Consider the following 56,220-nt stretch of genomic DNA (forward strand, 5'->3'; position numbering starts at 1 on the left):
ACGATGTCGAAAAGATTTCGCGGGAGGGAACCTGACTGGGCGTCGTAGTTCGACACCGTCCCGCACATCACGATGCGGGCCCCAGGCCGGGCGTTGTGGATCGCCGCTTCGAGTTCCGGTCCTCCCACGCAATCGAAGTATCCGTGAATGCCGCCGGGAGCCGCGGCTTTGAGTGCCGCGGACAGGTCGGGGACACGTCGGTCGAGCGCCACGTCCGCGCCCAACCCCAGGACGAGGTCCCGCTTCTCGGCGCTCCCCGCACTGGCCACCACCCGCGCACCCGCGATCTTCGCGAGTTGCACCGCGAGGCTCCCGATACCGCCTCCGGCGGCGGAAACGAAGACGACATCACCGGGCCGCGGGTCCAATAGCTTGACCATCCCGACGTATGCCGTCAAACCGGCGGGACCCAGCGCGGTGAGGTATGCGGCCTCGGACATGCCCGGCTCCTCGACGATCCGGTGCGGACCTCGCCAACCGGTCTCGTCGGCGCGAATCACCGCGTGCGTCCGCCAGCCGGAGCTGTGTAGCACCAGATCGCCCTCCGCGAAGCCCGAGCGGCGCGAGGACAGCACGCGTCCCAGGGCGAAACCACTGATGGGCGCACCTAGCGGGATCCTCGGCATATAGGGCGAATCCGATTCGCGCATGCGAAGGCGGGCCGAGGCGTCGAGGGACAGCCAGGAGTTGGCCAGCAGGAGCTCGCCGGCTTCCAGGGAGCGCGGCGCCGGCGCCCGATGGAGCTCGAAGTCTTCCTCGCGGAGGGTGTCCGGCGGGTAGGCGCGGAGTCGTATCTCGGTCGCTTCTCTCCGGCCATCGGGAATTCGATTCATCGTTCCGCCAGTATCTTGAACTCAGTATACAATAATCAAGCATATACGAGTCGATGTTCGACAGGAGAGCGACCAATGGGAGCGAACGCGGTCAACGTTCCGCTGCTGCACGCCGCCGTGATGGACCGGCTGGTCGAAATGATCGTGCGAGGCGAACTGCGGCCCGGGCAGCGCCTGTACGAGATCGAGCTCTGCGAACGGCTGGGCGTCAGCCGGTCCCCGTTCCGTGAGGCGATCCGGAAACTCGCGGCCGACGGGCTGCTGCACATCGAACCCCGCCGAGGGGCCGCAGTCGCCCATCCCGACAAAGCGGACGCGGCCGCGCTGTACGCCTGCCGGGAACTCGTCCAGATCGAGTGCACCAGGGTCGCCATGCCCAACCTCACCGAGGCAGACACCGCAAGGATGGCCGAGGTCCTCAAGCAGATGCGGGCCGCGGCCGACGCTGCGGACACCTACTCCTACCTGCAGTTGGTCGGTGAGTTCCGTGGCGTCATCGACCGGGCCTGCCGCAACAAGGTGCTGGTCGAGCTCGTGGAAGGCCTCTGGCGGCGCACTCTTCGCTTCAGGTACATCGCCGTTCAGAACGCCGCACATCTCACGAACTCCCTCTCCAACCACGAGCAGCTGCTCGCCGCCATCCAGGCAGGCGACACCGAGCATGCCCTGGAGCTGACCCGAAGGATGATCAACGCCTCCCTCGACTCCATCCTCAAGGGAATCGACATGCTTGAGGACATCAAGCATGAGGAGACCAGGGCATCGTGATCACCGGCCGCGGGGGGCGAGCAGGCTCCACGAGAGCGTGCCTCCGGCGGCGACAGCGAGGCCGCCGACCAGTAGCCACCCGAGCCGTGGCTCGCTGACACCGCTGGTGACGGCCATCACGAGCGGTCCGGCTGCGGAGCCGAGCATCCCTCCGGACTGAACCACCGCGCCGGCCAGGGCCGGACGTCCCAGCCCTCTGCGGATCGCGCCGGCGAACATCAGCCCCGACCATCCCCAGCCGAAGGTGAAGGCGACCAGGATCCCCACGGCCGACGCGGTCGCCTGCCCGATGGCCAGGAGTAGGGCGCCCCCTCCTCCAGTCAGGATCATGCCGGCCAGCACCAGGTCCGTGAGCTCAGGGCGAGCCTGGACCAGGAGCCCGGAGACGATCCGCGAAGCGATCCCGAGGACGTTCGCCGCGATGAGCAGGTGCGCCGCGTCCTGGTTCGCGAACCCGGCGGCCACAAGCCCGGCGAACGCGTACCCGGTGAGCGCTCCGGGGAGGAGCGAGGCCAGCAGCGTCACCCAGCCGAGCACGGCGAGCCCGGGCCCCGGGCGCTCGGCCGAGGGCCCGTACCCGGACGTCAGGGGACGTGACGCGGGCGGCGGAGCCGGGAGGACGGCACGGAAGCCGACCACGGTGGCGAGCGACACCGCCGCCGCGATGGCGAAAGGCGCCCGCCAGCCGACTCCGCTCACGGCGGTGCTCACGTAGGCCGAGGTCATGAGCCCGATCGGGATGGCGGCCTGCTTGACGCAGAGCACCACCACCAGTCGCCGGGGGGCGACCACCCCGTCCAGAACGGCGTTCGTCGAGGGGAGCGTGAGGCCGAAGGCCGCTCCCGAGGCGACGCTCGCCAGCAGCAGGACGGGCGGCCACTGACCGCCCAGGGCGACGGCGAGCAGTGCCACCGCGCTGCCGGTGGTGGCCGCCGAGGCGACTCTGCGTGGCCCGATGGCCTCCAGCCGCCTGCCCAGCACGGCCGCGGCGAGACTTCCGCCCAGGAAGTACGCAGCCACGGCCACTCCGACGAGCCAGGTCGGCTGACCGCCGGGGGTGGGCAGCTCATGCCCGACGACCCCCAGGAGCGCGACCAGGATGACCGTCGAGATGTCGACGGCGATCGCGGCGACGACGATGACGGCGACCCCTGACGCACGCCGCATCGTCAGGCCGGGAGGGCGTCGCGCGCACGGCAGGCGTCCGGATCGACGCCCAGCAGTCGCGAGACACGATCAGCGGCCGCAACCAGCTGCACGGCCAGGTCCCGCATCTGCGCCCAGGACATCTCCGGCGGCAGCCCCAGGAGCCGGAGGGCGAGTTGCACCTTGCCGTCGGTCCCGAAGACCGGAGCGCCGAGGAACCGCACCGCGCAGCGCTCCCCGGGGTCTAGGTCGGCCGGTTCGACGGATGCCTCAAGTCTGTCGATCGCCTGGGACACGCGCTCCACCAGGTCGGTCGTGATCTCGCCGGCGGAGGCCGCGTCGAACAGCCGATCGAGCTCGGAGGAGTCGTTGGCCAGCCAGATCGACCAGCCGCGTTCCCTGATGCGGTGGAGCATCCGGGACCAGCCGGCGGGTGTCTCACCCATGTGGCTCCACCGCAGGTTCTCCTGCGGTTGCCAGGCGGCGAACAGACCGCCCCGTGGCGGAACCAACGGGATTCGCAGCCCCACGCGCGTGGGCGCGTGGCCGTGCGGGCTGACGCCCGCGCTCGCGATGAAGACGAGCTCATCGCCCAGCAGCGCTTGGGCGACACACTCGAAACCGGTGCGCTGGGCGATCTGTTCCATCTCCGCTCGGGCAAGGTCGGCGAGCCGGATCTGGGGGAGCAGGTCGATCTCGGGGGCGAGAACGAGAGACGCCGGTGTGAACTGCCCGTAGCCGCCGCGGAAGAACACCAGTGGCGGCGCGTCGCTGCCTTCACCCAGCGCCGTGACCCGCCCGATGACGATGTGGTGGTCTCCCGCCTCGTGCACCGCGTAGTGCTCACACTCGACCCACAACAGCGCGCCGGGAAGCGATGGGGCGCCGCCCGGCGTGGGCTGCCAGGTGATCCGGTCCCAGCGGTCCGGGTACCGGGCCGCGAAGGAGCGGCACACTTCGGCCTGCTCCGAGCTGAGCACGTTGACCGCGAAGCGTGCCGCCTTCCTGATCTTCGGAAAGGTGGTGGACGACCGGTCAGGCATGAAGCTCACGAGCGGTGGATCCAGGGAAACCGACGAGAACGTCCCGACGATCATGCCGACCGGATCTCCGGCGGCGTCCAGGGCGGTCACCAGGGCCACTCCTGTCGGGTGCCGCCCCAGCGCCCGCCGGAATGCGGGACCATCGATGGTCATCGTTGCACCTCTCCTCACCAACCACGATTTCTGGGCCCTGTTCGGCGTGTGACGTCACTCCGCGTGAGAGTGACCTTCGAGGAGCGACGTCACGTGCTCGGCGACAGAGCACTTATCGGACCCCGGTTCCGCTCGCACTCCCCGTCCGGCGTCCCTTGTGCTCACCCGTAGTCGTCGTACTTGACGATCTCGCCGTCCCGGATGGTCATGACGGTGCAGAGTTCGAGCTCGATCGACTCGCCCGCCTTGGCGAAGCCGGGCATGTCGGCCTTGGCGGTGGCCGCCCAGGTGTGTTCGATGAGGACCACGTCGTCGAAGGCGACAATGCGCCGGCGATCACGGAAATGCTTGTCGGGGATGACGGCCGCGGCGCCTTCCTTGCCCGCGAAGACGATGTCCCGGCCGACCCGGTGCACCCCCCGGTTGTGGTGGGTGACCTCGACGTCCTCGCTCATCAGCGTCTTCATCGTGGCGAGGTCGTCGGAGTTGTAGCACTCCACGTACGCATTGGCCACTGCCAGCAGTTCCTCTTGGGTCATGTGCGCTCCATTGACGGTTGTGGGGACGGGTTCCGGTGGCGACCGCCGCCACCGGACGATCAGTCGGCGACCGGGGCGAGCTTTCGCAGCCTCGGGGCCACCTCCGCGACCATCAGCCGGAGCGACTCGTTCCAGGGCTCCGGGTTGGCGGCGTAGTTGTGTCCGGGGACGAGGGTGGTGCCCCACCCCCCGCTCTCCTCAAGGCAGGCGGCCAGCTTCTCGGCGACAGTGTCGGGGGATCCGACGATCCAGACGTGGTCGGCGAGGTAGTCCAGGTCGACGCTGAGGGGGTCGGCCACGCCCTGGACCAGGCCATCCAGGAGCCCCAGCCTCTTGAAGTGCGGAAGGAGGATCTGACTCCACGCGTAGCCCAGGCCGCCCTCGATGGCCCACTTGCGCGCCTCCTTGTCCGTCTCGGCGACGAAGACGTCGCGCTGCACCCGGAGCATCGACCGGTCGACCGTGTGGCCGGCCGCCTCGGCGGCCTCCGAGAACGTGGCCCAGTGCTGCGCGACCCTCTCGTTGCCGGAGAAGACCGAGAGCGGGATGTAGCCGCGCGAGCCCGCGAAGGCCAGGGACTTCGACGGCGAACTCGTGCCGGCCATGGCGATCTCGACCTTGCCGCCGTACGGCCGGACGTCGCGGAGCGGAAGCTGTCCCTCCTTGGTCTGCGGATAGCCTGCCTTCCAGAACCTCCCCTCGTGGTGGAACGGCTCGGCAGCCCAGACCTTCTCCATGATCGCCAGAGCCTCCACCACCATTTCGTGGTTGCCCCGCATGTCGGTGATGCCGCGCAGGGCGGCGTCCGACGGGTAGGCGCCGGCGCCTACCCCGAGGATGTAGCGGCCTTCCGCGAGATGCGTCAGCCACGAGACCTGCACGGCGAGGGACGCGGGGTGGTGGTAGGGAAGCAGGTGGGCCCCCGGGCAGAGCTTGATGCGCTCCGTCCTCGCCGCCGCGGCGGCGAGGATGATCTCCGGGTTCGGGACCGGCTCCCAGGCCACCGTCGCGTGTTCACCCACCCAGTACTCCGTGAGGCCGGCCTGGTCGGCCACGACGGCCTGGCCGACGACCCAGTCGTACACCTCACGAGGCGTGCGCTCGGGCGGCGTGTGCGGCGATTGGAACAGTGCGAACTTCATGCGAAGCCTTTCTTCGTCACGCTCAGAGGGCTGAGGAAAGGAGGTCGGGCGGGCTCACTTCGTGTCGACCGCACCCGTGAACATGGCGGGCGAGGTGGTCAGGAATCCGCCGTCCACCGGGATGATCGCGCCCGAGACCCAGCGGGCCCACGGGCTCGCGAGGAACACCACGGCCCTGGCGACATCCCAGGCGTCGCCTCCCGGTCCCAGCGGGGCGGTGCGCTGGCGGTCGGCGATCTGCTCCGGGGTCAGGGTCATCCGCAGCAGCGGGGTGTCGAGCGTACCCGGCACCACGGTGTTGACCCGAATGCCTTGTGGCCCGAGCTCGGCGGCGAGGACGGTGGCGACCGCCTCGATGGCGCCCTTGGAGGCGGTGTAGGCGACGGTGCCCGAACTCGACACCCCGCGATGGGCGGCGATCGAGCTGATGTTCACCACCGAGCCGCCACCTGACGCGGCCATGGCCGGTGCTGCAGCCCGCGTCAGGAAGAGCGTGCCCTTGAGATTGACCCCTAAGTGGAGCTCCAGATCCTCGTCGGTCATGGCCGCGAGCGTGCCGGAACGGAAGACGCCGACGTTGTTGACCAGGGTCGTGAGCATTCCGAACGTGTCCACCGCGGTGTCCACGGCGCGCCGGGCGACGGCCGGGTCGCGGACGTCGCCCACGCAGCCGACCGCGCGACCGCCCTCCGACTCGATGAGCTCGACCGTCTCCCCGGCCCGCTCGTCCACGCTGTCGAGGACGACGACGCCGCACCCGGACCTGGCCAGCAGCACCGCACTCGCCTTGCCCGTGCCGAAGCCCGGTCCGCTCGATCCCGCGCCGGTCACGATCGCGGCGCCGTCCACCATGGGCTCGAACCTCATCTTCACTCCTGGCATTCGATCCGGATGACCTGCGCGAGTTCCGCGCAGGTCATCGGTTTCCGGCTCACTGTCCGGGCGTGACCAGCTTGCAGGTCCCGTCACCGTCGCGGAGTTCGCAGACCGCGATGGGCGCCTGGAGCACCCCGTCCTGGGCGAAGGAGACGTCGCCGTTTCCCGCGTTGACGCTCACCGTCTTAAGCGCCTTGGCCACCGCGTCGGGGTCGTCGACGGTTCCCGCCTTCTCCATGGCCCTGGCGAGAGCGTTGATCGAGGAGGTGAACTCCGTCGCGTACAGCTGCGCGTCCAGGGCCGGCGGCTTGCCGTTGACCTGCTCGTACTGCTGGAACAGCTGGGTGACGTCCGGGTTGCCGGTGTACGGGTCGAGGCCCCGGTTCATGATGTACATGTACGGGAAGGGAAGGGGCTTGCCGTTGTTCCCCGTCAGCCCGGTTCCGGCGGTCGCTCCCAAGACGATCATGCTGCCGAACGGGCTGCCGAGCTGCACGGCCTGTGAGGCGAAGGCCTGGACCGCCCCGCTGGTGGTGCCCGTGAAGATGATGTCCGGCTTGTACGACTTGAGCTTGGTGAGAATGCCGGAGAAGTCGGTGCTCGCGATGTCGAAACGCAGCTTGTCCACGACCTCGACCCCCTTGGCGGCGAAGGCCTTCTCGATCAGCTCGACATAGGGGTCGGACGCGGCCCCGGACGGCCACACGATCGCGGCCGTCTTGGTGCCGGGCTGGTACTGCAGCGCCCCGTTCACGGCCGCCGGGAACACCGTGGCCGCACTCGGGTTCGTACCGAAGATCTTTGCGAAGGCCGGGTCACCGGCCTTCGCCTCCAGCCGGCCGGAGATGTAGGTCGACCCGGCCAGCCACAGCACGTCCTGCTTGGTGACCACGGACTCCGCCGCGACCACCGACGGGGTGTCGGCCGGCCCGATCAGGTACTTGACCCCCTCGTCACGGATCATGCCCAGGACCCCCGCCGTCGCCTTCGCGGGGTCGCTGGCCGAGTCCTTCGTCGTTACGGCGAAGGTGTACTTCTGGCCGTTGACGGTGATGCCGCCGGCCTTGGTCACCTGGTCGATCCCCAGCTTGATGCTGCCCAGATGGGCCTCGCCCTGGGCGGCGAAGGGGCCGGTCAAGGACAGCACGGCCCCGATTTCGATCACGTGATCGTTGACGCTCGTTTCCCCGTCCGAGCCACAGGCGGCGGCCGTCGACAGCGATATGACGGCGGCCACAACCGCGAACTTTCTACGCATGACTCTCCTTTGGTTCTCCCGGACGTGGGTGTCCGAGCCCGTGACTTTCCCCGGGTTGTATTTCGAGCGCGGTGCTCAGGGGTCGACACCGAAGTAGGCGGTGTTGATGGCGTCGCCCTCCGACAGTTCCGCGCTGGAGGCGGAGGCGACGAGGCGTCCGTTCCGCAGCACGTAACCCCAGGTCGAGACCTGTAGGGCCAGCGCGCTGTACTGTTCCACGATCAGGACCGCGGCCCCGAACGTGGTCTGCGCCCAACGGATCAGCTCCACGATCGTCGGGAGCATCACCGGTGCCAGACCCAGCGACGGCTCGTCGAGCAGCAGCATCCGCGGGCGCGACATGAGCGCGCGCGAGATGGCGAGCATCTGCTGCTGTCCACCCGACAGCTGACCCGCCGGCTGCTTCGCCTTCTCCGCGAGAACCGGGAAGTGGTCTAGCAGCAGCGCGATGGTCTCGTCTTGGGTTTCGCCCCCGCGCCGGACGGAACCCAGCCGGAGGTTCTCCAGCACGGTCATCTGCGCGAACACCTGTCGGCCTTCGAGCACATGGGCCACGCCCCTGGCGAGGGTCTGGTCGGGGCGGAGACCGACGATCGGCTCCCCGTTCAGCCGGATGTCGCCGGACCGCGGCTGCACCTGACCGGAGACACTGCGCAGGATCGTGCTCTTGCCCGCACCGTTCGCTCCGAGCAGGGCGACGGTCGTGCCCACCGGCACGGACAGGCTGACGTCCTTGACGGCGACGACCCCGCCGTACCCCGCGGTGAGTCCCGAGATCTCCAGCTCGGTGTCGACGGTGTTCACGACTTCTCCTCCAGCGCTGTCCCCATCGAGGTCCCGAGGTAGGCCTCGATGACCCGCGGATCCTTTACCACCACCGATGGAGGGCCCTCGACCAGCTTCTTTCCGGCGTCGAGGACCACCACCCTGTCGCACATGGACACCATCAAGGTCATGTCGTGGTCGACGATGCCGACGGTGACACCCAGATCCCGCAACGTCAGTAACAGCGCCTTGAGCTCGCGCGTCTCGAAGTCGTTGAGCCCGGCCGCAGGCTCGTCGAGCAGCAGCAGGTCCGGCTGCGCCGCCAGCGCGATGCCGATCCCGAGCCGGCGGAGATAGCCCAGGGGAAGGTCGGACGCGAGCGCGTCGAGGACCGCGTCGAGGCCCACGAGCGCGACGAGTCTCTCGCCGACGAGCGCCTCGTCGACGCGCTTGCCCTTCGGGCGACAGCTGTGCGCGATGGCGAGTGCCTCCCGCACGGTGACCCCGCTGAAGACCATCTGGTTCTGCGACGCCATGACCAGCCCGTGCCGGGCCAGCTTGTCGACCTTCCAGCCGGTGACCTCCTGGCCTCGCCAGAAGACGCCGCCCCGCGTCGGCGGGTGAACGGAGGACAGCGCGCGCAGCAGCGTGCTCTTTCCCGAGCCGTTCGGGCCGATGATGCCGAGAATCTCACCGGCCGCGACGTGGATGTCCACCGAGTCGCAGGCGACCAGCGCGCCGAACCGAACCGTCACCCCGGCGCCGCGCAGCAGGACCTCACTCATGAGATCTCCTCTCGCACCAGGTCGGACGGGGACCGCACGTCGGCGCCACCGGCCGCGGGCCTGCCGGAGTCGGCGGCCGCGGCCGGGTGGCCGGTGCGGATGAGACGAGACCGGAGCGTCGAATAGCCGGTGATCAGCGCTGGGACCAGGCCGTGCGGGAGAAGGAGAATGATCATGATGAGCAGCACCCCGAACAGGAACTGTTGGTCCACCGGATCGAGCCGCAGGAGCTCGGGCAGCAACACGAAGACCATCGAGGCGACCAGCGGGCCGGCGAGTGAGATCCCACCCAGGATCAGGATGATGACGATCTTGATGCTGAAGATGGTGTCGAACGACGTGGGGACGATCACGGTCTGCGTGTAGAGGTAGAGCACGCCCCCCACGGCTGACACGGCTCCGCTCAGTGCGAAGGCGCCGACCTTGGCCCGGCCGACCCGCAGGCCGATCGAGCGGGCGAGGCTCTCGTTCTCCCGGACTCCCGCGAGCTGCCGGCCGAAGCGGGTCGGCTTGAACCTGCGGAGGCCGAAGGCGGCCAGGAGCGCCACGAGGAGCACCAGGTAGAACTGCGACCGGAGGTCGGTGAAGGTGATGGAACCGATCACGGGGAGGCTTTCCGGCAGAATCAGCCCGTTGTCGCCGTTCGTCAGGTCGATGGCGGTCAGCGTCACCTGGGTGACGAGCGCGGAGAAGGCCAGCGTGACGAGGAGCAGGTAGTGGCCCGTACATCGGGAGACGACCAGCCCGAGGAGCGCCCCGGCCACCACCGTCAGCGGCACCGCGACCAGCAGCGCCCACCAGAAGCCCAGACCCAGGTGCACGGCGATGACCCCGGCCGAGTAGGCGCCCACGGCCATCAGGCCGCCCTGCGCGATCGACAGGACACCGGTGGTCTCATACACGTACGCCAGCGCGTAGACCTGGATGGCGTACAGGACGCTGAGCAGAACGAGTGACTGCAACCGGGATGTGCCCACCGCCTCGAAGATCACGATTGGCAGGAGCACGAAGGCGGCGCCGCCCAGCAGTGTCTCCACCCGGCTGTGCCGCCGCACGTGGGCGACGCCCCTGGAGGACCGGGCGAAGGTCGAGTCGCTGGGCGGGTGCTTCTCGAAGAGACCACCCGGCCGCACGAGCAGCACAACGATGATCACTCCGTAGGTGAAGAACGGAACGTATTCGGCACGGCCGTAACCCGCCACCAACGTCTCACCGATGCCGTAGAGCACGCTGGCCTTCGCCAGCCCTGACACGTTCCCCAGACCGCCAAGCAGGGCGACCGCGAATCCCTTGAGGATCAGGTGCGCACCGTCGAAGGCGCCCACGGGCTGGAGCGTGCCGTAGAACACGCCGCCCAGCCCGGCGAGCGCGGAGCCCGCCACGAAGGCGACCGTGACCATGCGCCCGACGTTCACGCCGACGTGCGATGCCGCGACGGGATTCTCGTGCGCGGCCCGCAGTTGCGCGCCGAGCTTCGTCCTGGCCAGCAGCACGAACAGACCGGCGGTGACCAGGCCCGCCATGACGAGCACGAGCACCCGGTTCCAGGCGAAGTAGGTGTCGCCGAGGCCGGCGCCGCCGTCGAGCGCGGCGGGGACGCCGACCTGGAAACCGCCCCAGATCTTGAAGGCCGCCGACTCCAGCACGAGCAGCAGCCCGAGGCCGATGATCAGTCCGTTGTAGGGGTTGTCCATCGTGAAGCGGAACAGCAGCCGTTCACTGAGCCAGCCGATCACGCCGGCGGCCACGACGGCGGCCAACGCGGCGAAGACGAAGGGCACCCCCGCCGTGATCAGGTCGAGTGCCACGAAGACGGCGAGGACGAGGAACTGACCGTGCGCGAAGTTGATCAGTCGCGTCAGCCCGAACACCAGCGTGATGCCGACCGCGATGAGCATGTATACGGAGCTGGCGACCACGCCGTTGAACAGGTGTTGCATGAGGAGATCCATGCCCACCCCTTTCCTCGTCCTGCCTGGGATGTGGAGTGCCCGTAATCAGCCACTCAGGAATATACGGATTCAGTATCTTGAATACAATAGTCAGGGATAGGGGTTTCACTTGCCGGTCCGGAGACCGGTGAGGCCAGCGGATCAGCCCAGCAATTCCCTGGTCAGCTGCCCCACGCTGACGTATCTCTCGACCACGTGCGCGCCCGCCTCGGCGAGCGTCGCCATCTTGGCCTGGGCGCTTCCGGCAGGTCCGTCGGCCTGGGCGCCGGCATGGCTGTAGCGGATGCCCGCCGGGGCCGCCGCGCCCGCGATGTACGCGACGACCGGCTTGCCGACCTGGCCCTTGCGGATCAGCTCGGCGAGCCGCTCCTCCTGCGTGGTCCCGATCTCGCCGAAGATCACGATCGCCCGGGTGTCCGGATCCTTCTCCGCCAGCGTGACGGCCGTGGGCATGTCGATGCCGATCACGCTGTCCCCGCCGATGCCGATGCACGTGGACGTGCCTATGCCGGCGCGCGCGAGGGTGTCGGCGATCGTCGACATCATCCCGCCGCTGCGCGACACGACGGCGACCTCGCCCGGCGTGAACCTGCTGGGATCCAGGGCCCCGAGCAGGCACTGGCCCGGGCTGATGATTCCCGGACTGTTGGGACCGATCAGCGTCACCGCGCTTTCGCGCGCCTTGCTCAGCAGTTCGATCGACAGGTTGAGCGGAACTCCGTCGACCATGAGCGCGATGGGGTCCATGCGCTCATGAATCGCCTCAAGAGCCGCGTCCCGCAGCCCGGACGGGGGCACCAGCACCAGGGACGCGGTGCACCCGGTCTGGTCGGCCGCTTCGGCGACGGTGTCGAAGACCGGAACTCCGCCGACCGAGGTGCCGCCACGGCCGGGGGTGACGCCGGCCACCGGCAGGTAGCCGGCCTCGGACATCAACTCCGTGACGTACACGCCGAGCTGGCCGGTTATGCCCTGAATGAGAACGCGCGTGTTCCGGTCCACCAAGAAACTCATCGGCCCTGCTCCTCGCTTGAGTTGACGTCCTCGATCAGGTCACGCAGCATCCACGCGGCCGTCCACTCATCGGTTTCCTCACCGACGACACGGAGGCGATCCATGCGGCCCGCGGCCCACCGCACTACGATGTCCCGCGCCTGCGGCGATTCGTTGCCCGCGAAGCGCACCACGCTGGGGCCCCGCCAACCGGCGCGTTCCCAGCCGTCGACCAGCCCGTGCGCCGTCGTGGTGAGCGGTTGGTTGGCGATGCAGGTCGAGAAGAGCACGCCCTCGATGTGCGGCTGACCCGCCACCAGCTCGGCCGCCACCGCGACCTTCTCGGCGGAGGGAGATCCCGAGGTGTCGCAGTAGTTGGTGGGCGCGAGATCCGCGGCGGCGAGGGCGTCGAGGACGACCATCGACTCGCCCCCTCCGACCGAGTGCGAGGCGACCCGAGGCTGCTCGGCGGGCACCGCCCCTTCGGACAGCAGCTGCACGTAGCGGAAGCTCCCCCGGTGGTCACGGGACTGGTATTCACGGGCCAGCCGCTCGCGCGGGTCCGTCTCCACCGCCTCCAGGTACGCCGCGTCCGGGATCAAGGCCTTGGAGTAGTCGTCGATGTCGGCCTTGCCGTCGAGTGCGACCAGGCCCTGCGGGGTCAACGCGATCGGGTTCAGCTCCAGGAGGTAGGCCGACCAGCGCGCGACGCACCGGACCATCGCGGACAGCGTCCGCGTCACCTCCAGGAGCTCGTGCGAGGCGAGGCCGGTGCGCCGGAGCTCCCGTCTGATCACGTGGGGTTCGACGTGCGAGTCGAACTCCAGCTGGAAGGCCGCCCGCGCCGGGTCGAAACCGGTCCCGCCGGAGCGGGAGAAGCGAAGCACGCGGCGCGGCGGGCCTTCCACGATCGAGACGCTCGCGTACCCCTCCCACTCGGCCTGGATGCCGGCCTCGACGAGTACGGCCTCGACCGGCATGCCCTGGATGGGGGTCGCGAGGAGCTCCGCGGCGATCGCCTCGGCCTCCGCCGGGTCCGCGCCTGACCGCACCCCGCCGGCGGACGCCCGGTCCCCGGCGGCGACCTGCGCCTTCACGAACACCCGGCCGCCGAGCTGCGCCGCCGCCTCCCGGGCCTCGGCCGCCGAACGGCAGACCAGCCCGGGGGGCGTCGCGATCCCCTCCCCGCGGAGGATCTCCTTCACCTGGTATTCGAGCAACTTCGTCATCGCTACGCTTCCTCCTGCTTGGCGGGTGACACGAACCGGATCGTGTCCAGGGACGGGGCGCGGAAGGGCTTCTCCTCCATGAGCTCCTCGCGGGCGTGCGCGGCCAGCCCGAAGGCCCGCCCCAGCCCGGTGACGAGGGTGATGTCGGCGGTACCGAGCCCGGCGTCCAGGAGCAGCGCGGCCACCGCGGCGTCGGCGTTCATGCGCAGGTCACGCCCGGACTCCGCACGGAGTGCCGCCTCGCAGAGCCGGGCGATCCGCCGGTGAGTCCGGTCCTCGGCCACGCCGCCCATGAGGCCGGGAACGCGCGGATCCCGCCGGTGGTAGGGATGCCCGTACCCGGGAAGTCTCTCCCCGCGGTCCAGCAGCCGCCGCACCACGTCGCGGGCGCCGGTCTCGTGGTCGTCCGAGGCCGCGATCTCGACGAAGAGATTCGCCGCCCCTTCGGCCGCTCCGCCGTGCGCGGGGCCTCCGAACGCCATCAGGCCACCGGCGACCGCGAAGGGCACCGCCGACCGGGTCGACGCGGTCACCCGCGCGACCAGCGTGGACGGGGCCGAGACACCGTGGTCCAGTGCGGCGATCAGAGCGCGGCGGAGCGCGTCGGCGGAGCCGGTGCCGGGCGTTCCCCCGAAGAGCACCAACCACAGCGTGGTCGCCAGGTCACCGTCGTCGATCAGGTCCTCGATGGGGACACCGCGATAGCGGATCGAACTGTCTTTGACGTCGGTGATCGAGGTGGACCATGAACTCAGGTCAGGAATGGGGGTCACCGCCTTCTGGCAGGGTCGGCTCCTCGAATTCGAGGAAGGACAGGTCGTCGATCACGTCTTGGTAGGAAAGCTCGCCGGAGCCGCTGCGCGCGCGGCGGGAGGCGAGTCGCTCGGCTTCGATCCGGAGCGCGGCGGCGGGCAACGGCAGCGCGCCACGATCGAGGAAACGCACCGCGCCGTCGGCGTCGCGGACGGGAAGGACGTTTCCCCGCACATGCACGTTCGGCGAGAACGGAATATCCAGCACACCGACCGCCAAGGCGGAGATAGACCCCCGAACCGGGTCGCCATCTCCCATGTCCAGGACCGCGTCGAGTATCGCGCGAGCTTCCATCAGGTTCAGTTCGAGCTCGAACTGAACCTCGGGAGAGATCAGCGACGCGGCCTGGCGGGAGATCAGGTGAGTCAGATACCGCGTGAACCGGATGCTGGCGGCGTTCGCCGCCGCGGTCGGCACGCCGATGCCCTCCTCGATCGTCTTCACGTAGTTGACGGGCGTCCGGGCGATCGCGCAGGCCAGCACGTTGGCCGCGAGCAGGCCGTAGGCGTCGGGCTGGCGGGATGGGAATGCGCCGTTCCAGTCGCTGCTGGCCACGTAGGTCCGCACGTCCCCGAAGCCCAGCTTCGCGAGGTACTCGTCGGTCAGCGTGCCCACCGCGAGGCAGCCGGCGACGTCCTGGGCCACATGCCCCTGGAGCATCTGGTACGGGACGATGTGTTTCACTCCCTGCCCGGCCATGATCAGCGCGTCGAGGACGACCCCGACATGCATCAAGGAGGGAACCGAGCACGTCCCGCTCTGCGCGAAACCGATCGCGTCCTCGACGATGGGGACGCCGTGGGCGGCGTACTCTCCCATCAACCGGAAGATGTACTGCCAGTTTGGGATGGACACCTCAAGGGACCCCAGCTTGGAGTACTCAAGGGTCGCGTACATCGGGCCCGACACGAATCCCGTCGCCCCCGAGGCGAACGCGGTTTCGGCCACGAGCCGCAGGTCGATGGCGTTGGCGCGCACGATGACCGGCCGATCGACGGAGGAGATCAGCTCCCGCGTGCGTTCGACTCCGTGGGCGAGGAGCGGATATCCGTTGAGCACGGAGCGGTCGGGCGTGCTCTGGGCGAGGGCCTTGGCCGCGTCCTCGAACTTCAGGGACCGGGTGAGGCTGTCGACCGTGATCGGGACGACGCCCGCTCCCGCCGCCGAGAGCGTGCGCATCAGCTCAAGCTGCGCGTCCCAGTGCGCGACACCCGCGCGGGGAATGGCCACCGTGTCCCCCGTGGACTTGGCCCGGGCGAGGGTGGCGGCCATGCCGCAGCGCTCCGCGTTCGACCGCGCGAAGTCCCAGGCCTCGTCGAGGTCGTACGGCTCCCGGCTGAGCTGCCGGTGGAAGACGGACGCGCGTTGCGCCCTGAGCTCGTCCAGGTCGAGCATCTCGTTGGAGACCTGGTCAGACATTCTGGCTCCCCTGCTCCGGCAGGTCCGAACTCCCGCGCGCCCGCAGATCGGCCGCCAGATCCCGGACCGCCTGGTCGGGCAACGTGCGCGGCGGGTAGACCCGGTCGAACCCCATGCGCGCGAAGCGTTCGCGCACCTCGTCCCACGGCGTCGCGGCGCTGACCGACAGGTTGCCTCCGACGTACAGGATGGGGTCGGCGCCCGCCTCGCGGAGTCCTGCCACCAGATCGGGGCAGAAGATTCCCGCGTGCCCGTTGCTCGACGAGACGAACACGGCGTCGGCGTCCTCGGTCACGGCGGCCGCGACGAACTCCGCAGGCGAGGTCTGGATCCCCAGCTGGATCACATCGGCGCCTGCGTTGCGCAGGGCATGGCCCAGCAGGGTGATGCCCACGACGTGGATGTCGTCGCCGATCGACCCGACGACCACGCGGATGCGCCTCAGGACGCTTGTCACCACTTCCACTCCCTTCAGTCTTGTATCTTGAATACAGAATTTTTGCGGAGAAAGAACCCTCTTGTCGAGGTGCCTTCGAAACTCAAAGCCCCAGGTCTCGCCCGATGATTTCCTTCATGATCTCATTCGAGCCGGCCCAGATCTTGGTCACCCGCGCATCGCGCCAGGCACGTCCCACGCGGTACTCATTCATGTACCCGTACCCGCCGTGCCAACCGCCAGCCGTCCCCGTCCCGGACGGCACGCGTGCGAAGGGCCGCGAGGTCGGATCCGCCCGATGGCTCCGTCATCCCGATGGCGGTCAGCAGCTCTCCCGAGCAGAAACCCGGTAGCCATCTCCGCCGCTGGTCACCCGTCGTCAGGTGCAGCAGGTAAGGCGCCACGATGTCGGCGTGGATCGAGTACGCCGACCCGAGCGCCACCGTCACGCGCGACAGCTCTTCCAGGACCACGGCCATGAACCGGTAGTCCGGCGCGTCGGACCCGCCGTACCGCTCGGGAACGTGGAGGCCGAGCAGCCCGAGCTTCCCCGCTGCCAGCCACACGTCCCGTGCGATCGCGCCGGCCTGGATGAACTCGTCGACCCGGGGAGCGACGGACGTGGCGACGAAGGAGCGGACCATGTCGCGGAAGTCGTTGTGGTCGGTGTCGAAGATCGTGCGTCTCATCGTCAGGACGCCAGGTACCGCAGGGCCTGGGACGGACAACCGTCCGCCGCTTGGATCACATCGTCCGCGATCACGGGGTCGATCTCGGGGACGACCACCTCCACCAGGCCTTCGTCGTCGTCCTGATCGAAGACGTCCGCGGCGGCGAGAACACACTGGCCGCTGCCGATGCACAACGATCGATCGACGGTCAGCTCTCCGGCCGTCCCGACCTGGAACTTCACTTCGGATCACCCCACGCCACCGGGAGCTCGTACAGGCCGTAGATCGTGTGGTCCGTCTTGAACCGCAGCCGGTCGCGGGGGACGGCGACGCGGAGGGCCGGCAGCCGGCGGAACAGCGTGGTGAGGACGACCTGCAGTTCGATCTCCGCCAAGGTCTCTCCGATGCATCGGTGGGTTCCATGGCCGAAGCTCGCGTGGTCCTTGGCGTTGGGACGGTCAAGGTGGAGCTCGGCCGGATGGTCGAAGAATCGGGGATCACGGTTGGCGGTCTCGCTGGAGACCACGATGCCTTCCCCTGCCTTGATGGTCGTGCCGCCGACCTCGATGTCGTCGAGGGCGACCCGGCACCGGCCGGCCTGCGCGATCGTCGCGAAGCGAAGCAGTTCGTCGACGGCCAAGGCGACCTGCCTGGGGTCCTTCGCGTTGAGGAACGCCGCGAGCTGGTAAGGGTGGTCGATCAGCGCCATGACGGACATCGCGATCGAGTTCGCCGTTGTCTCGTGACCCGCGAGGAACAGCAGGCGGGTGCCCTCCGCCAGCTGCTCCATGGTGCAATGGCCGGTCTTGACGTGCTCGGAGATGGCCAGGGACAGGACGTCGTCCTCCAGCGGGTGCTCTGAGCGGTCCTGGATGAGGCCGTAGCAGTAGTCGAGAAGACGCTGCGAGGCGGCCCGCGAATCCTCGGCCGAGGAGCGCCACGACAACATCGTGTGCGTTTCGTGCTCGACGATCTCGTGATCCCGGTACGGCGCGTTGAGCAGCTCGAAGATCACCTGAGAGGGGATGGGCAGCGCGAAGTGCTCGACGAGGTCGACCGGTGAACCCATGGCGATCAGCCGGTCGACCGCCTGGTCCACGAGGTCCTGGACACGGGGGCGCAGACGTTCGATCCGCTTGACCGTGAACCACTTCGTGAACATGCGTCGTTCGACGTTGTGCTCTGGGTTGTCCTTGTTGTTGAACGTCTGAAGGCCACTCTTCCGGTAGCCGGCGAGGGCAGGGCTGACGTGGGGGTACCCGGGCAGGTCGGGTCGCGCGCTCACCCGGGGATCTCCCAGCAGCATGCGTCCCTCCTCGTATCCGGCCACCACCCATGCCTCGTCGCCGTTCCACAGCCGCATCCTCAGCATGGGCTGCTCTTCGAGCCGCGTGGTGTAGGCCTTCGGCGGCTCATAGGGACAGCGAGCGTCCTTTGGGCTGGGATAGGTCCCGACGGTCGGCACGGCCTCAGTAGACATGGCGCTCCTTTCCTAGCGCTTGAATTCTGTATACTTAAGACAAGGGACGTCAAGGGTCCGCGATGGCTCATTTCACTGCAGCTCACACCCGGCCGTGAAGAAGAGCAGCTCATCAACGACGTCGGCTGGCCGCGTGTGGCCAGTCAGATGTGCTTGTTGCCACACCGTCCGCTGGGGGCGCCCTGTGAGCAGGAGGCGGGTACGTCGCCAGAGACGTGCCCGGTGGTGGGGCGATTTCGGCGAGCTGTGCCCAGACGACGTTACCGAAGCCGAGGGATAGCACCGGGGTCTCCGCCCGGGTGACCTTCCATTATGGATATGGCGTGAAATTCACGGGCGAGTGGGTGACAATATCATCACTCTCGGTTCATGACAGGCTAAGGACGCCAATGGCCCACGTGCAGCTTCCTGAACTGCCGGAACACACTCTCAGCTTTGTTGTCGACGGCCGGGTGCGTGCTCCGTCCGGACCGGAGGCGGCGGAAGAAGAAGAGCCGGAGGATGAGGCGCTCGAACTGGCGGGCCGGGTTGTTCTCGGCGGGCCGGTGGCCTTTCCGATGACGGCCGAGCGCTATCCCGATGTCGCCGCCTATATCGAGCAGGAGGCCGCTCACCATCGCTATCACGAGGTCCATCTGTCGGTCACCTTCGTAGAGAAGCAGGACGGGCCGCCGTTGCATTCGGTCACCCTTCGGGTGAATCTCGCGGCGAAGGCTCCGGCGGACCAGCCGATCGCGTGGTCGATGGCGCCCGCCAGGATCGACGATCCGAGCCAGCGGGACGTCCAATTCGAGATCAAGCCGCAGCTCAAGGTGGCCGGAATCGAGGCCTCGATCGGCACGCTGGGCGGGAATCTGCCCGGTTCGCGCACCCCGTTCCTACGCGCGACGCGGGAACTGCGGTCCGATCCCCGGTGGGAGCTCAAGCGGACCAAGAATCTGCCCTTGGACGGGACGCAACGCGTGGTGCTGGTCGTCCGGGCCGACGCCGCGGCGGCGGCCACAATGGCCGTGGAGGTCACGGCGGCCACCAGGTCATCGATCTTGCGGCGATATCGGGCGCTGCCCACTCCGCTGCGGCTCGCGGCCGATCTCTGATGAGCGACGCGCTTTCCGACGCCGAGGTGGCGGCATTCGCCGCCGCCTATCCGACGGTACGGGCCGAGAAACTCCTGTGGACCGCGAGATTTCCCGACTCGGTGATTCCGAGCACCGTATTGAACGCCGGTGACTTCTGGAGCGAAGTATCCCGCGTGCTGGCCAACGGCGCGTTTCCGGGAGGGCGGCGGCGTTTACTCGCGCTCGCGCACCGCAGTTTCCCGGCTAACGCCGCGTTCGCCGCCGGGCGGGTTCGGCGGGTTCTGCTGGTCGGGGCCAGCCCCGATGAGGAGGTCGCGCTGCGGGCCGACCGTGAGCTCAGGGAGATCCGCAAGGCGGCTCGGCTGGGTCATCTGGAGGTGGCTTCGGTGCTCGCGGCGCAGGTGTCCGATTTGCGGGCCGTACTAGCGGAGCGGCCGGACATTCTGCATTTGTCCGTGCATGGGGATGGGACGTACCTGTATTTCGAGTCGGCGCTCGGGGACGGGCAACCCGTCGCGGCCCGCGACGTGGTCACCACGCTGGCGCGTTATCGTGACGCCGACCAGGTCAGGCTGACCGGGCTGATCCTCCAGTCGTGCGAGAGCGAGTCGGTCGCCGCGGAGTTCCTGGACGTCGCCGAGGTCGTCGTCGCGCATCGGGGCCGGATCGACGACGCCTGCGCCGTCCTGTTCGCCGGACGGCTGTACGAGGAGCTGCGGGACACCCCGTCCCTGCCCTCAGCAGTACGGAATGCGAGTGCGGACGACGAGCCGAGCTGCGACTTCCGCGACAACGTGATCGTTCTCGTGGGGCGGGCCTGACGTGGAACCCGAGTGGCGTCCGGCGGTGCTGACCGCGCCCCTGCCTGGGGGGCGGGTCCGGTGTGGACTCTGTCCGTACAACTGCGGGCTTGACGAGGGCCAGACCGGGCCCTGCCAAGTGCGCAGAAATCGGGACGGGGTGCTGGAGACGGCCACGTTCACGGCGGCGGTCGCCCATGTCGACGCGATCGAACGCAAGCCGTTCTACCATCTGCGACCCGGCGCGCGAGTGCTCACCGTGGCCAGCCCCGGATGCACGTTCTCCTGTGGATACTGCATCAACCACCGGCTCTCCCAGTACGGCCGGGAAGCTACGGCGCCATGGCTCGGATCCGCGGCGATCCCCGCCGAACTCGCCGCCCAGGCCCGGGCGGCCGACGCCATGCTGGGCCTGTCCTACACCGAACCGGGCCTCGCGCCCGAGCTGACCTTGGCGCTGGCGGAACAAGGCCTGCCGATCGTGTGGAAGACCAACGGCTTCCTTACCCCCGCGGCGATCGACCTGGTGGCCCCGGTGCTACTCGGTGTCAACATCGACGTGAAAGCGGCCGATACCCGCTCGCACCGGGATCTCACAGGCGCCCCACTCGGACCAGTTCTGGACGCGATCGAACGTTTCCTCGCCGCCGGTGTCTGGGTTGAGGTCTGTACGCCCCTGATCCCCGGAGTGTCCGCCTCACCCGAACAACTCGACACCATCGCCCACCGGCTGGCCGCGATCTCCCCCGACCTGCCTTGGCATCTCCTGCGCTTCACGCCGGACTTCAAAATGCTGCTGGACCCACCCACCCCGCCCGCCATGCTCGAATCCGCCCGGAAGATCGGGCACGAGGCAGGCCTCCGGTTCGTCTACGTAGAACGGGCACTAGGCGCGCCAGGCCGACGAACGGAATGCCCGGGTTGCGCGACCACGCTGGTGGAACGCGGAATCTGGGCAACCCACGAAGTCCACCTCCGTAGCGACAAATGCCCCAACTGCGGCGCCCACATCCCCGGTCGCTGGGAGGTTCGCCCATGACCGACCCACGCCTCCGCGCCTGGGCCACCGCCCACGCCCGCTCAGCGGGCCGCTCGGGCATGCACCAGTCCGCCGGTACGGCAGGCGCCATCGAACTCGTCGACCAGGAAACCTGGCTCCCCCGCGACACCGCGATCCGCGCCCTGGACTGGACGTTCCTCGAGGACGGCCGCCCGGCGCTCGCCTGCTCCGACGGCGCCTCGGTGTACGTGCTGGACGGGGAGACCGGCGCGATCATGTCAGGCTGGGGGACACCCACCGCGGTCGTCCGATGGTGGCGGCGGAAAAAGCCGGACGCCGACTATCTCATGATCGCCAACGGCGACCTGGCGTTGCTCTTCCACCCGCACGGCGATTCCCCGGAGCGGCCCGAGATCCGCGCGGCCCCCCTCGGCACGGCCATTCAGACCGTCGCCGCCTCCTCGGAGAATTCCCTGTTCGCGGCCGCCGGGCTGAGCAAGGAAGTGGTCCTGTTCCGCCTGAGCCGGTCCCATGGGCTGACCCGGGACTCCACCCTGCTTGGACATCGCGACTGGGTCGTCGACCTGGCCTGGTGCCGTGATCTCCTGGCCAGCGCGAGCGCGGACGGCACCGCCAAGGTGTGGAACGGCAAGACCGGTCGGCTCCTCCAGACGCTCGACCACCGCGGCTGGGTCTCGCACGTGGCCTTCGCGGAACTCCCCGACGGCACCATGCTCCTGGCGACCGCCGCCCAGGACGGAAAGGTACGCGTCTGGAACCCCCTCACCGGCGAGCTGATCCACACGCTGACCGGCCACATGATGGAGGTCTCCTGCGTCGCGTGGACGGTACTCCCCAACGGCCGGGCATTGCTGGCGTCGAGTGGTTACGACCAGATCGTCCGGGTGTGGGATGGCCAGACCGGCGCCCGCCTGACCGAGAGCGCGCCCCTCGGCGACATCCTGCACGCCGTCATCTGGGGACCCACCCGCGATGGCAGGCTCAGACTGGTGGCCGGCGGCGCGGCGGGCGGCCTCGACGTCTTCACTCTGATCATCGACACCTCGACGACCGAGACCGATTCGCGCAAGGCCAAAGCGGCCAAGAAGGTCAAGCCGATCAAGTCGCTGACCGCCGACTCCGTCCCGCTGCCCGCTGGAGTCGACCCGAATCTGAGATCCTGGCCCCTGCCCGGCGATCTGATCGCCACCACGCTCAAGACCCACACGATCCGCGTGGTCAACCGAACCGGCGAGCACGTATTCGATCTTGCGGGCCACAAGGGATTGATTCTGTCGGTAGAGGGATATGTTGACGCCGCTGGGCGATTTCTGGTGGGGAGCGTGGCGGCTGACGGAGCGCGAGTGTGGAGCGACATCAGCCCCCACCTTGGGGCGATTGAGTCGGGACCCATCTGGATGATGGGAAGCCCGGTGGATGACGGTGTGGGAATGCCGACCAACCCGGTGGAGGTCGCATCATCACGTGAATCATCAGTCGGCCAGATGCGAAGCGTGGCCTGGGGGACACGTCCAGATGGTGACGTCATTTTCGCCGTGGGGGGTACTGCGGGCGTCATAGTGTTGAACCTGTCGCGCGACCGAGCGCCCATACGTCATCGTCGAGGTCAGGTGACGTCGGTCGCCTCGGCCGAACTCCCCGACGGAGAGCTTCGGCTGGCCATCGCGGTTCCCCGCGCGGGCATAGAGATCCTCGACTCGAGGAACGAAACCATCGCCACGCTGCACCACACCTCCTCGCCGAACGCCGTCGCGTGGGCGGTTCTCCCTGACGGAGATCTGCGTCTGGCGAGTTGTGGTGTCGATGGTGTCGTCAAGGTCTGGAACGCCGAAGACGAGCAGGTCACGACCTTGTCCGGGCACAACAAAGCCGCCAACGCGGTCGCGTGGGCGGTGCTTCCCGACGACAGGCTGCTGCTCGCGAGCGGCGGCAGCGACGCCGTCGTCCACATCTACAACGGCCACTCCGGCAAGGTGCTGGCCTCGGTGACCGGATACGGCGGGCCGGTCATCTCGCTCAGCTGGGAGATCCGCCCGGACGGCACCATCGAGCTGTGGACCAGATCGTCCAGCGGCACCGACCGCTTCGAGGTCAAGATCACCCCACCGCTCCCACCGCTTCCACCGGTTGAGCCGGTAAGGGCAGCACCCCCTCCACCGAGAGAGCGTATTCTTCCCGGATCGATCGCAGCAGGACTGCTCAAACTGGGCGAAGGAGCCCTGTGGCCCGCGCTCGGATTGGTCACCGATCTGATCAGCCTCACCGCCCCCACGGTCGGCTCGCTGCACGATCCCCAGCTCAAAGCCTTCGAGCAGCACCCGGGCATCGTCCGGCTCCGCGCTCTCGCCTGGCCGGAAGCGGCCCGCACCGCATTCGCCGCCCTGCTCCTGGCCCCCCTGGACCACAGCCCGATCTTCACCCCTCCAACCGACGGATCGGACGAGATCGAGACAGCGCTCGCCCACGCCCTGACCACCGATCCCATCCGCGCCGTCGCCACCGGCTTCGACCTGGACCAACTGAGCCGCGCCGCCTACGGAATCACCGAGCAGACGATCACCCTCCTGTCGCTGATCGGGTCACAAACCGCCATGGACGACCCGCTGCTCCCCCTCCGGATGAACCACCACGTCCCGCACCTCCCCACCCTCACCGAACGCCAACTCCGCCTGCTCGCCGACCAAAGCCACACCCCTGACCGGCGGTTACGCCGCTCCGGCGGTGGAACGCTCCGGCACACTCCCGGCACAGCGGGCATCATCCGCCATGGCCAGCCGACCCACCTCCTCCACACCGACCTAGCCCTCCCGGTCGACCTGTTCAACCTCCGCAGCCTGCAAAGCCAACTCCTCTACCGCCGCCACACCACCCCCCAACCCCCGGTCCCCCGCCCGCTGACCCTCATCCTCGACACCACCCCTCCCACGTACGGGCCGGCAGAACAAGCCCTACGCCTGGCCGCCCATGCCCTCACGGTGGCCTCCTGGGCGTACGGACTGGAACCCATCCTGATCACCCTGACCGACCCCGACCAGCCGATGCCCCTCGCAGGAATCGAGCAACTCCTGCGAATGTGGACAAGCCGCACCCTCGAAGCCCCGCATCCCGCCCTGGAGAAGGCCCTCGACACCGCTTCGGCGACCGCCAGAACGACGGTGGCCCTGCTGCACCAGCACGCACCACGCCGCGGCCACACCGCCAGCTCGTCCGTCCCTTTCGTCACCACCCGGCACCCGGCCGAGCCCGTGGGGCCGCGCGCCGGAAACGCGTACCACTACGAACTGCCGCCCAGCCCGGGCGGCGCCGATCTCACCGCGCTCATCAACGCGCTCCTGCTCCCCGGAACGGCCCGCCAAGCCTCCACCCGACCACGCCCGTGAGGAGTCACCCCGATGGCCGACCACAGGTTCGTCGCCTCCCTGCCCGACTTGATCGACCCCGCCGAATATGACGCCCACCCGGACGGCGGCCTGATCCGGCTGCGGATCACCGTCACGGACACGGGCGTGGAGGTGCTCGGCGACGGGATGCGCCCCGAGCAGATCGAAGCGGTGCTCGACGCCCTCAACGGCCCGGACGAGGAAGGCCCCGAGATGGAGCAGATGCTGTGCGGCTAGATGACGCCCTCGCGGGTCCTGACGGCACTGTGCCGGTAGATGACGCCCGCACCGGTGCGAGGAGGAAAGCCCCGTGCGATTAGAGGAGGAGTTGACGCGCGGCATCGAGGCCGGGCTCGCGCCGGCGCCGAGCGAACCGGAGACGCGCGAGGGCCGGGCGGTGACCGTGCCGTCGCACTGGTGGTTCAACCTGGTCTGCCACACGTGCGGGCATACGTTCCGGCGCGGCGACGCAGTCCTGGTCGACTTGGTGGCCCGTATGGTGCGGCATCTCGAACCGGGACTGGACTGCGCGGGTGGACCCGGCGCCGAGCCGTCCGCCACAGTCGCTGAATTCGCCGCCGGTCTACAGGACGGCTGGCCCGCGTCCGTCCCTTTGGTACGGCTGGCGAAGGACGACTGGCGCGTGCCACGCCCGGGACAGCGCCACGCGGCCCCGCGCTGTCGCTACTGCGCCCACACGTTCCGCCCGGGCGAGCACATCGTGGTGTGCCCGTGCCGGGTCGGTGATCCCGCCTGCGGGGCGGCCGTGCACCGCGACCCAGCGCGCGGCCTGTCCTGCTGGGAACGCTGGCAACCGGACGGCGTGGTGGCCATCTGCCCGGTCGCCAAGACCAAGGTGACCGACCATGGCTGATAGCCACCCGGTGATCGACCCCGGACGGGAGCCCACAGGGACCGGAATGGCTGACGGCCAGCCCCTGGTGACTGACATGGCTGACAGCCTGCCCGGTCGGGAGTCCGCGTACGACCGGCAGCGGCTTATCCCCGGCTGGGATCAGGACCGGCTGGCCGCCGCGACGGTGGTGGTCGCCGGGGTGGGCGCAGTCGGAAACGAGATCGCCAAGAACCTCGCGCTCGCGGGTGTCGGCCGGTTGATTCTGTGCGACCCGGACACCGTGTCCGTCACCAATCTGAGCCGTACCGTCCTGTTCACCCCCGATGACCTGCACGGCGCGAAAGCCGAGGTAGCGGCCGAGGGCCTCCGCCGCCTGGTCCCCACGCTCCAGGTGGAGCCCCGGATCGCGCCCTTGATCAGTGGCGTCGGTCTCGGCGAGCTGGCGGACGCGACCCTGGTGGTCGGCGCCGTGGACACCATCAGGGCCCGCATGCAGCTGCTCGGCCGCTGTGCGCTGGTCGGCGCCACCCTCATCGACTCGGGCACCCAGCCCTGGGGCGGCGAGGTCCGCTTCCGCCCGCCCCAGCCGGACGAACCGTGTTACGCCTGCACCCTGACCGAACACCAGCGCAGCCACAGCGACCTGCCGTGGAGCTGTTTCGAACCGCGTGACACCGGCCCGGAGCCCGCCAGCATCGCGGCTGCGGCACTGATCGGAGCCTGGGCCACCACCGCCGCGCTGGAGTTCCTGATGGGCCGCCCCCCGGCCTGGCGGCTCCTCTCCGTCGAGTTGAGCGGGCGCACCGGCCCGGTGCAAATCCGCCGCGACCCCTCCTGCCCGTACCACCATCCATGGACAAACCCCCCGTCACCGCTGGCGTCGAGCGCCGAGACGACCGTGGCCGAACTCCTCACCGAGTTCGCCCCAGAAGACGAGCCCGAAACATGGACCGACTTCCCGCTTCCCCTGTTCTGCCGAGTGTGCGGCCTTTATCCTCAACTGGCAGATCGGCACGACGGAGTCACCGACCGTGACCACGTCCGGCTGTGCGCGCGGTGCGGCGCGCTGCTGCGGTCCGTCACCAGCGTGCGCCTGCGGGACGCCGCACCTGACCTCCGGCTGCGGGAGTTGGGCGTCGCACCAGAGGAGATCCTGCCCGTCCGCGGAGCACAGGGAGAGCGCCGATGTGTGCGTTTGAGTCGCGACTAGGCCGCGAGGAGGAGCCGGACGGACCGGACGCCGTCCCGGACATCCAGATGACCCGGGCCGATCGGGCGGAATTCCTCGGCGTGCTGGCCAACATCTACTCCACGGTCGCCCGCGCCGACCTGATCCTGGACTCCATCGACTTTCCGCCGCAGCGTCGGCCCTCGTTCGCCGACACCGCGGAAAGCGCCTGGAACGACATCTTCCGCGAGATCAACAACGGCATCGTGCAGGCCGGCTACCGGGGGCTGCTGGAGCATGCGCTGCGCGTCTACGGCAACAACCCGCACCTGCAACGATTGCGCGACCACTACCTGCGCCCGTCACCCCGGCCGGCGCCCGCGCCGGAACCCGAGGAACGCGAGGAGCCCGCGCGGGCGGCGCCGCCGGAGACCTGCCACGTGATCTTCCGGGCCGACAACGAGAACGACCGGGCCGCGGCGCGCGACCTGCTGGAGGCCGCGGGGCTGGCCCCGGCCGAGGTCTGGTCGACCCCGTCCGCGGTGTCCTTCCGGGTCGGCTCCGCCGACTCCACGATGATCCGCCGGATCCTCGACCACACCGACTTCGGCTGGACGGTGGTGCCGCCCGGCATCCCCGACTACCTGCTCAGGCAGCTGTTCATCGAAGGCCCGGACGGGCGCCGGTTCCGGATCGTGGACGCCCCGGCGCAGCAGACGGTGGGGCATGTCGCCGCCGAGGTCGTCGGCGCGTACGGCCAGAACTTCCCAGGCGGAAAACGGCCGACGGTGATCGACCACGTCAACCCGGACGGCTCGGGACGGCGGTTGAACCCGGACGGAACCCTGCACGAGGAGGGCGTGCACGACGGCGACCACCTGCGGGTCGGGTTCCACGCCACCGCCGCCGCGGTGAACCCGGTGGACCGGGAGGACGCCCTGTTCCGGGTCAAGAACCAGGTGCTCGACTACGCGGCCGCCCACCCCGATTTCCGGGTGGAGGCGAATTCGCTGCTCGCGCCCACCGAATACCGGCTGGAGTTCGAGCAGCCCAGTTTCGGGCCGCCGGAGGTGCCGGGCGGCGAGCCAGTAGACATCAGTTTCCACGTGGTCGTGATCACGCTGGGGCCGGAGTTCCCGGTGGTCGCGCCCAAGGTGTTCTGGATGACGCCGTTCTTCCATCCGAACGTGTGGCCCAACTACGACAGCCCGCGGATGCGGGAGAACAAGTTGGCGGCCGGGCTGGTCTGCCTGGGCGCGCTGGACGAATCGTATGAATCTTCCCTGGACTTCGGCACCCTGTGCGCGATGCTGCGCGAGATCGCCGCGTACCGCAATTACAGCGTGTGGAAGGACGACGGCTCGGTGGACTTCTTCGACGGCGACGCGGCCCGGTGGGCGGAGCTGGCGGGCGGGCCGCGCATCGCGCGGATCGGCGGCACCCCGTCGCACGCCAGGCTTCAGCAGAAGGGCAGCTACCTCAACGTGATCGAGCGGCTCGGGGCCGACGAAGCATGAGCTACGAGGTTGAGCTCTTCCGGGGCGGGGATCAGACGCCGGTGCGCCGGGTGCCGCTGGAACCCGTGCTGCGCCGGTTTTTCGAGAGCCAGCTCGACCAGGCGCTGAGCGGCGCCGTCATCCAGCTGCTCTTCCTGCCGGAACCGGAACCAGGCCCTGCCGTCTCGCTGGAGAACACCGGCGGCTTCTCCGTCGCCAACCTCCGCCCCAGGTACGGCCACGTACAGGTGCGGGTGCTCCTCAACGACGAACTGCTGTACCAGCATCCGCACCCGGTAAGTGAATTGCTGGGACGCGCGCTGCGAGACACACTCAGGGAGTTGGCACCCGACGAACGGCATTGGGGGTTCGGGTTGCACGGGCCGAACTTCGACCATGGACCGCTGGTGCGTCCGGTGCCCGAGATGGAGCACGGTGTGCACATCGAGGTCGGCGCGCACCGGGGCCGCATCTTCGACCTGGAGGAGTTACCCCCGCCGGACCCGCCGCTGAGCACCCTCGCCGAACTCGGCGCGGACGCCACGCCGAGTCCGGGCAAACCTATCGCGGTAGTCCTCGGCAAGAGCATGTACGCCGCGTTCACCGAAACCCATCCGTTCTCCACCGAAGTGGAGGAGGGCGGCTTCCTCGCCGGGCGCGTCTACCGGGACGCGGCGGCCCCCGGCCGGCACCTGATCGAGCTGACCGCGATGATCCCCGCGCAGCGCACCGGCGCCTCCATGCTGAGTTTCACCTTCACCGGCGAGAGCTTCCTGAGCGTCGGCGAGCTGCTGGCGGTGCGGCGGCAGGGCGAGGAGCTCGTCGGCTGGTATCACACCCATCTGTTCGCGGCCGGTCGCGGCCTCGGGCTGTCGTCGGTCGACGTACGGCTGCACCGGTCGACGTTCCAGCGTCCGTGGCAGGTGGCGGCGCTGGTCAACATCTCGCGAGGCGCCCGGGTGCTGCGGTTCTACTGCCGGGATGACGCCAGGGGGATGATGCTGGCGCCGTACTGGACGGTGCCCTGATGGGGGCGGTGGAGACGGCGCAGCGGGTGCTCGACTGGGTGGCCCGCCCGGCCGGAAATGTGCCCAACGGCACCTTGTGGAAGGCCGCGCGGCTGGCCGACCCGCCGCCGGACGTGGTCCGCAGGCTTGCGGAGATCACGTGGCGGAGTAACGCGGTGCGGGGGATGGGCAACCCGCCGTTCGGGGAGGCGGCGCGGGTCGGGCTCGGCGGGGTACTGCTCGCGGCCGTGATCGGCGGTCGCGATCACCCGGAACCGGCGATGATGATCGCGAACTCGCTGGTACGGACGAGGTCGTGGCTGCCGGACGCGACGGCCCGGCACGCGGTGGTGCTGCCCGCGCTGCGCGGGGTTCCCGCGTGGGAGGGCGTCGAAGGACTGCCGGACATCCTGCTGCGCGCCTCACCCTTGACCGCCGTGCTGCACCATCCGCCGGGTGATCCGGATTCCTCGGAGTACCGCGCCGTGCAGGAACGCGTGGCCGAGCTGGTCGCGCGGCCACGTGGGCGAGCTGTCGTGGTGGGCACGATGGCCGAATGCGACTCGGATGTCCGGGTGCTCAGCTGGCGGGCGTACCTGCTCAACCAGTGGCTGCGCCACGGCGAGCTGGACCTCGTCCGGGACGTCTACGCCACAGCCTGGCTTCGGCACGGCAAGGCGTGGGCCAGGCAGATCGGCCAAGCACTGCGCTGGGAGGGCAAGCCGACCCCGGTGATGAAAGCGACCGGAACCTATTGGGCGGCTGCTGAGCGAGTGGACCTCGGCAGAACACGACCGGTCGCGCGCGGCTATGACAGCGCGCTCCGGCTGGTCCACCGCTACCGCACCTGGAGAGGGAGATGATGGCGCCCCGGCCGCACTTCCGGTTCGTGAGCGCGGATCCGCAGCGGTTCGACGATCTCGTCATCATGCACTCCGACGACTGGACGCTCGGGCAGCTCCTGGCGGAGGTTCCCGCATTCCTGCTCGAACCGGACTTCGATCCCGCCCATCTCGACGTCGGCCTGAGATCGCTGAAGCTCACCGTGACCGGCGATCCGGGTGGCCGCCCGCTCTATCTGCCGCCGGGTGTCGCGCTGACCTCGCTCACGCCCGCCGAGCCGCCCCCCGCCGAACTGATCGTGGAGACAGCGCCCGCACCCTTGCGGGAGTTCGCGGACGAGGGCCACCCCGAGCACCTGAGCGAGCGAGCCGCCGTGCTGATCGCCCACCAGGTGGAGATCGACCGCGCCGGCGCCTACCTCAAACGCGGCTTCTCCGTCCTCATCCAGTGCGAGAAACTCCTGGTCGAGCACCTCATCGACGAGATCGTGCACCAGTCCGACCGGGCCAGAACCGTGATCAAGGCGGAGACGGACACCGACTCCACGCTCGGCCTGCCCCCCGCCGGCCGGCGCAGCGCCCAGCTGGCCGCGCTGGAGAAGGAGGTCAACGACGCCGACGAGGAGCGGATCGTCGTCGTCCCCCACCTCGACCTGCTCGCGGGTGGCAGCAACACGGCGATCAGCTCCGAGGCCCGCGAGCTCACCGACGTCCTCTACGAGAACAGCACCCGGGTGCTGCTCGCCTTCACCGACCCGTCGCTGGTGCTGCCCGAGGTCCTGGCCGACCGGTTCGCCGTCCGCCTCTCCCTCGACGTGCTGCCCCGCGAGGTCGCCACCGCCAGCGGCCGCCGGGTCCCCGTCGGCCAGGCCCTCGTCCGCCGGGAGGAAGCCGAGCTGTTCCGCGATTTCAACCCGATCGCGCTCTACAAGAACATCGCCGGCATGAACGCGGTACGGCTCAGGCACGGCCTGCGCTTCGCCTACCACGAGCACCACCAGCGCCCCGACCCCACCTTCGCCGACCTGCTCCAGGAGCTGGCCCTGTTCAAGGCGCACACCTCGAACTCCTTCGAGGTCCCCAACGTGCCCTTCCGGAAGATCGGCGGCTACCAGCCGGTCAAGGACGAGCTGAACCGGGCGCTGTCCATCATCTCCGGCGCCGCCGCGGGCTTGGCCGACCTGCCCGAGGAGGTGCGCCAGGACCTGGTGCCGCGCGGCTTCATCTTCCACGGCCCGCCCGGCACCGGAAAGACGCTGTTCGCCAAGGCGGTGGCCAGCGAGCTGGACGCCACCATCCTGGTCGTGTCCGGACCCGAGGTCACCGACATGTACGTCGGCGAGAGCGAACGCAAAGTCCGCGAACTCTTCGCCGAAGCCCGCCGGAACGCCCCCTCGGTGCTGGTATTCGATGAATTCGACTCGATCGCCGCCAAACGCACCGGCAGGGACGACGGCGGCAGCCGCGCGGGCAACGCGGTGGTGGCCCAGCTGCTGACCGAACTGGATGGCTTCCGCCCGGAAGTGCCGGTCCTCATCATCGGCACCACCAACCGGATCGACATCATCGACGACGCCCTGCTGCGCCCGAGCCGGTTCCGGGCCATCAAGATCGACCTGCCGGACGAGGAGGCCAGGGCGGCGATCGCCCGCGTGCATGCTGGCACGTTCCTGCGCGAGCAGCCCGACGACGAGCTGTTCGCCGCGATCGCCCGGGCCACCGAGGGCATGAACGGCGACGAGATCCGCTCGATCTTCCGCGACGCCCGCGCCGACGAGCTGATCGGCGGCCCCGACGCCCGCCCCGACGCGCGACGGCTGGGCGAGCTGATCGGCGCCCTTCGCCGGGCGGCGCAGCAGCGCGAGATCGACCAGCGGCGCCCTGCGGGCAGGCCGGCCGAGGCCGCCTCCTACCTGCCGCTCACGCCGCGGCACCGCCCGATCCTGGCGGAACTGACGGTTCCCACATCGCGGGAGGATGAGTGAAACGTACGCCGGAGAAGCTTGGGAAGGCTTTCGCGGGGCGTCTCGATGATGTCAAGGATATGTTCGTCGATCGCGGCGACGTGGTGGACGTGCTCGCCCTCGGCGTGCTGAGCCGGGAGCATGTACTGGTGGTGGGCCCGCCGGGCACCGCCAAGTCGCGGCTGCTGGAACGCTTCTGCCGGTTGCTGGAGACCAAGCCGTTCAGCTACCTGCTCACCCGCTTCACCGAACCGGCCGAGATCTTCGGGTCGATCGACGTGAAGGAGTTCCAGGACAACAGCGTCTACAAGATCAATACGGCGGGGATGCTGCCCGAGGCCAGGATCGCCCACCTGGACGAGGTGTTCCGGGGCAGCTCGGCCATTCTCAACACGCTGCTCAGCCTGATCAACGAACGGACCTTCCACACCGGCCAGACCGTGCTGCGCAGCCCGCTGATCTCGCTGGTCGGCTCGGCCAACGAGATCCCCAACGACCCCGAGCTGGAGGCCTTCAGCGACCGCTTCCTGCTGCGCTGCATCGTGCAGTACGTCGGCGACGACGACCTGGACGACGTTCTCACCCAGGGCTGGAAGGACGAGCAGAACCGCATCAAGGCGGACGTGTCTTCTGACGACGATCGCTGGGACCGGGAGCTGGTCCCGTTGCAGCCCGCGGAGCTCGCCGACCTGCAGCAGGCGGTCGGCAAGGTGGAGCTGGCGCCGGTGCGGGCCACGTACACCAAGATCCTCAGATCGCTGCGGGCGGAGGGGGTCACCTTCTCTGACCGGCGGGCGGTGAAGGCGCAGAAGGTGTTCGCGGCGTCGGCGCTCCTGCGCGGCCGGATGACGGCCGATGAGAGCGACCTCGCCCGGATGGTGCACTTGTGGACGGATCTGGCGGATGAGGGCACCTTGCGCAGGATTGTCGCCGATCACGGCGTGCCTGTGGACGCCCCCGGCAGCGGGGCCAGGGATCCGGTGCTCATCAAGATCGACCTGCGGAGCATCGCCCGGTTGCGGGATCAGGCGACCACGGGCGCGGAGCTGCAGAAACTCGCGCAGGACAACAAACGTCTGGCCCATGAGCTGCGGCGGCAACATCCGGGTGAGGCGGATCTGATCAAGGCGGTCGAGCAGGAACAGATCGCGCTGATCACCAAACTCCGGGAGCTTGACCCGGAAAGGTGGCTGAGCTGATGTGTAACCCGCGCCGGATCCGTGTCCGCGCCACCCGGCTGCTGGCCGAGTCCTGGGATCACGAGGTACGCCGGTCGGTCGAGCTCACCGACCAGGTCGTCGGCGAAGCCCGGGTTCGGGAGCGGCTGAGCCGGTCGGTCGGGCTGCCGACCCTGACCGCGCTGGCCCGCGTGCTGGGCCGTACCGAGGGCTGGGAGGAAGGCGAGGACGGCGTGTTCCGGCACCCGCTCGACGGGGGTGTGCTCTCCTATGATCCCGACTCCCGGGACCTGGAGATCGTGGCCCGGGTGAGTGACCGGGTGCGTGCCACCGGCGCGGCCAGGGCGACGGTCCGGGCTGAGATCAGGGACACCGTGGCGGCGACCGGCATCGGCACCTACTACGACGACGAGTGGGGTGGAATCACCGAGGAGGACGCCACCAGGGAGGCCAACCGCGACGCCGAAGTCGCCCTCGACGCGGCAGCCGAGACCGCACGGGCCAAGCAGCGGGAACAGGCCGAGAAAGCACACGGGGACGTCCTGGCAGGCCAGGCCCATCGCAACGCTCTCGACACGCTGGCCGTGCTGCGCGGGGCCCGGGAACGTGAACTCGCCGACGAGGCGTCCCGGCTGCTCACCGACATCGGGGCCGACGCCCGCGCGCTGTTCCATCGCGCTCTGGCGGAGGCCTACCGCGACGCGATCCTGGCGTACGCGAGGACCCGCAGGGCCACCGGGATCAGCTCCACGGAGGGTCCCGACGGCGTCCTGGACATCGAATTCGAGCTGGAGGTCTGAGGTGCGGGTCCGGGTCAAATTCCGGTACGACCCCGTCACCGGCGAGGTGGCGATGTTCCAGGTCGAGGACGTGTCCACCGGCCCCCAGGAGGCCGACCACAACGCCCGCCACGACCGGATCACCTCCGAGATCGCAGGCCTGATCGAACGCGGCGCGCACATCGTCGAGGTCGCCCCCGGCCAACTCCCCGACCGACTGATCGAACCCACCGAGACACCCGAGACCGAGGACGAACAACGGGAACGGCGCCGCGATGGTTGATGCCACGCTGTACCGGAAGGCGGCGCTCTGCCGCGAGTTGTGGGTGCGGGGTCGTGATGGTTGACGCTATGCCGTGCCCGAAGGCGGCGCTCGGCTATGAGCTGCCAGGGACGAGTCGAGGCACCTTGTGCCGGAGGGCGGCGCTTTACTGCGGGTTGCGGGTGCGGGGTCGTGATGGTTGACGCTACGCCGTGCCCGAAGGTGGCGCTCTGTTATGAGCTGCGAGGCACCTTGTGCCGGAGGGCGGCGCTTTACTGCGAGTTGCGGGTGCGGGGTTGCGATGGTTGACGCCACGCTGTACCGGAAGGCGGCGCTTTGTTATGAGCAGGCCAGGCATTGGGAGGACGCGGCGCGCTGCTACCGCGCGGCCGGTATCCCGCTGCGCGCCGCCGCGCTGCACGAGCAGATCGGCAGGTACGACGAAGCCGCCACGGACTACCTGGCGGCCGACGAGTTCGAGATCGCGGGCTGGCTGCGGGTGCACCACCTGAATCAGCCGGAACCAGCCAGGGAGGCGGTCGAGGCCGCTGAGGACGGTGCTCGCCGCGCGCTGGTGCTGGCTCGGTGCGATCTGGCCGAGCATCGCCCGTTCGAGCTGGTCGTGCCCGCGCTTGACCTGGTCAGGGCGGATCTCGCCGATCCGATCAACGTCCCGTTTCCGCATCGGGAGCTGGAACTGTGGGCGGTCGTGGTGGCGGAGCTGGCGGGCCGGTTCGACCAGGTCGCGCTGATCTTCGCGGCCGCGGTCAAGGGCGGACGGCACAACGCGGGGGAACGCTGGACCGAATGGGCCAAGCGGGTGCTCGCCACCCCGCTGGTGATCCCCGAAAGGTAGTCGCGATGGCAGGGCGGTTTCCTTTGGGCGGGGACGTGGACAGGTGGTCGTCCCTGGGTGGGGATTCGGATGAGTGGTTGTCCATTCGCAATGGCGCGGATGGGGGTCGTCCTTGGGCGGGGATTCGGATGAGTGGTTGTCCATTCGCAATTGGGCGGATGGGGGTTCGTCCTCGGGGGGGAATCGGATGAGTGGTTGTCCTTGAGCGGGGAGCGCGGATGGGTGGTTTCCGTCGGGCGGACGAGTGGTTGTCCTTGGTAGAGGACGTGGAAGGGCGGTTTCCTTTGGGTTCGGAAGGGTCGTCGCGGCCTGGGTTTGTGGTGCGCTTCGGGGCCGCGACCACGGCGTTGATGTTCGCGGCGCAGTTGCACCGTTCGGACGATCTTGCCGGGATGGGGTTCCTGCGCTCGGAAGACGCCTGGTGGGTGCGGGTGGATCTGTCCCTTGACGTGGTCAGGGAGGCGGCGCTCAGTTGTGGTGGGCGGGTGCACGTGATGTGTGCCGGGCAGCTCGTGCCAGACCGTGGTTGGGGCGAGCCGCCCACCGAGGGCGTCGGGCCGGAGCTGTCGTCCCTCACCGAGACGCCACTCGTCGATGCCGTCAGGATCGCCGGGCTGGTCAAGACGCCGCCGACACCGGTGTCTCAGGTCACGATCGTGGTTCCGGGGCTGCGGCTGGCGGAGCTGATCCGGCGCGCGCTGGACCTGAACCTGACAGTCACCTACCAGCGGGTCGATCTCACACCGCTGTTCGAAACCGACGATCGAGCTCACGGCCCGGGCGGAAGACCTGGACGATCCGGGTACACCAGGGACGGTGACCAAGCGCACGCTCCGGGCGGCGGGCCTGGGCGTACCGGGGACGGCGACAGAGCTTACGCTCCGGGTGGCGGGCCTGGGCGTACCGGGGACGGCGACAGAGCCTACGCTCCGGGCGGCCGGTCTGGCCGATCCGGGTATGTCGTGGACTTGGTGGCGGGTGCGGGGAACGTCTCGCCGTCCCTGGTCGCGGCGCTGGAACGCGACCCGTTCGTGCTGGTCTGCCGCAGGGTGCGGGACCGCCTTCTGATCCAGCACCGCCACGCGTCACCGCTCCCCGACCGAGTCCTCGCCGCCCTCGTCGACCACGGCGTCTGGGTGCTCGCCGCCGACGGGTACGGCTGCGCCCGCCTGACCGCCCACGGCGAGCCCCAATCGGGAACCGCGTTCGTACGCTCGCCCGTCGACCGTCCCCTGCAACCGCTGGAATCCCTCCCGGAATGGCCTGACGCGGTGCCGGAGCCGCCCACCCTGACCGTGGTGCCCGCCAGGGCGCACGGCCAGAAGATCGACGCGGTGCTGCTCAGCGACGAGGGACTGGCCGCCCTGCCCCTGGTGCTGGAGGGTCTGCCCCTCGCCGAGACCGCCCAGCTCACGCTCGGCCGTGACCGCCACCTGCTGACCGCCACCGGCGGCGTGCTGGAGGACCTGCCGGTAGGGGAGCCGCTGCGTTGCGTCGGACCCGGCCAGCTCTACCTACCGCTCGGCTTCCGCCTCAAGCCCCGGCTCCCACCCGCAGCACGCAGAGCCCTGTTCCCGACCGACCAGGGCGACGCGATCGTGCTGACCGCGGACGCCTGCTACGCGTTCCTGCTCAGGACCGCCGTACCCGTCTGGCAGCTATGGGCGGGCGAACCACCCGAGGTCGACATGCAACTGCCGCCCGAAATGGAGCGTTCGCTGCGGTTGATCGACGATGGGCTGACACCTCAGGAACGCACCCGGCGAGTCGATTTCCTCCCCGGCCTGCGCCGCCCCCGGAGGTCCGGACCCCGCGGTATCAGGCCGACGCCGATGGAGCGCGGCAGCTGGCAGGACCAGGCCTGGGCCCTGGAATCCGATGGCCAGCTGATCCGAGCCGCCGAACTCCACAACCGCCACAACCAGCCCCTCCAAGCCGCCCGCCTGTACGAACGAGCCGCCGAACTCGAAGAAGGCTGAGCTCTCCCCGTATCCGGAGAACCGAACGCCCCAACAGACCGCTGCGTGCACGCGGGAGTCCGCCCAGCACGTTGAGCATGATCAGCGTCCCGTCATTCTTCCCCGTGGCGTTGAGCGGCAGAGGGGAGCGGCCTGCTAAGCGGAATCTGGCGTTGGTGTCATCGAATTTTCAGATGCGAGGTGAAGGGTGGTCGCTACCAAACGGAGGAGGGCACATGCACGATCACGACCGAGGACTCGCGTTCGATCTTTCCCGCTTGATAGGCCGCCGAGGGATGCTCGGACTGTTCGGCGGCGCAATGCTGGTCGGCGCAGTGGGCTGCTCCGAACCCGAACAAAACACGTCCACCCAGGCAACCGGCCAACCAGCGAACGGCCAATCGTCAAGCTCCCAGGAAGAGATTCCAGACGAGACAGCCGGTCCCTATCCCGGGGACGGATCCAACGGCCCCAATGCGCTGACCCAGAGCGGCGTCGTCCGCCAGGACATCCGATCGAGCTTCGGCTCCGCATCGGGAACAGCCCAAGGAGTTCCGCTGGTCGTAGAACTCAACATCATCAACGCGGGAGCGCCATACGCGGGCGCCGCCGTCTACCTATGGCACTGCGACCGCGAAGGCAGATATTCGCTGTACTCCGAAGGCATCACCGAGGAAAACTATCTCCGCGGCGTCCAGGAAGCCACCCCAGCCGGCCTGATCCGCTTCACCACAATCTTCCCCGGCGCCTACACCGGCCGCTGGCCACACATCCACTTCGAGGTGTACGGCAACCTCACCGAAGCAACCACCGCCTCGGAACCCGCAAAAACCACCCAACTGGCATTCCCCCAGGAATCCTGCACCGAGGTATACACAAACCCCGGCTACGAACAGAGCGCCACCAACCTGGCAGCCTCCTCCCTAGAAACCGACAACGTATTCAGCGACGGCTACACAACCCAACTCGCCACCATCACCGGCGACCCCACGAACGGCTACACGGCCAGACTCGACGTGCACGTCTAAACCTCAACTCACTGCCACTTCTGGCACCGATACCCCGAGAGCCCAACAGGATGCAGCCACTGCTGTCGGCGCCGGTGCGGCGAGAAGTATCGCCTGCGTGAACGGCGCCGGATAACGGCGAGTGACCTGGCGGCCTGTTCACGCTGTTGGATGCTCTAGGACCGCTCGACGTTCGGGTTCAAGGGCCTTCGATGTTCGGATCGAAGACACTCAACCGGAGGCCGCTGTCGCTTGTTGGCGCCGGTGCGGCGAGAAGTATCGCCTGCGTGAACGGCGCCGGATGACGGCGAGTGACTTGACGACCTGCTTGTTCTGTTGGGTGGCCTACGGGGTGGCGTAGCCGGGGATTGATGGCCAGCGGACGGTCATGACGACGGATTCTTCTTCGGCGTGCCAGGAATGGTCGACGTTCTTGCCCCAGAGGACGTAGTCGCCCTGGTTGGACAGGAGGACGGTCTGGCCGGGGAGCTCTACGCGGAATCGGCCGCTGATCAGGATGAGTAGGGCGGTGCGGTGTTCGCCGGTCACCCATTGGGCGCGCTCGTCACCGGCAGGGTGGATGCCCCATTTGATCTCGACGTCCTCGCTGTGCCGTACGTCGTCGGGGGCTTTGAAGTGGCCCAGGAGCCAGCCTCGATCGGTTGCCGCGTCCACGTTCGCGTTGCCTACGTACACGTTCACGGGCGATCACGGTAGCAATTGGGCCGGCGCCGCGTGGCGCCGGCCTGGTGATGGTGTTGTCAGGGCATTGGGTGGGCGAGGAAGTAGTCCCAGCTGATGCCGGTGGCGTCGGGGCCGGCGGGGTCGCCGTAGAGACTGCAGGAGCAGCCGCCGGGGTAGCTGTGCCCGGCGCCGTTGATCATGTATTGGTCGACGATGGGCTGACCGGTGTTGTTGTGGTAGGTGAGTTTGGTGTAGCTGCGTCCGCCTGGAACCTGCCCGTTGTATGTGGCGTCGGGTGTGGTGTCCGTGCCCGCGACGGTGGCCCATTGCCCGGCGATGCGGTAGGCGGTGGAGGGCGCCACGGCTGGGTCGCTGGTGCCCTGGAAGATCGCGACCGGGACGGTGCGGGCACGGCTTCCCATTTCGCGTAGTGCGGCTTGGCCGGATTGCTGCGGGGTGGTGATCTGCAGCGGGTCGCATTGGTATTCGCAGCCGGCGACGAAGCTGGCGGCCGCGTAGACGTCGGAGTAGGCGACGGCCATGATGTTGGCCATGACGCCTCCGGCGGAGATGCCGGTGACGTAGACGCGGCTGCGGTTGATGCCGTACTGGCCGGTGACGCGGTTGGTGATGCCGGCGATGATGGCCGGCTCGCCGCGACCGCGGTGCTGGTTGCCGGACAGGATCCAGTTCCAGCAGCCGGCGGGGTTGGCGAAGTTGTTCTGGTCGGGGAAGACGACGGCGAAGCCTTCCTGTTCGGCTTTGGCGCTCCAGCCGGACAGGAGGTCGAAGCCGACGTCGTTCTCGGTGCAGCCGTGCAGGGCGACCACGAGTGGCAGTGGGGTGCCAGGACGGTACGACGAGGGCAGGTAGCCGTGGTAGTCGCGGACGCCGAATACCGATACGTAGATGCCGTGGAACAACGTTCCGCCGGCGGCCTGCGCGGGCACGGTGAGGGTTGCTGCTGCGGTGGCGCTGGCGATGACGCAGGCGGCCAGTGCACGCCACCACCGGGCAGGGGTGAGTGCCATGTTCCGCTCCTTCGTTGCGAACGATCGTTTGTTCGGCAAGCATCAGAGTGGGACGCGGCCGTGTCAAGATGACGACCAGGTTTCGTTCGCGTGACGTGCCTGAGTCTTGACGTTCCCTGTCTACGGACATGAGACTGTGACAAACAGTCGTTCGTTAGGGAGCTGCGATGGATGTGTTGACAGGGCGGGAGGCGCGAGGCCGCGTCGCCGGTGACGGTGTGGAGCTGGCGTTCGGGTTCTGGCCCGGTCGGGGCAAGCCGGTGGTGGCTTTACACGGGATCACGGCGTCGTACGTCAACTTCGTCGGCATCGCCGAAAGGCTGGCCGGGCGACGCCCGCTGCTGGCCCTGGACCTGCGTGGGCGCGGGGACAGCGGCAAGCCGGAAGGCCAGTACGGCATGGCACAGCACGCCCGAGATGTCGCCGCGGCGATGGACGCCTTCGGCCTCGATGATTGTGTGATCATCGGTCATTCGATGGGCGCCTTCGTGGCCGCGGCGTTGGCAGCCGAGCATCCGGGGAAGGCGGCCGGGGTGATGCTCGTCGACGGGGGACTGCCGCTGCCGGCGCCACCCGGGGTGGATCCGGTCGCACTGCTGGACACGGTGCTCGGGCCGCAACTGGCCCGGTTGCGGCAGCAGTTTCCCAGCCGGGAGTCCTATTTCGACTTCTGGCGGCCGCTTCCGGCATTCCCGGCGGCGGCGTGGGGGCCGTGGGTGGAGGCCTATCTGGACTACGACCTGGGCGGCACCGAGCCACAGCTCATGCCGAAGGCCGCGGAGGCCGCGGTGCGTGGTGACTATCTGGACACACTCAACGCCGAGGCACTGCGGGAACGCCTGTCGGCGATCAAGGCACCGGTGCTGATGCTGTCCGCGCAGGAAGGCTTCTATCCGGGGCAGCCGCCGCTGTACGGCGAGCCGGTGGTTTCGGCGGAAAGCGCGGCGGTGGCCCGTTTCGAGCATCAGCTGGTGCCCCACACGACGCACTACACGATCGCGCTGGCCGATCCTGGCGCCACCAGCTGTGCGGACGCGCTGGTGGAGTTCGCCGGCAGCTGCGGCAAGTGATCGAGGGTACCGGCCATGATGGACATTCCGCTCAACATCTGGACCCTGTTCGCGTCGGCGCAACGGCATTACGGCGACGTCGACATCGTCACCAGCCACGCCGACGGCTCCAGCCACCGCTACACCTACGCTGAATTCGCGCAGCGGTCACAGCAACTGATGCACGCTCTGGACAGCCTTGGCCTGCCGGTGGATGCGGTTGTGGGGTCGCTGGCGTGGAACACCTACCGGCATCTGGAGGCCTATTTCGGTGTCCCGGGCAGCGGTCGTGTCCTGCATACCCTCAATCTGCGGTTGTCGGCGCGGGAACTCGCAGCGGTGATCGACCATGGCGGTGACGTGGCGATCCTGGCCGACCCTGAGTCGATTCCGTTGCTGGAAGACGCCTACGCCGCCGGCGGGCTGCTCAAGGTCAAGCACATCATCGTGCTGGCCGGGGAGGCGCCGGAGGCCGACCTGCCGGGCTTGCTGGCGTACGAGGCGCTGATCGCCGACCAGCCGCGGCAGTACCCGCGCACGCCGTGGGCTGAAGACCGGCCGCTGGGTATCTGCCACACCTCCGGCACCACCGGCCACCCCAAAGGTGTCGTCTATACGCACCGGTCGACGGTGCTGCACGCCCTCGGCGTCGCCTCCGGCGCCGGGTTCAGCCTCGGGCCCGGCGACTGTGTGCTGCCGGTTGTGCCGATGTTTCACGGTAACGCGTGGGGTGTTCCGTACGCGGCCGCCATGGTCGGGGCCAAGCAGGTCTTCGCCGCCGGGCCGTTCACCGCGCAGCGCATCATCGGGCTTCTTCGCGAGGAACAGGTCACCGTCACCGCGGGCGTGCCGACGATCTGGATCGACGTCGCCGCGCACCTGGACGGCCCGAAGCCGTTGCCTGATCTGCGGCACATCATTTCCGGCGGAGCGCAGCCGCCCCGGTCGCTGATCGCCCGGTACCGGGCTGACTTCGGGATACCGATCCTGCAGGCGTGGGGCATGACCGAGACCTCACCGCTGGCAAGTGTCGCCTGGCCCAAACATCATCTGCGCGGTCTTCCAGACGAAGAGTTCATCGAGCAGGCCGCGTCGCAGGCAGGGCTGCCGGTGCCCACCGTCGAGCTCGTCATCCGCGACAGCGACGGAGCAGACGTCGACTGGGACGGCACCCAGATCGGCGACCTGTATGTGCGTGGACCCTGGGTCGCAGACGGCTACCTGCACGGCGATGGCGCGCATCAGTTCCACGGCGGCTGGTTTCACACCGGAGACGTCGCCGTCGGCTCGCCTGGCGGCTACTTCCGGATAGCAGACCGCACCAAAGACCTCATCAAGTCCGGTGGCGAATGGATCTCCTCAGTTGACATGGAAGCCGCGCTGATGTCCCTCCCGGACATCGCGGAGGCAGCCGTGATCGCCATCCCGGATGCCAAGTGGCTGGAGCGGCCGTTGGCCTGTGTGGTCACCCGCGACGGTGGCGTACTGACCCTGGAGCAGATCCACGAGCACCTGACGTCACATGGCTTCGCCCGCTGGCAGCTGCCGGACCGCGTGGAGTTCCTGGATCAGATTCCCCGCACCAGCGTGGGCAAGTTCGACAAGAAGGTGCTGCGAGTACGGTTTCCCGCCTGAGCGTCCTCAGGTGGGGCATACGAACGAACGGTTGGCTAGGTGCGCAACATGTTACGTGCGAGGCTGGCGTACTGGGCGGCCAGTTCATCGATGGTGATGCCCAGCTCAGGGTTCCACCATTCGGCGACCCGGATACCCATGGCACCGATCGCGGCAACCCCGATCAGCGGGTCCACCTCGGCGCTGAAATCGCCGAGCTGCTGGCCGCGGTTGATCACATCCATGAACAGCCGCTCGGACTCCAGGCGGATCCCGGTGATCTCATCGCGAGCGGCGCCTTCAAGCGCGCCGAGTTCGCGATTGGAAACCCTTGCCAGGAGCGGGTATTCGGCGTGCATCCGCACGTGGGCCCGGGTGAGAGCGGCGATCTGGTCGCCTGGGTCGGCGCCGCATTCCAGCAGCGCCTGGCGCAGCCGGTCACGATGCTCGGCATGCCCGAGGCGTAGCAGCTCGGCGAGCAGGTCCGCCTTCGCCGGGACGTGGGAGTAGATGGAACTCGGGTGGATGCCGACACCGGAGGCCAGGTCCCGCACGGAGACGGCGTGATAGCCGCGTGCGGCGAACTGGCGCACCGCCTCCTCCTGGATCCGGCGCAGCGTTCCGGCTGCTTTGGCACGCGGCGGAAGCAGCCCTTCCGCGCCTTGCGCGGGCGGCCCGGCGGCGCTGATCTCGGTCAGCAGCCGGTCGGTGTCGGCCGGCTTCGCTGGGCGGCGCCGGCGACTGCCATTGGCCTGTTCCGTCACACCCGTACTCCTTCGATCTGATCTGCCCGCTCCACCTTGACACACGGTTGGAGGCGGCATCAAACTCGGCAGCCAAACGATCGTTCGTACGTAGCTTTCGGAAGGGGCTGGACATCATATGAGCCGCACCTATTTGCCGGGCCGGATGGCGGCCGTGGCCGCCCTGCTCGCCGTGGCAGCGGGATGCACGAGCCCGGACTCCGCACCGCAGCCCGATGCGCCGGTCAAGTTCGGGCTGATCTCCACCACGTCCGGGCCGCTCGCCGCGTACGGGCAGCAGTATTTGCAGGGCTTCGAGGCCGGCCTGCAGTACGCCACGAAGGGCACGGGCAAGGTCGGTGACCGCATGATCGAGGTCACCCAAGTCGACGACGGCGGCGACCCGGCCAAGGCGGTCGCCGCAGTCAAAGACCTGGCCGGTAAAGGTGTCAAAATCATTGGCGGATCGACGTCGTCGGCCACCGCACTGCAGGTCGCCACGGTGGCCGCACAGAACAAGATCCTCAACTTGTCCGGTCCTGCGGCTGCGGATGCGATCACTGGAGTGAACCGGTACACCTTCCGTACGGGCCGGCAGACGTTCCAGGACATTGCTTCAGCCCAGTCCTACCTTTCGGCAGCCGCCGGCAAGAACGTGGTGGTCTTCGCTCAGGACAACACGTTCGGCCAGGGCAACCTCGCCGCTGTCAAAGCGGTGATGGGCGCCTCCGGTGCCACGGTCGGCAGTGTTCTGGTGCCTGAAGCCACCACCGAATTCACCCCGTTCGCCATCAAAGCCAAAGAGACCAAGCCGGATCTGCTGTTCGTCGCGTGGGCCGGCACGACAGCCACCGCGATGTGGCAGTCACTGCAGCAGCAAGACGTGCTGTCCGCCACCACAGTGGTGACCGGGCTCGACGCACCGCAGACCTGGCCGGCGTTCGGGCCCGCTGGCGCAGAGATTTCCTTTGTGGCGCACTGGGTCGACGGCGCCGCCGACAATCCCGCCGCCACGGCGCTCCAGGCCGCACAGGGCAACACTCCGGGCGGAGTGTTCGGGCCGGACGGGTTCAACCTCGCGCTCATGCTGGTGCGGGCCATCGAACAGGGCGGTGGCGACGACCCGGAGAAAATGATCGCCAGCCTGGAGGGGTGGTCGTTCGACAGCGTCGCCGGCAACTTGACGGTCCGAGCGGCCGACCACGCGCTGCTTCAGCCCGCGTTCCAGGTCAAACTCACCGGCACGGCGCAGGCGTACACCGCGCGGATCCTCAAAACCCTGTCGGCGCAGGAATGCGCCCCGCCCGTCACCGCGATGAAAGGCTGACACGTGACCGGCACCGCACCGCTTCTGAGCATGCGTCAGCTGTCCTGGTCGGTCGGCGGTATGTCCATTGTCGACGACGTCAGTCTGGACGTGGCGGCGGGTGAGTTCGTCGGGGTGATCGGCCCCAACGGCGCCGGGAAGACGTCGCTGTTCAATCTGCTCACCGGCCTGTACAAACCCGTAGCCGGAAGGATCATGCTGGCGGGGCGTGACATCACCGGTCTCGCGCCACACCGCCGGGCCCGGCTGGGGCTGGGCCGCTCCTTTCAAGCCTCGGCCATCTTCGCCTCGATGACCGTGCACGCCAACGTGCAGCTGGCGTTGCAGGCCGCGGCCGGCGGCCTGAGGTCCCTGCGCCGCACCAGCGACGACCGGATCCTGCACGTGCTCAGCGACGTGGGGTTGTCGATGCTCGCGACCCGTCCAGCCGGTCTGCTGTCACACGGCGACAAGCGCAAACTGGAGATCGCGATGCTGCTGGCGGCGGCTCCCGCCGTGCTGCTGCTGGATGAACCGCTGGCCGGCGTCGCGACCGCCGACATCGACAGCCTCACCGAGGTCATCGCCGACCTGGCCGCCGGCGACAGCGGGCGCGCCGTTCTCATGGTCGAACACGACCTCGACGTCCTGCTTGGACTGTCCACGCGGGTCGCGGTCATGCACCAAGGGGCCCTGCTGGCCTACGGCAGCACCGCCGAGGTGATGGCCGATCCGGCCGTCCAGCGCGCGTATCTCGGGGCTGCCACATGACCGGATCCTTGCTGCAGGTGCGTGGCCTGTCCGTGCGCGCTGGCAGCCTGCAGTTGCTCCATGGCATCAGTTTCGACGTCGCAGGCCATGGCACCACCGTCATCCTCGGCCGCGACGGTGCCGGGAAGACCACCACCTTGCGCGCGATTCTCGGCCAGCTCCGCAGCTCTGGAAGCGTCTGTTTCGCCGGCCAGGAGGTGGCGAACATGCCCACACATGCCTTGGTGCGCATGGGCATCGGCTATGTGCCTGAAGACCGGCGCGTGTTTCCCGACCTGACGGTGGCCGAGAATCTGCGCCTGGCCGAACGGGACCGGCCCGACTACGACCGCGTCTACACCCTGTTCCCGGATCTGGCGCAACGTGGCAAACAGCGCGCCGGCACTCTGTCCGGTGGCCAGCAGCAGATGGTGTCGCTGGCTCGCGCGCTGCTCAACGACAACCGGCTGCTGGTCATCGACGAGCCGACCAAAGGACTTTCCCCCGCCGTGGTCACCACGGTCACTGCCGCGCTGGCGGCCGTGGCGCGAACCGTTCCGGTCCTGCTGGTGGAACAGAACCTGCAGGTGGTGTCCGAACTGGCCCACGGCGCGGTGGTTGTCAACGCTGGCCGTCTGGCCTGGACCGGGAACACGCGTGCGCTCCTGCACGATGCGCAACTGACCCGAACCCTGCTGGGCGTGGCGGCCCGCCGACCATGACTACCATCGTGCTGCTCGCCGTTACCGGCCTGGGGCTGGCGGCCTTGTACTTTCTGGCCGCCAGCGGCCTGACCCTCGTCTTCGGACTGGCTGATGTCCTCAACCTCGCCCACGGCCTGCTGGTATCCGTAGGCGCGTACACCGCCTGGGTGACGGCGACAAGCCTTGGTGGCAGCCACCCGTCCACCCGGGACATCGCTATAGCCGTCGTTGCCGGCACGGCTGCTGGGGCGCTGGCGGCCACCGTGGTCGAGGTGACCATGATCCGGCCGCTGTACCAGCGCACCTTCGAGCAGATCCTCATCACCGTAGGTCTGTCGCTGGCCGGTGTCGCGCTGCTGCAAATCGTGTGGGGCACCCAACCGCTGACCTTTCCCAAACCGGCCTGGACCGCCACCGTCAGCACCATAGCCGGGATGGCCGTTCCCAATCACAGCCTCATCCTCATCGCCGCCGCCGCCACTGTCCTGATCGGGCTGACGCTGTTTCTGCGGCACACCCGCATCGGCCTGATCGTGCGTGCCGGGGTGCAGGACCGGGAAATGGTGATCGCCCTCGGTGTCAATGTGCGGACCGCGTTCACGGTCGTGTTCGCCATCGGCGGTGCCGCCGCAGCGCTCGGCGGCGCACTCGGCGGCATCTACTTCGGTGCCATCGACCCGTCCCAAGGCGCGGCGCTGCTCATCTTCGCCATTGGCGTCGTCATCATCGGCGGCAAAGGATCCATCACCGGGACCGCCGTCGCCGCAACCGTCGTGGGCCTGCTGCAGCAGTTCGTCAACTACTACGCCGCCGCCGGGGCAGGCGACTTGTGCGTCATCGCTTTGCTGGCTGCGGTGGTGCTGGTCCGTCCACAGGGTCTGGCCGGAGGGAAAACCGCGTGAAATCCCTGCTGCACCGCGCCTGGCCTGTTGCCGTAGCGGCCGTCCTGGCGATCCTCCCGTTCTCCGCGGTCGATATCCCGGTGCTTTTCGACGGGCCGTTCGCCCAGCCGGGAACGCTGCAACTGCTGGCCATGTGCTTGATCTTCGCCGGGGTGGTGCAAAGCTACGACCTGCAATTCGGCCGTACCGGCTTGATGTCGTTCGGCCATGCCCTGTACTTCGCCGCGGGCGCCTACCCCACCTGCGTGCTCGTGCGCGCCGGATGGCCACTGTGGCAAGCCGCGGCAGCCGCACTCTGTGCGGGAACACTGCTCGCCGTGGTGCTCGGGGCGATCGCCCTGCACACCGATGGCATCGGCTTCGCCATGGTCACCCTCGCCTTCGCCCAGGCCGGAACCCTCACCATCACCCTCAACCCCGCTGGTCTCACCGGCGGCGACGAAGGCCTCGTCCTCAACGGTCCCGGTCTTCCCGCCTGGCTGACCGGTGTCACCAACACCGCCAACCTGTACTGGCTCGCTTTGGCCTACGTGTGCGCCGCCGTGGCCGTCGTCTGGCTCCTCATGGCCTCACCAGCCGGGCGGATCATCACTGGCGTCCGCGACGACACCCGCCGCGTCTCCGTTCTCGGCCTGAACTCTTACGTGGTCAAGCTTTCCGTATTCACCCTGTCCGGTGTGCTGGCCGCAGCCGGCGGCATCGTCTACGTGCTGACCACCGGAGGGGTGTCACCGCACGTCGCCTCGACCGCATTCACCCTTACCCTGCTGGTCATGGTCGTGATCGGCGGGCCAGGGACCCGCTGGGGACCAGTGCTCGGCGCCGTCGTCTACACCTACCTCGACCAGCGCCTCACCGCCGTCTCCGGTGCGGTCTCGGTCTCGCCTGGCACCCCGGGATGGCTGGCCGGCCTCCTGTCACAACCCTTGCTGCTGCTGGGAATCGTGTTCATCCTGCTGGTCTACTTCGCACCAGGAGGACTCTCCGCGCTGCGGCCACGGAAATCCTTCGGTAGAACGGATACCACTCCGCCCGGCGATTTCCAGAAAGCGCGGCGCCGCGTCGCGAAGCTTCGCCGGTGATCTTCTCTTTACCGGCGGGTACGGCAGATACCCGCTCCTGGTCACACGGCAGGATGTGCCGTCGCCGGCGGCTTGCAGGCTGCTTTCCATCAGGCAGACACCGCCCGGTCGAACCGGGCGATCACCTCATTCGCTGGTCCACGGCCGACTGGCTAGTCAGGCATGCGCAGGAGGCCGACGAGCGAGCCCTGGGGCCTGGGGCGCCTGCGGCTGCCCAGGCACGCGGATTCAGATGGTCCGAAGCAACTGAACAGCGTCTTCGGTCCGCGGAACGACGTGGTAGGCAGTATGACCCAGGTTGGGTGAGGCCTGGCGGTTGATCCAGATGGTTCGGAGTCCTGCCCTGTTGCCGCCCCTGGACGGATCCGGCACGCCGAACCCGTCCGGCAACGACGCGCGGGGCGGTTATGCGAGGCGGATTGAGCCCTTCTTGACGGTGATTCGCTTCTTGGGGAGGGACTTGGTGGCGGGGCCTTGGACGACGTGGCCGTCGGTGATGGCGAACTTGCTGCCGTGGCAGGGGCAGTTGATGGTACGGCCGCTGACGCTGGCGACGGTGCAGCCCTGGTGGGTGCACTTGGCGGTGAAGCAGCGGAAGACGCCCTTGCTGGGCTGGGTTACCACGTATCTGGCACTCTTGACTTTGATGATCTTTCCGCCGCGGAGCGGGATGTTCTTGGTCTTGGCCAGGAAGGCGCCCTGCGCGGCTTCGGTTTCGGTGTCGGCGGTCGCGGGTCTGACGAGCGCGACGGCTGAAGTGAGCGCGGCGGTGAGACCGCCGGTAAGGCTGCGGAAGATGAACTTGCGGCGGGAAGTTCCCGGTTCCTCCATGGAAGTGCCCTTCTGATCGCACGAACACGGATGCCCCCGTACCGGTGAACGGACGCCGGGATGATGTGGTTCATAGTGGTTTGAGGCGAAGGCGCAGAGTGGTCTCCGGGGTGTCGGCGACGGTGAGGGTGCCGCCGTGGGCGTGGGCGATGTCGCGGGCGATCGCCAGGCCGAGCCCGGCGCCACCGGCGTCGCGATCGCGGGCCTCATCGAGGCGGGTGAATCGGTCAAAAATGGATTCGCGGTGTTCCGGGGGGATGCCGGGGCCGTCGTCGATGATGTCGAGGGTGGCGTCAGGGGTGAGACGCACGGTGATCGACGATTCGGCGTGACGGAGGGCATTGCTGAGGAGATTGGTGATCACACGGGTGAGGTGCGCGGGGGAGGCGTTAACGAGCACATCGGGCGCTATATCCAGAAATATCGGGATCGGTGGGCGGATGATCTCTTCTGCGGCTGGTTGGCCCGCGGCTTCTGCGCGTCCTCGATCTCGGCGATACGGTCCACGGCGGAGGGCCTCTTCCATGGCTGATTGACCGGGTGCGGCCATCGGTTCGGTCGCGAGTGCCGACCTGCGGTGGAGGGTCTCTTCTGCGGTTGGCTGGCCGGGTGTGGCCGTCGGTTCGGTCGCGAGTGCCGACTTGAGGCGAAGGGTCTCTTCTGTGGCCAACTGGCCCAGGTCGACCTCTTGGGTGCGCAAGGGTTCGCCGGCGTCCAGGCGGGCCAGGAGCAATAGGTCGGCGGCCAGGGTCTGGAGCCGGGCCACATCGGTCAGGGATTCGCGGGCCAGCTCGGGTGCGGCGCGTTCGCCCAGTTCAAGGCGGGTACGCAGGGTGGCTATCGGGCTTCGCAGCTCGTGCGCGGCATCGGCGACGAATCGTTTGTGGTGTCCGACCGCGGTTTCCAGACGGTCAAGCGTGGCGTTGACCGTACAGGCTAGGGCGTTGATCTCGTCGCGGCCGCTCGGCACCGGAACTCGTTGGTGCAGGTCGCGTGCCGTTATGTCGGCGAGTTTGGCGGTAATTCCGGATACGGGAACCAGGGCTTTGCTCATGAAGAGCCAGGTCAGCACCGCTACCAGGATCAACAGGGCCGGAATTCCGAAGATCAGCAGTGTCCGAAGGGCGGTCAGGGCGCGTTCGGCGGGCTCCAGCGAGGCTCTCCCGTGGATCACCAGCATCCCGGACTTGGTCGCCACCGTCTCCGCGACAACGACGTAACCCTCTTCGGCCCACGCCTTGCCCGGCGTCCCCGCCGGCAGAACCTGCACGTCCGGATCGAGTACCGCACTGAGAGGTCCCTCCCCAGGCGTGGTGATTGTGGTGGAAGGTCCCGTCACGCCGGAGAGAGGCAACGCTGGAGCTGCGGCCACACCTATATGCCCCGCCGCACTGGTCACCCGCTTCGCAGCCAGGTCAGTCGCGCTCCTCTCCAAACTCCCCCGCAACACCCCATTCAGCACAGACGCCGCCCCCGCCAGCGCCACCGCAACCACCAAGGTCGCCACCACAGTCGCCCGAACCCGCAACGACCACCCCCCAACCAGCCCTTTCGCCGACCACCCTCGGACCAGCTCTTTCGCTGACCGCCGTGGAATCAGCCCTTTCACCGGCCATCGTGGGACTGGCCACTTCACCGACCGCCGTGGCACTGGCCTCTTCGCCGGCCCGCTGACCAGCCCTTTCGCCGACCGCCGTGGGACTAACTTTCTCGCCGCCCATCGTGGGACCAGCTCTTTCACCGGCCATCGTGGGACTGGCCAGTTCACCGACCGCCGTGGCACTGGCCTCTTCGCCGGCCCGCTGACCAGCTCTTTCGCCGACTGCTGTGGGACTAGCTTTCTCGCCGCCCATCGTGGGACCAGCTCTTTCGCTGACCGCCCCTTGATCAGCCTCTTCATCGGCCTGCCTCCAGCCGGTATCCGGCGCCTCTGACCGTCGTCAGGGTGGTACGTCCGAAGGGTGCGTCGATTTTGCGGCGAAGTGCGCTGACATACACCTCGATGATGCTGGGGTCACCGTCATAGGCGAAATCCCAGGCTTGAGCGAGGAGTTCCGCTTTCGAGACGACTTCCCCTGGTCGGCGCGCGAGTGCGTGCAGCACGGCGAACTCCTTCGGGGTGAGCGGAATTGTGGTCTCCCCCCGGCGGCACGTGAGGCTCGCGGGATCCACAACCAGATCCCCGACCGTCAGAGCAGCCGGGCGTTCTCGGCCTCCCCGGCGGATCAGGGCACGAAGCCGCGCCAGGAGCACGACGTACGAAAAGGGCTTGGAGAGGAAGTCGTCAGCCCCGGTATCGAGGGCTTCGGCTTCGTCGTATTCGCCGTCCTTGGCGGTGAGCATCATGATGGGCGTCCAGTTCTCCGCATCGCGGAGTTGCCGGCACACGGCGTACCCATTGAGACGCGGCAACATCACATCCAGCACGATCGCGTCATAGGCATTCTCACCGGCCAGCCAGAGACCTTCTACGCCATCGTTGGCGATATCAACGGCGAAGCCCTCCTCGGCCAGCCCGGTCTTCATCAGGTCGGCCAGCCGCCGCTCATCTTCCACCAACAGCACGCGCATGCGCTTCAGCGTGCCCGAACCCACCTAAAGTCAGCCTGAAGATCACTTCAGGCGCCTTAAGCTCCATTTCAGGTACGACCCGCGAATGTGGACCCACCCAATCAGAAGGAGTCCGCATGCGCCCGAAACGCGTGCTCATCGTGAGCGCCCTGGCGATCGCCCTCGCCACCACCCTCACCGGCGCCGCCAACGCCGACGAACCCACCCCCGACTCGACCTCCACCGCCGTCTGCGGCGCAGCCAAGGGCGAAGGCAAGATCGTAGTCATGCAGCTCAAGGACGGAAGGGTCTTCGTCAACGGCGAAGAGGTCGACGCCGTCCCCGCCATCCCGGCGATCCCCGCCCAGCCCGGCGATGCCGCACCAGGTGCCCTTCCCGACTCGGTGGCCTTGACCGTCCCCTCCGGCGCCCCAAACGCACCGGACGGATCCCCCCAATTCACCGTGACCACCGAGGCTGGCGCCGTACACATAAGCGGCAAGGCCGCCCCAACAAACGAAGACGGCACGACCGAACTCCCCCCGCCACCCCCCGACGCGATAACCCACGCCTCGATCTGCGCGAAACCGGCCGAAGCCCCCACAAAGTAGCCAGCCCGCCAGGTTCCTCGCCGTTATCCGGCGCCGTTTACGCCTGAGCCGCTTCCCACCGCACCGGCGCCAAAAGGGGCTTGGCCATGGCGACCGCCCGCCCGGCAAGCGCCTGTGCAACATCAAGGTATGGCTGACCTGGCCGTGCCTGCAGATGGGCGATGGTCTACTCGGCAAGGATTGGTAGAACGTCGGAGTCGTGTCTGAAGCTGGGCGACGGCCTACCCGGCAAGGATTGGTAGAACGTCGGAGTCGTGTCTGAAGCTGGGCGACGGCCTACCCGGCAGGGGCTGGTAGAACGTCGGAGCCGTGCCCGAAGATGGGCGACCGCCCTTGTGCAACATCAAGGTACGGCCGGTATCCAACCGGCCGTACCTGGAGATAGAGGTCTACGGCTTTTTGCCGGGGACCTCGTCAGTCCGCTTGTTCAGCTTTTCGCCCATGGAACCCATGGATTCAGCTGTCTCGCCGGCCTTGCTCTTCGCCTCGTCCGCGCTGCTCTTCATCACTTCCGCCCAATGCTGGGCATTCCTGCGATACATCACGAACCCAGCCGCTCCCACCGCAAGCCCTGCGAAAAGGATCATTGTCGGCCAGGAGCGTGACTTCGCCTTCATCGGTGTCGGATCCACCCGACGCGCCGCCTGCGCGAGCAACATGCTCAGGCGTGGCGCGAGTTGATCCTCGACCGAGTGGGCCGCATGGTCTAGCTTGGGTGCAGCCCAGAAACGGGCGTCTTCCAAACGGTGGTACGCGCCCTCGCGGGCGCTGCTGGCCATCGGGCCGACCCTGTCGGCTGCCCGCACGGCCTGGGCCTTCATGCGGCCCGACCACGTCGTTGGTATCACCATTTCGACGCGGCGTCTTCTGAGATTTAGGGACACGGCAAACCTCCCCTGTGGTTGGGGCCCCGTTGCGTCCCCTTCCCGCCTGACTAGCCCTCAATCCTGGCCGGGCTCCGCCGGGAGCCTCGATACCCTGTCATCGGAGAATGAACACCGAGACCGGAACAATCACCGACCAAGGGGGCGGCTTCACATGGCTGAGAACCTCGTCGCGAATCTGCGCACCAACCATGGCACGATTCGCGTCAAACTCTTCCCGAACCACGCGCCCAAGACCGTGCGCAACTTCGTCGAGCTCGCCGAGGGCACCCGGGAGTGGACCCACCCGGAGACCGGCGCCAAGACCACCGCCCGCCTCTACGATGGAACGATCTTCCACCGGGTCATCGGCGGATTCATGATCCAGGGAGGCGACCCGCTGGGCCTGGGCATCGGGGGCCCGGGCTACGACTTCGACGACGAGATCCACACCGAGAACATCTTCAACCGCAAGTACCTGATGGCCATGGCCAACGCGGGCAAGCGCCTCGGCCGGGGCACCAACGGCTCGCAGTTCTTCATCACGGTCGGCCTCACGCCGCACCTGAACCAGGGTCACACCATCTTCGGCGAGGTGATCGAGGGCACCGACGTGGTGGACGAGATCGCCCGTACCGAGACAGACAGCCGGGACCGGCCGCTCAAGGACGTCGTGATCGAATCGGTCACCATCGAACGTTCCTGACCCACGCTGAACGCCGCCCTGGCCGCTGATCTCGCGGCCAGGGCGGCGTCTTCGTGTGGCAGTCTGTGGATAGACCCCTTTGGAAGGACCCCATGACCACCCAGCCACCCTCGATGCAACCGGGTGCCGAAGCGGTCCCCACCTGCTACCGGCACCCCGAACGAGAGACCTACGTCCGCTGCCAGCGCTGTGACCGCCCGATCTGCCCCGACTGCATGCGTGACGCCGCCGTCGGCTTCCAGTGCGTGGAGTGCGTGCGGGACGGGAACAAGGGCGTCCGGCAGGCGAAGGCGGTGTTCGGCGGCGCCGCGGTGAGCGTGCCCCGGGTGACCTGGACGCTGCTGATCATCAACGTGGTCGCCTACTTCGGGGAGATCGTGCTGGGCGGCGACTTCGTCAGCGAGTTCAACACCTCGCCCGGCGACATCGAGCAGGGCGAGTGGTGGCGGCTGCTCACCGGCGCGTTCCTGCACCTGCGCCCGACCGGCACGTTCGCGATCACCCACATCCTCTTCAACATGTGGGCGCTGTGGGCGATCGGCCCCGAGTTGGAGCGGCGGCTCGGCCATGTGCGGTTCGCGGCGCTCTACCTGCTGTCGGCGCTGGGCGGCTCGGTGGCCGTCTTCCTGTTCAGCATCTACCCGTCGGTCGGCGCGTCCGGCGCGATCTACGGCCTGTTCGGGGCGCTGTTCGTGGTCTCGCGGCGGCTCGGCTACGACGCCAGGGGCGTGGTCTGGCTGATCGGCATCAACGTGGTGCTCACGTTCCTGATTCCGGGGATCAGCTGGCAGGGCCACCTGGGCGGCCTGGTCGTCGGCGTCCTGGTGTCGGCCGTCTTCGCGTACGCACCCGAGAAAAACAGGAACACGATCCAGCTGGCCGGCGCCCTGGTGATCCTGGCCGTCCTGGTGGCGGCCGTGGTCCTCGGCGATCCGTACGCGCTGATCGCGGAGATAGAACGCAGGTTCGGCTAGGGTTCCGGGCTGTTTCCCCAGGCTGTGGATAAAGCCTGTGGAAAGTTCCAGCCCGGAACGCCCGGACGGACTAGCGCCACTTCGTGGAGAGCACCACACCGAAGATGATCAGGGCGAACCCGATGAGCAGGTTCCAGTTTCCGAGCGGCCCGAAGACCGGTCCGGTGTTGCTGACGATGTAGTACGCGGCGATCCAGCCGATGCCGAGGATCCACGACGCCACCATCACGGGCGCCAGCCAGCGCGGGCTGACCTTGACCGATGAGGTCTTCTGCGGCGGCGTGTAGACGGCCTTCTTGCGTACGTTGGACTTGGGCACGGGAAGTCTCCTGGTGGTCACCCGCGCTGTCTTGCGGGTTTGTCAGTAAGCGTAGTCGCTGGCGAGCGAAGTCCGGAGTAAGAATAGTCGCCGCCCGTCGTCAGGGCCATTCCGAGCAGGTTCGATCCTGTTGACGGGGATCAGGTCCCTGGCGATGAAATGCAAACAATGCGCCAAACGCGGGCCCGGCGGGCGGGCTCCGCGGCGCCGCCGGTCGTAGCGTGGAGCATCGTCACAGGAGGGGGTGTGCGGTGCGGGCGGTGCTCCGGACGTTCGGTGAGGTCAGCATCACCCTCGGCCTGGTCCTGCTGATGTTCTGCGCGTATCTGCTGTGGGGGACCACGGCCTACACCGAGCAGCACCAGGAGATGCTCCAGCGCGAACTGACGCAGGAGACCACGATCACAGGGGACGGCAAGCTCGACAGCATCGAGCTGGGCCGGGCGCTGGCGATGATCCGCATCCCCCGGTTGGGGGTGGACTACAAGTACGCCATCGTCGAGGGCATCGACGCCGAACACCTGCGCCAGGGCCCTGGGCACTACCCCGGCACCGCCCTCCCCGGCGAAGTAGGAAATTTCGTGGTTTCGGGCCACCGCACCACGTACGCGGCCCCGTTCAACCGCATCGGCGAGCTCCGCCCCGGCGACGAGGTGATCATCGACGCCCGCGAGGCCCGCTACACCTACCGGGTCACCAGCAAGAAGATCGTCTACCCCACCCAGGTCGACGTGATCGAGCCCGTCCCGGAACACCCCGGCAAACGCCCCAAACAGGCCCTGCTCACCCTCTCCACCTGCCACCCCGAATACTCGGCCCGGCAACGCCTGATCGTGTACGGCGTGCTCAACGCCACCCACGAACGCCGTACCTAACCGAAAGCTGACATGTACGGATTTATCTGGCGAAAGCTTCCCGGCGGCACCACGCTCCGGCTCTGCGCCACCCTGGTGCTGATCGCTGTCATCACCGCCCTACTCTGGTATGTCGTGTTCCCTTGGGCGGAACACCACATTCCGCTGGACCGGGTCACCGTCGGGTAAGGAGCAAGTCGCCATGCGCGTCCTCGTCGTGGACAACCACGACAGTTTCGTGCACACGATCGTGCAGTACCTGCGCGAACTGGGCGCCCACTGCGACGTCCGGCCCCGCGACGTCGTCTCCACCGCCGACGCCGACGGCTTCGACGGCGTGCTCGTCTCGCCGGGACCCGGCACCCCGGAAGCCGCCGGAGTCAGCGTGCCGCTGGTCCACCACTGCGCCGCCCGCCACCTCCCGCTGCTCGGCGTCTGCCTCGGCCACCAGGCCATCGCCATCGCGTACGGCGCGAAGGTCGGCCGGGCGCCGGAGCTCATGCATGGGCGTACCAGCAGGATCCAGCACGACGGGCGCGGGGTCTTCCGCGGCGTGCCCACCCCGGTCACGATGACCCGCTACCACTCGCTGGCCGTCGAACCCGGCACCGTCCCCATCGACCTCGACGTGACCGCGACCACGCCGGACGGCGTCATCATGGGCCTGCGCCACCGCACGGAACCCATCGAAGG

58 protein-coding genes (2 of these 58 running past the window's edge) are annotated in these 56,220 nt (G+C 68.3%); 31 read left to right on the plus strand and 27 right to left on the minus strand.

Going from position 1 to position 56,220, the window contains the following annotated elements; translation table 11 throughout:
• Positions 1 to 833, minus strand: partial view of an MDR family NADP-dependent oxidoreductase gene (locus Amac_RS07875; protein WP_155353645.1) — the 5' portion only. It extends 205 nt beyond the left edge of the window; the window shows 833 of its 1,038 coding nt (coding positions 1–833); its start codon is at positions 831 to 833; its stop codon lies off the left edge, out of view.
• Between the two features lie 75 nt (positions 834 to 908).
• Here Amac_RS07875 and Amac_RS07880 point away from each other — a divergent pair, with 75 nt between their 5' ends.
• Positions 909 to 1,601 carry a GntR family transcriptional regulator gene (locus Amac_RS07880; protein WP_170322378.1) on the plus strand — a complete coding sequence of 231 codons (693 nt, stop codon included), beginning with the start codon at positions 909 to 911 and terminating at the stop codon, positions 1,599 to 1,601.
• Here the strand turns inward: Amac_RS07880 and Amac_RS07885 are convergent, their stop codons facing one another.
• From Amac_RS07885 to Amac_RS07965, 18 genes are all read right to left on the minus strand, one after another.
• Positions 1,602 to 2,768, minus strand: coding sequence for an MFS transporter (locus Amac_RS07885; RefSeq protein ID WP_155353647.1), 1,167 nt, complete (start codon positions 2,766 to 2,768; stop codon positions 1,602 to 1,604).
• Positions 2,769 to 2,770: 2 nt separating this feature from the next.
• On the minus strand, positions 2,771 to 3,943 hold the full coding sequence (locus tag Amac_RS07890) for a flavin reductase (RefSeq protein WP_155353648.1): 1,173 nt from the start codon (positions 3,941 to 3,943) through the stop codon (positions 2,771 to 2,773).
• A 161-nt stretch (positions 3,944 to 4,104) separates the two neighbouring features.
• On the minus strand, positions 4,105 to 4,482 hold the full coding sequence (locus Amac_RS07895) for a nuclear transport factor 2 family protein (protein WP_155353649.1): 378 nt from the start codon (positions 4,480 to 4,482) through the stop codon (positions 4,105 to 4,107).
• A 59-nt stretch (positions 4,483 to 4,541) separates the two neighbouring features.
• Positions 4,542 to 5,624 (minus strand): LLM class flavin-dependent oxidoreductase, encoded by a 1,083-nt coding sequence (locus tag Amac_RS07900; protein WP_155353650.1) that lies wholly within the window; start codon positions 5,622 to 5,624, stop codon positions 4,542 to 4,544.
• A gap of 54 nt (positions 5,625 to 5,678) precedes the next feature.
• Positions 5,679 to 6,491 carry an SDR family NAD(P)-dependent oxidoreductase gene (locus Amac_RS07905; protein WP_170322379.1) on the minus strand — a complete coding sequence of 271 codons (813 nt, stop codon included), beginning with the start codon at positions 6,489 to 6,491 and terminating at the stop codon, positions 5,679 to 5,681.
• A gap of 64 nt (positions 6,492 to 6,555) precedes the next feature.
• On the minus strand, positions 6,556 to 7,758 hold the full coding sequence (locus tag Amac_RS07910) for an ABC transporter substrate-binding protein (protein ID WP_155353652.1): 1,203 nt from the start codon (positions 7,756 to 7,758) through the stop codon (positions 6,556 to 6,558).
• A gap of 75 nt (positions 7,759 to 7,833) precedes the next feature.
• A complete protein-coding gene (locus Amac_RS07915; protein ID WP_155353653.1) occupies positions 7,834 to 8,562 on the minus strand; it encodes an ABC transporter ATP-binding protein in 729 nt (242 codons plus the stop codon).
• A complete protein-coding gene (locus Amac_RS07920; protein ID WP_155353713.1) occupies positions 8,559 to 9,308 on the minus strand; it encodes an ABC transporter ATP-binding protein in 750 nt (249 codons plus the stop codon). The genes Amac_RS07915 and Amac_RS07920 overlap by 4 nt, the downstream gene beginning before the upstream one ends.
• A complete protein-coding gene (locus Amac_RS07925) occupies positions 9,305 to 11,260 on the minus strand; it encodes a branched-chain amino acid ABC transporter permease (protein WP_155353654.1) in 1,956 nt (651 codons plus the stop codon). Before Amac_RS07925 ends, Amac_RS07920 begins: the two co-directional genes overlap by 4 nt.
• Before the next feature lie 141 nt (positions 11,261 to 11,401).
• Entirely contained in the window at positions 11,402 to 12,274 is an 873-nt protein-coding gene (locus Amac_RS07930) for a succinate--CoA ligase subunit alpha (RefSeq protein WP_155353655.1), read from the minus strand.
• Positions 12,271 to 13,482, minus strand: coding sequence for an ATP-grasp domain-containing protein (locus Amac_RS07935; RefSeq protein WP_155353656.1), 1,212 nt, complete (start codon positions 13,480 to 13,482; stop codon positions 12,271 to 12,273). The genes Amac_RS07930 and Amac_RS07935 overlap by 4 nt, the downstream gene beginning before the upstream one ends.
• A gap of 2 nt (positions 13,483 to 13,484) precedes the next feature.
• Positions 13,485 to 14,255, minus strand: a complete 771-nt coding sequence (locus Amac_RS07940; protein WP_155353657.1) for a citrate/2-methylcitrate synthase — start codon at positions 14,253 to 14,255, stop codon at positions 13,485 to 13,487.
• Positions 14,239 to 15,714, minus strand: a complete 1,476-nt coding sequence (locus Amac_RS07945; protein ID WP_155353658.1) for a hypothetical protein — start codon at positions 15,712 to 15,714, stop codon at positions 14,239 to 14,241. The genes Amac_RS07940 and Amac_RS07945 overlap by 17 nt, the downstream gene beginning before the upstream one ends.
• On the minus strand, positions 15,707 to 16,171 hold the full coding sequence (gene glmS / locus Amac_RS07950; RefSeq protein ID WP_218040930.1) for a methylaspartate mutase subunit S: 465 nt from the start codon (positions 16,169 to 16,171) through the stop codon (positions 15,707 to 15,709). Before glmS ends, Amac_RS07945 begins: the two co-directional genes overlap by 8 nt.
• A gap of 82 nt (positions 16,172 to 16,253) precedes the next feature.
• Positions 16,254 to 16,364 (minus strand): acyl-CoA dehydrogenase family protein, encoded by a 111-nt coding sequence (locus tag Amac_RS57870; RefSeq protein ID WP_218040931.1) that lies wholly within the window; start codon positions 16,362 to 16,364, stop codon positions 16,254 to 16,256.
• A complete protein-coding gene (locus Amac_RS07955; RefSeq protein WP_218040932.1) occupies positions 16,357 to 16,839 on the minus strand; it encodes an acyl-CoA dehydrogenase family protein in 483 nt (160 codons plus the stop codon). Before Amac_RS07955 ends, Amac_RS57870 begins: the two co-directional genes overlap by 8 nt.
• Positions 16,840 to 16,841: 2 nt before the next feature.
• A complete protein-coding gene (locus Amac_RS07960; RefSeq protein ID WP_155353659.1) occupies positions 16,842 to 17,063 on the minus strand; it encodes a ferredoxin in 222 nt (73 codons plus the stop codon).
• A complete protein-coding gene (locus tag Amac_RS07965; protein WP_155353660.1) occupies positions 17,060 to 18,301 on the minus strand; it encodes a cytochrome P450 in 1,242 nt (413 codons plus the stop codon). The genes Amac_RS07960 and Amac_RS07965 overlap by 4 nt, the downstream gene beginning before the upstream one ends.
• A 389-nt stretch (positions 18,302 to 18,690) precedes the next feature.
• On the opposite strand from Amac_RS07965, the gene Amac_RS07970 reads away from it, so the two are divergent.
• The 17 genes from Amac_RS07970 (at position 18,691) to Amac_RS08050 (ending at position 37,975) form a co-directional block, all read left to right on the plus strand.
• Positions 18,691 to 19,398: a hypothetical protein gene (locus tag Amac_RS07970; RefSeq protein WP_155353661.1), complete on the plus strand. Its 708-nt coding sequence runs from the start codon at positions 18,691 to 18,693 to the stop codon at positions 19,396 to 19,398.
• On the plus strand, positions 19,398 to 20,201 hold the full coding sequence (locus Amac_RS07975; RefSeq protein ID WP_155353662.1) for an effector-associated domain EAD1-containing protein: 804 nt from the start codon (positions 19,398 to 19,400) through the stop codon (positions 20,199 to 20,201). Before Amac_RS07970 ends, Amac_RS07975 begins: the two co-directional genes overlap by 1 nt.
• 118 nt (positions 20,202 to 20,319) lie before the next feature.
• The gene (locus Amac_RS07980) at positions 20,320 to 21,219 is read left to right on the plus strand and encodes a radical SAM protein (protein WP_218040933.1); all 900 of its coding nucleotides are present in this window, start codon (positions 20,320 to 20,322) and stop codon (positions 21,217 to 21,219) included.
• Positions 21,216 to 24,581, plus strand: a complete 3,366-nt coding sequence (locus Amac_RS57205) for a WD40 repeat domain-containing protein (protein ID WP_155353664.1) — start codon at positions 21,216 to 21,218, stop codon at positions 24,579 to 24,581. The genes Amac_RS07980 and Amac_RS57205 overlap by 4 nt, the downstream gene beginning before the upstream one ends.
• A gap of 12 nt (positions 24,582 to 24,593) precedes the next feature.
• On the plus strand, positions 24,594 to 24,818 hold the full coding sequence (locus tag Amac_RS07990; RefSeq protein WP_155353665.1) for a radical SAM-modified peptide, FtsH ternary system-associated: 225 nt from the start codon (positions 24,594 to 24,596) through the stop codon (positions 24,816 to 24,818).
• Positions 24,819 to 24,891: 73 nt separating this feature from the next.
• Entirely contained in the window at positions 24,892 to 25,455 is a 564-nt protein-coding gene (locus Amac_RS07995) for a hypothetical protein (RefSeq protein ID WP_155353666.1), read from the plus strand.
• Positions 25,456 to 25,531: 76 nt separating this feature from the next.
• Positions 25,532 to 26,647: a ThiF family adenylyltransferase gene (locus Amac_RS08000; protein WP_155353667.1), complete on the plus strand. Its 1,116-nt coding sequence runs from the start codon at positions 25,532 to 25,534 to the stop codon at positions 26,645 to 26,647.
• Positions 26,623 to 28,122, plus strand: a complete 1,500-nt coding sequence (locus tag Amac_RS08005) for an effector-associated domain EAD1-containing protein (RefSeq protein WP_155353668.1) — start codon at positions 26,623 to 26,625, stop codon at positions 28,120 to 28,122. Before Amac_RS08000 ends, Amac_RS08005 begins: the two co-directional genes overlap by 25 nt.
• Complete coding sequence (locus tag Amac_RS08010; protein ID WP_155353669.1) at positions 28,119 to 29,129, plus strand: JAB N-terminal domain-containing protein; 1,011 nt, start codon at positions 28,119 to 28,121, stop codon at positions 29,127 to 29,129. The genes Amac_RS08005 and Amac_RS08010 overlap by 4 nt, the downstream gene beginning before the upstream one ends.
• Positions 29,129 to 29,971, plus strand: coding sequence for a hypothetical protein (locus Amac_RS08015; RefSeq protein WP_155353670.1), 843 nt, complete (start codon positions 29,129 to 29,131; stop codon positions 29,969 to 29,971). Before Amac_RS08010 ends, Amac_RS08015 begins: the two co-directional genes overlap by 1 nt.
• Positions 29,968 to 31,935 (plus strand): ATP-binding protein, encoded by a 1,968-nt coding sequence (locus Amac_RS08020; protein WP_218040934.1) that lies wholly within the window; start codon positions 29,968 to 29,970, stop codon positions 31,933 to 31,935. Before Amac_RS08015 ends, Amac_RS08020 begins: the two co-directional genes overlap by 4 nt.
• On the plus strand, positions 31,932 to 33,113 hold the full coding sequence (locus Amac_RS08025) for an AAA family ATPase (protein WP_281356253.1): 1,182 nt from the start codon (positions 31,932 to 31,934) through the stop codon (positions 33,111 to 33,113). The genes Amac_RS08020 and Amac_RS08025 overlap by 4 nt, the downstream gene beginning before the upstream one ends.
• Positions 33,113 to 33,892, plus strand: a complete 780-nt coding sequence (locus Amac_RS08030) for a molecular chaperone DnaJ (protein WP_155353716.1) — start codon at positions 33,113 to 33,115, stop codon at positions 33,890 to 33,892. The genes Amac_RS08025 and Amac_RS08030 overlap by 1 nt, the downstream gene beginning before the upstream one ends.
• Position 33,893: 1 nt before the next feature.
• Complete coding sequence (locus Amac_RS08035) at positions 33,894 to 34,154, plus strand: hypothetical protein (protein WP_155353672.1); 261 nt, start codon at positions 33,894 to 33,896, stop codon at positions 34,152 to 34,154.
• A 280-nt stretch (positions 34,155 to 34,434) separates the two neighbouring features.
• On the plus strand, positions 34,435 to 34,989 hold the full coding sequence (locus Amac_RS08040; protein WP_155353673.1) for a hypothetical protein: 555 nt from the start codon (positions 34,435 to 34,437) through the stop codon (positions 34,987 to 34,989).
• A gap of 317 nt (positions 34,990 to 35,306) precedes the next feature.
• Entirely contained in the window at positions 35,307 to 36,968 is a 1,662-nt protein-coding gene (locus Amac_RS08045) for a DUF8588 domain-containing protein (protein WP_155353674.1), read from the plus strand.
• 215 nt (positions 36,969 to 37,183) lie between these two features.
• A complete protein-coding gene (locus tag Amac_RS08050) occupies positions 37,184 to 37,975 on the plus strand; it encodes a dioxygenase family protein (protein WP_155353675.1) in 792 nt (263 codons plus the stop codon).
• 324 nt (positions 37,976 to 38,299) lie between these two features.
• Here Amac_RS08050 and Amac_RS08055 read toward each other — a convergent pair whose 3' ends face one another.
• Together Amac_RS08055 and Amac_RS08060 are read right to left on the minus strand one after the other, a co-directional pair.
• Complete coding sequence (locus Amac_RS08055; protein WP_218040940.1) at positions 38,300 to 38,650, minus strand: cupin domain-containing protein; 351 nt, start codon at positions 38,648 to 38,650, stop codon at positions 38,300 to 38,302.
• A 65-nt stretch (positions 38,651 to 38,715) separates the two neighbouring features.
• Positions 38,716 to 39,669, minus strand: a complete 954-nt coding sequence (locus Amac_RS08060; protein ID WP_155353677.1) for an extracellular catalytic domain type 1 short-chain-length polyhydroxyalkanoate depolymerase — start codon at positions 39,667 to 39,669, stop codon at positions 38,716 to 38,718.
• 167 nt (positions 39,670 to 39,836) lie between these two features.
• On the opposite strand from Amac_RS08060, the gene Amac_RS08065 reads away from it, so the two are divergent.
• Together Amac_RS08065 and Amac_RS08070 are read left to right on the plus strand one after the other, a co-directional pair.
• Complete coding sequence (locus Amac_RS08065; RefSeq protein ID WP_155353678.1) at positions 39,837 to 40,739, plus strand: alpha/beta fold hydrolase; 903 nt, start codon at positions 39,837 to 39,839, stop codon at positions 40,737 to 40,739.
• Between the two features lie 15 nt (positions 40,740 to 40,754).
• Positions 40,755 to 42,353, plus strand: a complete 1,599-nt coding sequence (locus Amac_RS08070) for a long-chain-fatty-acid--CoA ligase (protein WP_155353679.1) — start codon at positions 40,755 to 40,757, stop codon at positions 42,351 to 42,353.
• Positions 42,354 to 42,388: 35 nt separating this feature from the next.
• Here the strand turns inward: Amac_RS08070 and Amac_RS08075 are convergent, their stop codons facing one another.
• Positions 42,389 to 43,096, minus strand: coding sequence for a TetR/AcrR family transcriptional regulator (locus Amac_RS08075; RefSeq protein WP_170322380.1), 708 nt, complete (start codon positions 43,094 to 43,096; stop codon positions 42,389 to 42,391).
• Between the two features lie 118 nt (positions 43,097 to 43,214).
• Here Amac_RS08075 and Amac_RS08080 point away from each other — a divergent pair, with 118 nt between their 5' ends.
• The 5 genes from Amac_RS08080 to Amac_RS08100 are packed head-to-tail and all read left to right on the plus strand — an operon-like array spanning position 43,215 to position 47,819.
• Entirely contained in the window at positions 43,215 to 44,402 is a 1,188-nt protein-coding gene (locus Amac_RS08080; protein WP_155353681.1) for a substrate-binding domain-containing protein, read from the plus strand.
• 3 nt (positions 44,403 to 44,405) lie between these two features.
• A complete protein-coding gene (locus Amac_RS08085) occupies positions 44,406 to 45,152 on the plus strand; it encodes an ABC transporter ATP-binding protein (RefSeq protein ID WP_246268141.1) in 747 nt (248 codons plus the stop codon).
• On the plus strand, positions 45,149 to 45,853 hold the full coding sequence (locus Amac_RS08090; RefSeq protein ID WP_155353682.1) for an ABC transporter ATP-binding protein: 705 nt from the start codon (positions 45,149 to 45,151) through the stop codon (positions 45,851 to 45,853). Before Amac_RS08085 ends, Amac_RS08090 begins: the two co-directional genes overlap by 4 nt.
• The gene (locus tag Amac_RS08095; protein WP_155353683.1) at positions 45,850 to 46,737 is read left to right on the plus strand and encodes a branched-chain amino acid ABC transporter permease; all 888 of its coding nucleotides are present in this window, start codon (positions 45,850 to 45,852) and stop codon (positions 46,735 to 46,737) included. Before Amac_RS08090 ends, Amac_RS08095 begins: the two co-directional genes overlap by 4 nt.
• Positions 46,734 to 47,819 carry a branched-chain amino acid ABC transporter permease gene (locus Amac_RS08100; RefSeq protein ID WP_218040935.1) on the plus strand — a complete coding sequence of 362 codons (1,086 nt, stop codon included), beginning with the start codon at positions 46,734 to 46,736 and terminating at the stop codon, positions 47,817 to 47,819. The genes Amac_RS08095 and Amac_RS08100 overlap by 4 nt, the downstream gene beginning before the upstream one ends.
• A gap of 405 nt (positions 47,820 to 48,224) precedes the next feature.
• Here the strand turns inward: Amac_RS08100 and Amac_RS08105 are convergent, their stop codons facing one another.
• The 3 genes from Amac_RS08105 to Amac_RS08115 all read right to left on the minus strand — a co-directional run bounded on the left by Amac_RS08105 (position 48,225) and on the right by Amac_RS08115 (position 51,245).
• Positions 48,225 to 48,650, minus strand: a complete 426-nt coding sequence (locus tag Amac_RS08105) for a Rieske (2Fe-2S) protein (protein ID WP_155353684.1) — start codon at positions 48,648 to 48,650, stop codon at positions 48,225 to 48,227.
• A gap of 70 nt (positions 48,651 to 48,720) precedes the next feature.
• Positions 48,721 to 49,920: a sensor histidine kinase gene (locus tag Amac_RS08110; protein ID WP_170322381.1), complete on the minus strand. Its 1,200-nt coding sequence runs from the start codon at positions 49,918 to 49,920 to the stop codon at positions 48,721 to 48,723.
• 626 nt (positions 49,921 to 50,546) lie between these two features.
• Positions 50,547 to 51,245: a response regulator transcription factor gene (locus Amac_RS08115; RefSeq protein ID WP_246268142.1), complete on the minus strand. Its 699-nt coding sequence runs from the start codon at positions 51,243 to 51,245 to the stop codon at positions 50,547 to 50,549.
• Between the two features lie 92 nt (positions 51,246 to 51,337).
• Here Amac_RS08115 and Amac_RS08120 point away from each other — a divergent pair, with 92 nt between their 5' ends.
• Positions 51,338 to 51,811, plus strand: a complete 474-nt coding sequence (locus Amac_RS08120; RefSeq protein WP_155353686.1) for a hypothetical protein — start codon at positions 51,338 to 51,340, stop codon at positions 51,809 to 51,811.
• Positions 51,812 to 52,200: 389 nt separating this feature from the next.
• On the opposite strand, the gene Amac_RS08125 is transcribed toward Amac_RS08120, so the two are convergent.
• On the minus strand, positions 52,201 to 52,590 hold the full coding sequence (locus tag Amac_RS08125) for a hypothetical protein (RefSeq protein WP_155353687.1): 390 nt from the start codon (positions 52,588 to 52,590) through the stop codon (positions 52,201 to 52,203).
• A gap of 259 nt (positions 52,591 to 52,849) precedes the next feature.
• Between Amac_RS08125 and Amac_RS08130 the strand changes: the two genes are divergently transcribed.
• Both Amac_RS08130 and Amac_RS08135 read left to right on the plus strand, forming a co-directional pair.
• The gene (locus Amac_RS08130) at positions 52,850 to 53,380 is read left to right on the plus strand and encodes a peptidylprolyl isomerase (RefSeq protein ID WP_155353688.1); all 531 of its coding nucleotides are present in this window, start codon (positions 52,850 to 52,852) and stop codon (positions 53,378 to 53,380) included.
• A 92-nt stretch (positions 53,381 to 53,472) separates the two neighbouring features.
• Positions 53,473 to 54,354 (plus strand): rhomboid family intramembrane serine protease, encoded by an 882-nt coding sequence (locus tag Amac_RS08135; RefSeq protein WP_155353689.1) that lies wholly within the window; start codon positions 53,473 to 53,475, stop codon positions 54,352 to 54,354.
• A gap of 70 nt (positions 54,355 to 54,424) precedes the next feature.
• On the opposite strand, the gene Amac_RS08140 is transcribed toward Amac_RS08135, so the two are convergent.
• Positions 54,425 to 54,673, minus strand: a complete 249-nt coding sequence (locus tag Amac_RS08140; protein WP_155353690.1) for a cell division protein CrgA — start codon at positions 54,671 to 54,673, stop codon at positions 54,425 to 54,427.
• A 251-nt stretch (positions 54,674 to 54,924) separates the two neighbouring features.
• On the opposite strand from Amac_RS08140, the gene Amac_RS08145 reads away from it, so the two are divergent.
• The 3 genes in view from Amac_RS08145 to Amac_RS08150 are tightly spaced (at most 13 nt apart) and all read left to right on the plus strand, a layout consistent with a single transcriptional unit that may run on beyond the window.
• Positions 54,925 to 55,548, plus strand: coding sequence for a class E sortase (locus Amac_RS08145; RefSeq protein WP_155353691.1), 624 nt, complete (start codon positions 54,925 to 54,927; stop codon positions 55,546 to 55,548).
• A 12-nt stretch (positions 55,549 to 55,560) separates the two neighbouring features.
• Positions 55,561 to 55,716 (plus strand): hypothetical protein, encoded by a 156-nt coding sequence (locus Amac_RS53550; RefSeq protein ID WP_170322382.1) that lies wholly within the window; start codon positions 55,561 to 55,563, stop codon positions 55,714 to 55,716.
• A 13-nt stretch (positions 55,717 to 55,729) separates the two neighbouring features.
• On the plus strand, positions 55,730 to 56,220 hold the 5' portion of the coding sequence (locus Amac_RS08150) for an anthranilate synthase component II (RefSeq protein WP_155353692.1). It continues 79 nt past the right edge of the window; 491 of the gene's 570 nt are visible here — the first part of the coding sequence; its start codon is at positions 55,730 to 55,732; its stop codon lies off the right edge, out of view.

Origin of the sequence: Acrocarpospora macrocephala (genome assembly GCF_009687865.1) — a bacterium.
GTDB classification, from domain to species: domain Bacteria; phylum Actinomycetota; class Actinomycetes; order Streptosporangiales; family Streptosporangiaceae; genus Acrocarpospora; species Acrocarpospora macrocephala.

Coding starts and splice junctions, on each gene's coding strand:
- Amac_RS08070 (WP_155353679.1), top strand. CDS start 40,755: ATGATGGACATTCCGCTCAACATCTGGACCCTGTTCGCGTCGGCGCAA.
- Amac_RS07955 (WP_218040932.1), bottom strand. CDS start 16,839: ATGAGACGCACGATCTTCGACACCGACCACAACGACTTCCGCGACATG.
- Amac_RS08105 (WP_155353684.1), bottom strand. CDS start 48,650: ATGGAGGAACCGGGAACTTCCCGCCGCAAGTTCATCTTCCGCAGCCTT.
- Amac_RS57870 (WP_218040931.1), bottom strand. CDS start 16,364: ATGAATGAGTACCGCGTGGGACGTGCCTGGCGCGATGCGCGGGTGACC.
- Amac_RS08120 (WP_155353686.1), top strand. CDS start 51,338: ATGCGCCCGAAACGCGTGCTCATCGTGAGCGCCCTGGCGATCGCCCTC.
- Amac_RS08020 (WP_218040934.1), top strand. CDS start 29,968: ATGATGGCGCCCCGGCCGCACTTCCGGTTCGTGAGCGCGGATCCGCAG.
- Amac_RS07880 (WP_170322378.1), top strand. CDS start 909: ATGGGAGCGAACGCGGTCAACGTTCCGCTGCTGCACGCCGCCGTGATG.
- Amac_RS08000 (WP_155353667.1), top strand. CDS start 25,532: ATGGCTGACAGCCTGCCCGGTCGGGAGTCCGCGTACGACCGGCAGCGG.
- Amac_RS08080 (WP_155353681.1), top strand. CDS start 43,215: ATGAGCCGCACCTATTTGCCGGGCCGGATGGCGGCCGTGGCCGCCCTG.
- Amac_RS07895 (WP_155353649.1), bottom strand. CDS start 4,482: ATGACCCAAGAGGAACTGCTGGCAGTGGCCAATGCGTACGTGGAGTGC.
- Amac_RS07930 (WP_155353655.1), bottom strand. CDS start 12,274: ATGAGTTTCTTGGTGGACCGGAACACGCGCGTTCTCATTCAGGGCATA.
- Amac_RS08050 (WP_155353675.1), top strand. CDS start 37,184: ATGCACGATCACGACCGAGGACTCGCGTTCGATCTTTCCCGCTTGATA.
- Amac_RS08040 (WP_155353673.1), top strand. CDS start 34,435: ATGGTTGACGCCACGCTGTACCGGAAGGCGGCGCTTTGTTATGAGCAG.
- Amac_RS07925 (WP_155353654.1), bottom strand. CDS start 11,260: ATGGATCTCCTCATGCAACACCTGTTCAACGGCGTGGTCGCCAGCTCC.
- Amac_RS53550 (WP_170322382.1), top strand. CDS start 55,561: ATGTACGGATTTATCTGGCGAAAGCTTCCCGGCGGCACCACGCTCCGG.
- Amac_RS08015 (WP_155353670.1), top strand. CDS start 29,129: ATGGGGGCGGTGGAGACGGCGCAGCGGGTGCTCGACTGGGTGGCCCGC.
- Amac_RS07945 (WP_155353658.1), bottom strand. CDS start 15,714: ATGTCTGACCAGGTCTCCAACGAGATGCTCGACCTGGACGAGCTCAGG.
- Amac_RS07975 (WP_155353662.1), top strand. CDS start 19,398: ATGAGCGACGCGCTTTCCGACGCCGAGGTGGCGGCATTCGCCGCCGCC.
- Amac_RS08005 (WP_155353668.1), top strand. CDS start 26,623: ATGTGTGCGTTTGAGTCGCGACTAGGCCGCGAGGAGGAGCCGGACGGA.
- Amac_RS07965 (WP_155353660.1), bottom strand. CDS start 18,301: ATGTCTACTGAGGCCGTGCCGACCGTCGGGACCTATCCCAGCCCAAAG.
- Amac_RS07900 (WP_155353650.1), bottom strand. CDS start 5,624: ATGAAGTTCGCACTGTTCCAATCGCCGCACACGCCGCCCGAGCGCACG.
- Amac_RS07905 (WP_170322379.1), bottom strand. CDS start 6,491: ATGAGGTTCGAGCCCATGGTGGACGGCGCCGCGATCGTGACCGGCGCG.
- Amac_RS08095 (WP_155353683.1), top strand. CDS start 45,850: ATGACTACCATCGTGCTGCTCGCCGTTACCGGCCTGGGGCTGGCGGCC.
- Amac_RS57205 (WP_155353664.1), top strand. CDS start 21,216: ATGACCGACCCACGCCTCCGCGCCTGGGCCACCGCCCACGCCCGCTCA.
- Amac_RS07935 (WP_155353656.1), bottom strand. CDS start 13,482: ATGACGAAGTTGCTCGAATACCAGGTGAAGGAGATCCTCCGCGGGGAG.
- Amac_RS07910 (WP_155353652.1), bottom strand. CDS start 7,758: ATGCGTAGAAAGTTCGCGGTTGTGGCCGCCGTCATATCGCTGTCGACG.
- Amac_RS07885 (WP_155353647.1), bottom strand. CDS start 2,768: ATGCGGCGTGCGTCAGGGGTCGCCGTCATCGTCGTCGCCGCGATCGCC.
- Amac_RS07990 (WP_155353665.1), top strand. CDS start 24,594: ATGGCCGACCACAGGTTCGTCGCCTCCCTGCCCGACTTGATCGACCCC.
- Amac_RS08135 (WP_155353689.1), top strand. CDS start 53,473: ATGACCACCCAGCCACCCTCGATGCAACCGGGTGCCGAAGCGGTCCCC.
- Amac_RS08125 (WP_155353687.1), bottom strand. CDS start 52,590: ATGGCCAGCAGCGCCCGCGAGGGCGCGTACCACCGTTTGGAAGACGCC.
- Amac_RS07970 (WP_155353661.1), top strand. CDS start 18,691: ATGGCCCACGTGCAGCTTCCTGAACTGCCGGAACACACTCTCAGCTTT.
- Amac_RS08060 (WP_155353677.1), bottom strand. CDS start 39,669: ATGGCACTCACCCCTGCCCGGTGGTGGCGTGCACTGGCCGCCTGCGTC.
- Amac_RS08130 (WP_155353688.1), top strand. CDS start 52,850: ATGGCTGAGAACCTCGTCGCGAATCTGCGCACCAACCATGGCACGATT.
- Amac_RS08030 (WP_155353716.1), top strand. CDS start 33,113: ATGTGTAACCCGCGCCGGATCCGTGTCCGCGCCACCCGGCTGCTGGCC.
- Amac_RS08065 (WP_155353678.1), top strand. CDS start 39,837: ATGGATGTGTTGACAGGGCGGGAGGCGCGAGGCCGCGTCGCCGGTGAC.
- Amac_RS08090 (WP_155353682.1), top strand. CDS start 45,149: ATGACCGGATCCTTGCTGCAGGTGCGTGGCCTGTCCGTGCGCGCTGGC.
- Amac_RS07890 (WP_155353648.1), bottom strand. CDS start 3,943: ATGACCATCGATGGTCCCGCATTCCGGCGGGCGCTGGGGCGGCACCCG.
- Amac_RS07920 (WP_155353713.1), bottom strand. CDS start 9,308: ATGAGTGAGGTCCTGCTGCGCGGCGCCGGGGTGACGGTTCGGTTCGGC.
- Amac_RS08010 (WP_155353669.1), top strand. CDS start 28,119: ATGAGCTACGAGGTTGAGCTCTTCCGGGGCGGGGATCAGACGCCGGTG.